Here is a 51,633-nt window from a genome sequence, read left to right as displayed (position 1 = left end):
TTCGGGGGCGCCCTCCAGCACCATGGCTCGGATGCTGCCCGGCTCCTCGGAACGCGGGTTGTCGTCCGTCACGATCACCGTATCGGCGAACTCCGCCGCCGCAGCGCCCATCAGGGGCCGCTTGCCCGTGTCACGGTCGCCGCCGGCACCGATGATCGCCACGAGACGCCCCATCACATGCGGACGCAACGCCTTGATCGCGGTCGCCACGGCGTCCGGTGTATGGGCATAATCAACGAAGACCGCCGCACCATTGTCACGCGTCGCCGCCAGCTGCATACGGCCCCGCACCGTCCCAAGCATCGGAAGAATATCGAAAACATCGTCCGGATCTGCGCCACAGGCGATCACAAGGCCCGCTGCCAGCAGCACGTTCTCCGCCTGGAAACCGCCGATCAGCGCCAGTCGCTCCTGCCGCACTTCGCCTTCAAAGCTGATCCGGATCTCCTGTCCGGTTGCGTCGAACCGCTGCGCCTCGAGGCAGAGGTCCGCGCCATGGCGTCCGACGGTCAGCACCTCCTGCCCGCGCGCCGTGGCGATGGCCACCACATCGACGCCGCGCGGGTCGTCGACGTTAACCACGGCAACGCCGTCCTCCGGCAGCACCCGGGCGAAAAGCCCCGCCTTCGCGGCAAAGTAGTCGTCAAAGCTCGTGTGATAGTCGAGGTGGTCCTGGCTGAAATTGGTGAACCCCGCCGCCACCAGCTGCACACCATCCAGACGGCGCTGCGCCAGACCATGCGAGGAGGCCTCCATCGCCGCATGGGTCACCCCGGCCTCTGCCGCGCCGGCCAGCATCCGATGCAGCGTGATCGGCTCGGGCGTCGTGTGCCGCAGCGGTGCGGTCCAGTCGCCCTCCACACCCGTCGTCCCAAGGTTCACCGCGCGCAGTCCCAACTCCTGCCAGATCTGCCGACAAAAGGTCGAAACGGAAGTTTTGCCATTCGTCCCGGTGACCGCCACCATCGTGTCGGGCTGGCTGCCGAACCAAAGCGCCGAGGTAAAGGCCAAAGCCTGCCGCGGGTCCTCGGCCACCACGAGGGCCACGCCGGAGCCGTCGATCACATCCGCCGCCAGCTTTGCGCCGACCGCATCGGTCAGTACAGCGACCGCACCCTGCCGCACCGCAAATTCGATGAATTCCGCCCCGTGGATACGCACGCCGGGCAGCGCCGCAAACAGATACCCGTCCTTCACCTCGCGCGAGTCGACGGCAAGCCCCGTCACCATCATGTCCCGACCACCCCGGGCGGTCAGGCCGAGGTCTTTCAGGCTCTTGGGTTGGGAAGTCATGCGCAGGCGCCCCTTTGGTCAGTCTTGCCCCGCGGAAATCACTCAGTCCGAGGCACTCATGGTCACGTCCAATTGCCCCGTTTCGTACTGGGGACGCAAGCCCAAGAGCGGCGCGATCCTGCCGATCATCTCGGCCGCCACCGGCACCGCCGTCCAGCCCGCCGTGCGACGCGGCTTTGGCCCGGAGGTTTCGACAGCCTCGTCCAGCGTCACGACCAGCACGTACTTCGGATCATTCGTCGGGAACACCGAAGCGAAGGTGTTGATGTTCTTGTCCTTGTAGTAGCCGCCCCCGCGTTCCTTGGGCTTTTCCGCCGTGCCGGTCTTGCCGCCGACGCTGTACCCGGGAACGTCACCGAAAGAGGCCGTTCCATCCTCGTGGCTGACCACCTGCCTCAGCATGTTCAACGCGTCCCGCGCCACGCGCTCGCTCAGGATGACATCCTGGTAACGCGGTCCAGGCTGCTTCAGCAGCGTCGGCTTGACGATGTGGCCGCCATTGGCAATGGCTGCGTAGGCCGTCGCCAGATGCAGAGGCGTGGTTGAAATGCCGTGCCCATAAGAAATCGTGACCGTCGACAGGTCCCCCCATCGCGCCGGGATCAGCGGCTTGCCACCCATGGCTTCGGTGATCTCGAGCGGTGTCGGATCGAAAAGGCCCATCGCCTTCAGGAAGTCCTTCTGTCGCTCCGCGCCGATTGCGAGGGCCAGCTTGCCGGTGCCCCGGTTCGAGGATTTGATGATGATCTTTTCGACAGAGATCGCGCCGTAGTTGTGGTTGTCGAATTCACCGATACGGTGTCCACCCACCTTGAACGGCGGCGAGGTGTCGATCACCGTCTGAGGGTTCACCAGTCCAAGCTGCATCGCCTGCGCGGCGGCAAAGATCTTGAACGTGGAGCCAAGCTCGTAGACACCCTGCACGGCACGGTTGAACAGAGGGCTGTCCGAGGGGCTCCCCTGGGTCGGCGGGCTGGGCCGGTCGTTCGGATCGAAATCCGGCAGCGAGACGATGGAAATCACCTCTCCCGTGTGCACATCCATCAGCACCGAAGCCGCGCCCTTGGCGTTCATCAGCTTCATCCCGGCGTCGAGAACTTCCTCTGCAGCGGCCTGCACCGTCAGGTCGATCGACAGGGACAGCGGAACACCTTCGCGGGCGGGATCACGCAACTCCTTGTCAAAGAAACGCTCGATCCCCGCCGTCCCGATGACCTCGGCGGAATGCACCCCTTCGGCACCGAACGAAGACCCGCCCAGAACGTGGGACAGGATGGGACCATTCGGGTAAAGCCGCATTTCGCGCGGTCCGAACAGCAGCCCCGGCTCACCGATGTCATGCACGGCCTGCATCTGCTCGGGGCTGAGTTTCTTTCGCACCCACAAGAACTTGCGCTTCGGGTCGGTGAACCGCTTCTTCAGGTCTTCGCCGTCGATGTCCGGGAAAATTTCCGCCAGCCGCTCTGCCGCGCGCTCGGGTTCGATCATCTGCTGAGGATGCGCGTACAGCGAATGGGTCGTCATATTGGTCGCAAGGATGCGGCCATGACGATCGGTGATGTCCGCCCGGCTCGCAATGATCGACGCGCCTGAGGCCTGCGCTCTCGGTTCGCGCGGCTCGGAGGCGGACAACATCCCCATCCGCGCACCGATGACGGCATAAGCACAGAAGAACATCATGGCGAGAACCAGCAGCCGACCCTCGGCGCGCAGCCGCATCTTGTCGCGCATCTCTTCATGGCGGAGGCGGCGGTTTTCCTTCTCGATGGCGTCCGGGTCTTCACCCTTTTTGCGTGCATCGAGGATTCGGGCCAAGGGACGCAGAGGGATACGGGTCATGGATTGGTCGCTCCACGGCTGGTGACTTCGACGCTGTCGCTGATCTCCAGCTCCGGGGGCAGCGGATAGGCGACCTGATCGATCGATCCGAACTGGTCGGGGCGCAGAGGAATCAACCCCAGCTTGTCAAAGTTCATCTGCGCCAGGTCGCGCAGGCGATCCGGGCGGTTCAGGTAGGCCCACTCCGCCCGCAGGATCGCCAACCGCTCGCGCGCGCCGGAAATCTCGGCCCGCAAACCGTCGGCCCGGTCCAGCTCGTCCTGGGTGCGATAGTTTTCGCGATACGCCCAGTAACCGGACCCGATCACCGCAAGCGCCGACAGGAGGAACAACAAGGTCCGCATCTTACTTTCCCCTCAACATGGGCATCGAGATTTCTTCGGGTGTCACGTCCGAGGCCGACACATCGGTGCGTCGCGCCACGCGCAACTTGGCCGAACGCGACCTTGGGTTGCGCGCCAGCTCCTCGGCATCAGGCCCCACCGCCTTGCGCGTCAGGATTTCGAACGGTGCCTCGGACGCCTCGACCTCACTCGCGTAACGGTTGACGTGCTTCTTCTTTTCGCCATGCAACTGAAAGAACCGTTTGACCATCCGATCCTCGACCGAATGAAAGGTCACGACGGCCAGCTTGCCGCCCGGCTTCAGCACGCGCTCGGCGGCCATCAGCCCCTGCCACAGCGCTTCGTATTCCCCGTTCACCGCGATGCGCAAAGCCTGAAAGGACCGCGTCGCCGCGTGCGCCTGCCCCGGCTTCGTCCGCCCCAGCACGCGCTCGATCATTTCCGCCAGCGGCAGAGTGCGCGTAAACGGGCGATCCTGCACCATGGCGCGGGCCAACCTGCGCGACTGGCGCTCTTCACCGTATACATAAAGAACGTCTGCCAGAGCCTCTTCGGACAAGGAGTTTACCAGATCGGCCGCCGTCGGCCCCTCCTGCCCCATCCGCATGTCCAGCGGGCCGTCCCGCATGAAGGAAAAGCCGCGCTCGGCAAGATCCAACTGCATGGACGACACGCCAAGATCCAGCACGACGCCATCCACGGCCTCGGCCACACGATCCATATTCGAGAAATTTTCCTGAACAAGAGAGATCGCAGGCCAGTCTCCCAGCCACTCCGCCGCCATCTCATGCGCCAGCGGATCGCGGTCGATACCGATGACTTTCTCGGCCCCTGCCTCGATCAGACCGCGCGAATAGCCACCGTTGCCAAAGGTCCCGTCGATCCAGACGCCTTCGACCGGCGCAACTTCACGCAGAAGCGGTTCCAGCAGGACGGGAATGTGCGGAGCCTCCCCGCCCTCCGGCCCTGGGGTGCGTCCGGCGGCCGCCATTCAGAACCCCTCCTCGTCCAGAAGTTGCACGGGATCGAAATCTTCCGGCAGGTCGTCGAGGTATTCCTCGGCCTTCGCCAACTCTTCCTGCTCGTAGACGGTCGGCTCCCAGATCTGGAAGGTGTCGACGTTCGACGCAAAATACGCCTCGCCGTCGATGCCGATCTTCTGACGCAGTTTCGCCGGCAGCACGATGCGGCCGGTTTCATCCACGGAGGTGGTCATCGACTGGGTGGAAAACAGGCGCTCTAGCAGGCGGCGCTTCTGCGAACCGCGCGGCATCTCGGCGATGCGGTCCTCGACCGCCTCCATCTCCTGAATGGTGTAGCATTCCAGGAACTTGCGACGGTGGTCGCCGTAGACGATGACGAAATTCGGATTCAGGCCCTCGGTCCAGTCCGGGTCGCCCTGCTCGAGGACACGGCGAAACGAGGCCGGGATAGACACCCGCCCCTTGCCGTCCACCTTGTGACGGCTTTCACCTCTGAACCTCAGCCTGCGGCTCACTGTCCCTCGGCCTCCAAACCCCAGGTTTAAAACGTAAAAACGGCGGGTTGATCTGCTGCCATTGATCAACCCGCCGCTGACCCGCATCGCGGGTGTCTCCGACTGCGCGCGCCACCTGGGGGGATGTCTGCTCGCCCGCGCGCCGGATCTCTGTGTTCACGATGAAAGCGAGCGCCTGTATGAAACCTGCTCTTGTTGTTGTTTTGAGTTCGGTTGGGATCGTTCGTTGTCCCGTCTGCCCGTCTCATCGTGTGAGTTAGGTTTGGCATGGGAATTCATGGTAATCAACAGAATTCTGCGGGACGTCGGCCCCGCATCTGGTTTCAGAGCGCCCTGAAAAACAAGATATTGAGGCAGAAACGGGGCAACTTCAGGCCTATCTGGTGTCCAATGCCCGCATAAGCACCAGATATACACCACCTGAGGTGGTCCAAATTTTTCCCACGAAATCCCGAAAATCTTCACTACGGGCCCTGGGCAGCGGCGTCGCCCACCTCGAAGCACCGGAACATGCAACGAACATCACTGTGCAAGCCACGGAATACCCCTCATTTAGAGAGTTATCCACAGGGAATCATCCCCGCTCGCGCCTCCGTGATTCGGATCAGCGCCTTTTGGCCGAGTCTGTCCCATCCAGTCCCATGCCGCGTCCCATGCGATCCCATGGGACGTTCCACGCATTCCCGTCCCATGAATTCCTGTAGCGTGACGCGATTTTTTGCAGTCAGTTACACGATCTTTTACAGCAACGCTGTTTCGGATACTGGCCGACCTCAACCGGTCAACCCTTCGAACCGGCCACTGACCGAAGACCATTAAAGGCCCCTTCAACGGTCAGGCAATCCCCCACGTCGTTTTGATTTCCGCCATGAGGGACGCCATGCGCTCCGGCCGGCGACGCAGCAGATCGACAGGCCCCGCGTAGATCGCGAAGACCGTCCCGACGAAACGGCTGTCGATGCCCGTCCAGAAGGCATCGCCAATCCAAAGCTCCGGGCTGGTCTGGGCGTAATAGTTCGGGCGGTTGAGTTGCACGCCATCGACAAAGGCCTGCCCGTTGGTCGATGCCGCCAGGTGCCGACCATGGCTGTCAACGATGCCCGATAGTAATTGCGGACCCGATCGACCGCCAAACGTCGCGGCTGAGGCCAGACCGTTGACCTGCCGATTGCGCGGCACACCGTTGCTGAAATACACCGCCCAGTTGTTGTCTCGCGCCGTGGCGCCCCCTGCGCCCATGAGGCCGATGTCCTGCGACCCGGTCGTGGTCGTATGTTCGACGACCGCGCAGAAGGTCATTTCCCCCAGCAGCATGGAGCGGCAGGAGAGTGTGGCGTTGTTGTTAAGCACCATGCCCTCGTATCCCGAGGCGCTGGAAAAGGTCGGATCGCCGGATGCACCATCATCGTACACGGGGAGGTAGGGCGCGCGGTTGAACTCGGTCTGCAAGTTGGCGAACGCCTTGCTGCCCGCGTCGTAGTTCGCGGCGGTGAACTCGTACCAATGCGACAGCCAGGGGTATTTTTTTGGGTTCACGGTCACAGCGAAACCTCCTTCGGGCAGAGCCAGTTGTAGAGCGGGGTGCCATCGTACAGGGCGACGGCGGTATCGCTATCGCGCAGGCACCCACGCGCCCCGCCGAATGTCGGATTGGGGACACCGGGGCCGCCCTTGTAGGCAAGCGACTGCATCGCATAGCGCAGCGTCGCGGGCGTGCCGGATGCCACGGTGACAGTCACGTCACACAGCCCCCCGACCGTCGCGCCGATGATCACCGACGAAATCGTCAGCGCCGTGCCGCCGCTGTCGAACACCTCGAAACCAAGGCTGCCGGGGTTGTCGATCAGAACAGTGTCCGACACCAGATCACCGACAGGCGCGTGGATGGTGACCGTGATGTCAGACCCCGCCACCGATGCCGACCGGATGTTGCAGTGTTCCCACGTCAGGCCATCCGCAATGAGCTTGCCGACCTTGCCGAACATCTCGCCGCGCAGGCGGCGCTCACGGCTGTCCGTGTGCACGGCGTCCTCTGTGGGCCACTGGTAGGTCGGACCGGCGCAGTGGATACTGTCGTTTTCCTCGGCGATCACCGACTGCGCCTGCATGATCGCACGGGTCTGTGCGTATTGCGTTGTAGTCGTCCCGGCGTAACCCGAGTTGTTCATGACTTCGGTGATGTGGGGCACCAGCGGCACAGCGTATCCCCACGCCGCCGATGCAAGGTCGGTGCGATATCGCTGCAAATCAAGGACAGCCTGCTTCCAGACCTCGGGGTCTGTGCCGATTGCGGCGTCTGCGTGGCCTTGGGTGAAGATCGAGAACGGCCAAACGGGCTCTTTGCCTTCCGCCCGTACCAGCGCGCCGAATTGAACAAGCATCAGCGCCTCAGACGTCAGGTGGATGCCCTCGCCAGACAGGGACGCGACGGTCTGCGACCCCTGCCCGACGTACCAGGACACGGTGTCTACGTTTTGCATCCACCACGCGCAGCCGGTGCACAGGCTCTCTTTGCCGCCGTCGTCGTCATATTCCGCCAGCGGCACCAGAGACGTCAGGCGGTCCATGTAGATGTTGTGCCCGCCGTTCGCGGATGTATCGGCCACAAGGGCGCTGGGGAACCCGTTGGGCGTGCTGACGAAATGCGGCCAGACGCCCGATGCAAACATCCGGGCCTTGGCGGGCGCGGACGTGGAAACGCGGCTATTGCCACGCGGCACGCCTTCGGACTGCCCGTCGTGGCCCATCAGGGCGACCGTTTGCCCGCGCAGGATGCGGTTTTGAAGTTCCAGGCCGTCGAGCCTCAGGATCATCGCTTCGAAAGTCGTGCCCCCGGCGCTGAGCACCCCGGACACCGCGAGGTTTTCCGCCGCGGCACTACCGGTCAAGTTGACATCAGCTATGGGCGCATCGGCCTTCAACTGCTGCCAAAGCTCCGTCGAACCCGGATCATCAAAAACACGGAATGAAACGTAGGAAACATCGCCGCCCGTCACGGCGTAGCGATCACCTGCGGTCAACGCCGCCTCTGCCGTGGACACCGCCGCCGCGAGCGTGGTGGCGTTGTAGTAGTTCCCCGCCGCAGCCACGGCGGCCAGCGCGACATCACGCGCGCCCTGCGATAGGACCCGGGCCTCATCCGATGCGGACTGAGCCGCCGCAGCTTTGGCAGCGTGGTGCAACGCCGAGAATTGATCGGTTTCGACCTCGACATCCTCACCCTGTTCAGCCCACGATCGGGCCTGGTCGCGGTACTGCAAAGCGAGTGTCGCATTGCCTTCGCTGTCAGCACGTTCAGCGTGTTCACCGGCCAGAATGCGGTCCGCCTCTGCAGCTTGAGCTGCGTCCTCGGCTCTCTGCACAGCCGCCGCCGTGGTCACGCCAGGGGCCAGACGGTACTGCTCGCCGTCCCAGCGAAACTCGATGATCTGACCAGGCAGCAGGTTGCCCGCTTCCAGCGCCCCGCCGGCGCTGGTGACCAGGGCGCGGGCCGTGCCCCCGTCGATGCCGATCGTGACCGCGCCGGTGTTGGCCGTCACCACGGGCAAAACGAACTTCGCGGCGTAGGGCGCCTTGGCATAGGTCCGGTCGGAGGTGGCCGAGATGGCGTTGCCGGTGCCGGTCGCCGTCAGCAGCACGTCCGAGGCCGCCGCGCCGTACTCGCCCACGCGCAGCCAGCGGCCCCAGGCGGCGCGGTAGCTGTAGCGCCCGGCATTGGGGACCAGCGCGCCATCGTAACCGGTGGCCGTGGCCTGCTGGTGAAAGCCCTCGTCCGACAGCGGGACATCGGCGGCCGTGCCGTCTGCGCTGGTGGTCCTCGCCGCCAGGTCCCCCCAGGACGCGGCCGCAAGGACCCCGCCGGTGATCGCGCCGCGCAGCGCCGCGAATTCCTCCGCGATCGGGCCGACGCCGATCATCTGCAAGGCCGCCGTGTCCCGTTCCACTCTGCCAAAGGTGTTGTCCTGTATGCCCAGCAGGAAATCAGCGCCTGCGAGTATCGGTTTGTTCGTGACTGCCCCCATGTCAGGACCTCCTCAGATGATCCGCGCGGGCACGGGCCCGGCGGGAATGTTTGCTGTTCCATCCGCATCGACCGGCGCGACGTAGTAGTCGAAGTGCCCCTGGGGCGCCGATGTCGCGGATGCGCGGTAAAGCTGGATCGCCGTGACCGTGGCATCGCAGTCGGCGCTCCACTCGATCTCGAAGCGGTCGTTGCCAGTGACGGCATCCAGAGCGAACAGGTGCGCGCCATCGGCGGTGATCGCGGCCGCGGCGACCTCGGTGCCCCCGGCCAGGCGCACGGTCACGCTGCCCGCGGTGCGTCCGGACAGGACGATCTCGCCCCGGTAGGTGCTGCCAGCGGTGATCGCCAGGTCGACCGACATCAGGCCGACCTGGCCGGGGTCATTGGATGCACTGCCGCCGGTCACGGTGACGTCGGTCGCATCCCAGGCGGCGCTCGACAGGTCGCCGGACGGGAAGATCCCGACGCGGGTCGCGTCGCCGTCCACCAGCGTCACGCTCGATGCGCTGGCGACGCTGTGCGGCGTGCCGATCGCGTGGGCGGCCGTGTCCAGGGCAACGCCCGACGGTGCGCGGAACAGCTGCACCTCGGCGGTGTCCGCTGCCGTCGCCAGCGCGACCTGGGCGTGGCCCAGCGTGCCGACCGCCGTGATGCTTTCCGGCGACAGCAGCGTCGGCAGGGTGACGGCCCCGGCCACGTCAAAGCTGACCACGGCGCTAGCAACGCTGGGATCGCCAAAGACCGAGATGGCCGTGGCGAAGATCTCGATCGAACTGCCCAGCGGGTAGCCCAGGCGCATGACGCCCGAGGTTCCTGCCAGGTCATCCACGGTGAAGAACGGCGCCCCGACGACGCGGTGACTGACCTCGATGCGCGTGACCGGCACAGCGTTGCCCGACGGCATCGACACCGGCACGGCGATCAGCGCCGCGGCCACACCGGAATAGTCGTACTCGGCAGGTTCCAGCGCGATCTGCCCGATCACCGGGGTGGACGGCGTGCCACTGGTCGACACCGCGTCGCCTGCGATGCTGACCCAGGCGGGCGGTACCTCGGCGTCGGTCAGGGCCTCGATCTGGTGCGCGGCGGGCTGCAGTGTCAGGCGATAGGCCATGTCCTCGGCGGGCTCGACCGAGGTGATCTTGCAGCGCAGGTGCAGCTGATTGGCGGGGCCGAAGGTCACCGCCGCGTTCAGGGGCGGCACGTCGCTGCCCTCGTCCAGCAGCAGCATGCGGGTCTCGCCCGCGATGGTCCGGACGCTGGCCATCACCGACCCGCCGACGGTGTCGGTCTCGTCGTAGAACTGCCAGTTCAAGACGTATTGAACACCCTCTTCCATGAGCACCGGCGCATCGAGCGTCACGACGCGACCTTCGACCTTGCGGACCCGCGCCGCCATCTGAACGCTCTTGAGGATGTCGCAGCTCAGGTTGACCTCGTCGCCGCGCGTGGCATGCCGCACCTCGCCCGACTGGATGGCGGTGTAGGTGTCGGCGCGATGGATCAGCTCGTATTGTTCCCGGCGCGTCTCGACCCAGATTTGCGCGGGATCGGTCACACCGTCCTGCGGCCATTCCTCGAAGGTCTGCGGTTCGCCGGTGAACCCCGGCATGGGCACGATGCGCTCGGCGTTTTCCCAGCCGTTCGTCTCGTCCCGGAACGTGACCTTGAAGGCATCGGGCAGCTTGTTGCGGTAGCTGCGCGACCAGGTGATCGATGACGCGTGCAGCGGGCTGATGGTGTCGACGACATCGTCCTGCGGGCGGTCGATGACGACGCCCCAGCCTTCGCCGTCGCGCCGCCAGGTCGAGCGGGCGGCGCTGAGGATGGAATGCAGGACCTCGCCCATGGTCTCCTCACCGCTCAGGATGCGGTCGTATTTCAGGCCCTTGACTGCCGCGAACTCGTGCAGATCCGCCAACTCGTCGAGGTGGATCTCGCTTTCGGACACCGGAAAGGCCCCCGCAGCGCTTTGCAGCACGGCAAGGGCGATGGACGCCGGGTTGCGGCTCAGACCTTCCACCCAGCTTGTGCCGTTCCAGACCGGCACGTAGCGCTCGACCACGCCGTTCAGCGCATCCAGCACGCCACTGGCCCGGGCCGAGGCCTTGATGCGGACCTCGGTCTCGGCCAGCGGCTTGGGGAATTGCTTGGGCCGCTTTTCGCGGATCCCGGCAAAGGACCAGACAAAGGTGGTGTTCGTCGTCTGCAGCCCGGTACCACCGTTCACGGCTTCGACCTTCACTTCCCAGGTGCCCCTGACCGGCACGCGCCATTCGTGCTGCCGGAAAAAGCCGCTGCGGGTCGCCGCTTCGACGCCCAGGTCCGTGACATGCTGCCAGTCAGGCTGCCCAGACTGACGGTGCCAGATGCGGATGGTGATGAAGGCGTATTTTACGCTCTGGTTTTCCTTGAGGTAGAACACCCCCTGCGGGAACTGGAAGATCACGCGCAGGCGGTCGATCTGGCGCGGCGATGCCCAGGTCTCGCTGTTGACGTTGGCCGGCCATTGCAGCTCGACCCCGACGTTGTCCTGCAGCACCTGCTCGTTCGTCATCGGCAGGACCGGATCGCCCGGCGTGCCCTCGTTGGTGTGGACCACCACGTCGCCGAACTCGTGCAGCGGGGTGTCCTTCAGCTTCAGGTCGGTGATGCGCAGGCGGCCATGGCCCCACAGGAACCGCCCGTACTGGTAGAGCTCGCCGTTGATCACCTCGAAGTAGGGCCGCGACGCGAACAGCGGCGCCATGCGGATGCGCCCGACCGGAAAGGGGATGGCCTCGCCCGGGTTCGCCTGGTTCTGCCAGCCATCGACCTGGTAAAGCTCCTCGGCCTCGGGCAGGTCCTTGCGCTTGGGGGGTTTCGGGATCAGCGAGTTGGCCAATGCCGCCCCGGCAAAGGACAGGCCCAGCGTGACGATCGAGGATCCGGCGACGCTGGCGATGGTGAAGGCGGCATTCAGGCCGACGCCCATCTGCAAGAGCGGGTTCAGCAGCGCCACGCCGATCGAATAGGGATCGCCCGGAACGAAGCGGACGCAGACCAGCGCGCCGCGCTTCGGTCGGACGCGGGCCCAGCGCTCCATCGGCACGACGGCGGCATCGTCCGGGCCACCGATGGTCACCCGCACCCGGGCGCGATCCGTGTCGGACAGGTCCGGCAGCACGCGGGCCACGATCTCGGCCACGGTCAGGCACTCGCCCTCTGCCAGGTCGAAACGCTGGCGGCGCAGGTCGGGCACCATGGCATCGGACAACAGGACGCGGGTCATGTCATCAGCTCCTCGTGGCGCCAGGCACCGACGCGGCGGCATGCCCAGGACGGGTCCGACAGGCGCGCGATCTTCGCGACGTCGCTGTGCGAATGGATCATCCGGCGCGCGTCGATCGCGACGCCGATGTGGCTGGCGTGGCCGGCCATGCGGAACAGCAGCCAGTCAAACGGGCGGATGTCCTCGACCCGGTGCCACGGTCCCACCTGCGCCCCGTCCAGGATCAGCGAGGCCAGCTCGACCCGCTCGGCGTCCCCGACGTAGCTTTCGGTAAAGGACGGCACCTCGATCGAGCATTCCTCGCGCAGGATCAGACGGCCCAGGCCGTAGCAATCCGCGCCGGTGAAATCGCGGCCCATCTCGACATGCGGGATGCCGACGTATCGCGACGCCCAGCCGGTCATCGGTAGAGCCCCGGGAAATTGCGCGGCGTCATGCGATCCGCCGGGAAGGTCTCCAGGTCGATGGCGGGATAGGTCAGCACCAGGTCGACGCTGCCGCCGTTGGACAGGTCGGCCTCGGCGGTCTGCAGTTCCAGCCCCAGGTGTTCCTCCTCGGGCCGGTCCAGACGGCAGCTCATCACCTGGGCAATGTTGCAGACCGCACCCGAGGTGAAGGACTGCAGCACGTCGAGGATCGAACTGTGCACCAGGCCCAGCGACAGCCGCACCTCGGGCATCACGTCCTCGGCCGAGCCGGGCCATTCCAGGCTTGCGGTGACAAAGCGCCAGTGATCGGTCTCGGTATCCGCGCCGCGCCAGCCGGACCGCGTGCCGTAGAACAGCGGATCGGTGGACAGGCGCTCGGTGGTATCGGTGGACAGGCGCAGCGGCGCATCCAGGTTGGGATGCGTGAACTCCATCAGGTAGAGCACGCGGGTCGATGTGTCCTGGCCGTCGAAATGGCGGCGCCCGGGAAGGGAGACCTGGCGGCTCATGGCATCACCCAGACGTCAAATCGGATGGTGAAGGTCACGCCCTTCCAGTCGCCTTCCTCGGGCAGCGTGTCGGCCCAGCAGCACAGAAGCATCGCCTCGTCGGTCCAGGGCTCGCCGTCCTCGAAGGTCAGCGGCTCGAAGCTCTCGTCCAGCAGCGGCCAGTCCTGGCGCGTCGGATCGGGCATCCAGAAATAGGCGGTCCCGTGGGCGCAATCGTCTTCGAAGAAGCGGTCGAACACTTCCTTCAGCGGCTGGGTCACCGTGACGCCCACGCTCATCAGCTTGGCCTGCAAGGTCAGGCGGCGCTGGTAGCCCGGTGCGCCGGCATCGGTCAGGCGGCGACGGCGCGTATCGGGACGCCGCAGGCCGTGAGTGTCGCGGCGCGGTGCGGGCAGGATGCTGGGCCAAGTGGGATGTGTCATCGGCGCGGCCCCCTCGGGCCAAGTTTGTGCTGCTTCGCCCAGCGCGCCGCGGTCCCGCCGCGCGTCTGCATTGCCCCGCCGACTGCATCCGCCGTCTCGAGACGGAACAGGCGGCGACCCTGGGCATCGGTGCCGTCGTCATGGGCCTCCATCGGCTCGCCGTTGTTGTTCACGACAAAGCTGACCTGCGCCGGGCCCCAGCCCGAAGCACCGCCCCCCGCCACGGCCCCGCCATTGGCAAAGAACGGCAGCGGCGCGTTCGAGTTGATCGCTTCCAGCAGCGCCCGGTGGCGGGCGGTGGCATGGGCGTTGACGACAAACTCGCCCGGGCTCTTGCGATAGGGACCGCTGGCCGTGCTCCAGCCGAGGATCAGGTCATCACGCGATCCGCCCGGCCCGTAGGTCATGCCGCCATCGGCACGGCCCGGGAGCTTGCCGAACAGGCTGAAAAGCCCCCCGCCACCGCCGCCGCCAGTGAGCGAGCCGAACAGCGTCGGGATCAACCCGCGCCCGAACAGCCCTGCCGCCGGTCCGGTGCCCATGATGGCGGCGTCCTCGATCACGCTCAGGATCTTGTCGCCCAGCCGGTTCCAGACCTGGTAGGCCTCCTCGCCCTTGGCCCGCATCGCGGCCAGGCCGTCCTTCACCAGCGATCCGCTGAAGCTCTGGAGATCGTTGATGCGTTCCTGCTGGGCGCGCTCGGTCTGCATGGCCGCGATCTTCTCGCGCACCGCATCGACCTGCGCCTGGGTGGCCTTCGTCAGCGCCTCGGAATGGCGCAGCAGCTCCTGCTGGACCGGGTCGGTCTCGCGCAGGATCGCCAGGCGCTGGTCGTAGTCGCGCAGCAGTTCGGCGACCTCGTCTCGCTCCTGCCGGGTGCGGGACTTGCCGCCCTTGCGCCCGCCCTTGCCGCCCCCTGTGGCGCGTCCCAGTTTGGCTTGTTCCTTGGCATACTCGGCGGTCTTTTGGCGCAAGGTTTCGACGGCTTCAGCGTTGGCCACATATTCCGTGCGCTGTCGTTCCAGTCCTTGCTGAAGGATCGGATCGACACCCGAGGTATCACCCATTCGCATGTCGAACTGGGCACCGGCAATGGCACCGGCCTTGCCTACCGGATCGTTCCGGTAGTCCCAGGCGATCTGCGCTTGTTGCAGGTCAGCAATACCCTGCGCCCGCGCAGCGGCGAGGTTCGCAGCCAATTGCGACGCAGCATTTGCCGCTTCCCAGATGCCGCTGGCCACATCCACATTCGCCAGGGCAAGCTTCTCCTCGAATGCCCGGCGCAGCTCTTCCTTCAGGCTTTCCGAGACATCGAGCGTCCCCAGCGTCTCCTCGAAGACGGCGCGCTGCGCGGCCTGCTGGGCATCGAGGACTTGCACGCTGTCCTCGCCGTAGGTCAGCGCCAGCTCGCGCAGGGCGTTCTCGTCCTGCAGCGTGACCAGCATCTCCTGCGCGCCCTTCAGGGCGGCGTCGGACGCGGCGCGGCTGGCCTGGTAAGGCCCGTAGGCCTGCGCCATCTGCTGCTGGCGCGTGGTCTCGGCCAGTTGCCTCTCGCCCAGCACGCGGCTGCGGTAGTAGTTCGCCCAGGCGGCGCGGGCCTTGGCGGCTTCGCGCTCGGGGTCCGGTTCCTGCCCGCGCACTTCCAGCAGGCGCTCGATCAGCGCCTCGACTTGGGCGATGCGCTCGTTCTCGGCCGAGGTGATGCCGCCGGTCAGCTCGGCACCGGCCACCAGTGCCTCGCGCAGGCGGCGCGCGGCCGCGATCTGGTCATCTGTCGTACCCTGTGCGGCATCGCTCAGCTGGGCGTAGCTGGCCAGCACTTCGTTGATCGCGCGGCGACCATCGCGCACCGACTTGCCCAGCCCCAGCAGCGGCACGTTGAACAGCTCGGCCATGGTCTGCTGGTCGCCCACGTCCCACTTGGGCACGTCGAGCTCGGTCTCGTCCAGCAGCTGCTGGATCGCGGCCTGCATGCCCTGCTGCATGCCGCGCAGCGAGGTGTCGGAGAATTCTGCAAAGAAGGCGCGCGCCGCAGGGGCAGCGGCCTTGAACCGCTTCTCCAGCTCCTCGGTGGTGGCACCTGCCAGGTCGGCCCGCTCGCGGTAGGTCGAGATCTCGTCGCTGACCTCGACGATGCGGTCCTCGAAGCTCTTGGCCTCCTCGGCCGATCCCGTCAGCCATTGCGTCACGGCCGCGCCGGCCGCGATCGCGCCGATGGTGATCAGGCTGACCGGCGACAGCATCCCCATGAAGGCCGAGCCCAGTGCCTTGACCGCCTGTGCGGCGCCCATCGGGCCGATGACCTGGGTGATCTGGGTGCCCTGTTGAATGGCCAGTTGAAGGGGGTTCTGACCGGCCATCAGCATGACGCCGATGTCGTTGAACTGGGCGGTCAGGTTGCCGACGGACCCGGCGGCCAGCTGGTTCTGCTGGGCCAGCCGCCCGCTGTCCTCGGCAGCGCCGGACAGGGCGCGGCCCGCGTCGCGGCCCTGGCGGCCCATCCGCTCGGCGGCATCGCCCAGGCGGTCGGTCTCCGCAGTGGTCCTGCGCAGCTCGGCCTGTGCCTGCTTGCCGTCGGCGGTGATCCTGCCATGCAGCCGAAGCGCCATTTCAATCCCCGTTCAAGGCCGCGATGGCCCCCTGTTCAATGCCCTGGACCTCGGCCCAGAGCTGCGGTGTCATCTCGATCCCGGCGAGCCTGAGCCGGGCCTCGGCGGCCACCGGGTCCAGGCCCCGCACCCGCATCATCGGCGCGCCGTCCGGGCCGGTGACCTGCAGCACCCGCCACTGGTCGCCGATGGCAAGAAAGGCCTCGACGGCCGCGACGTGCTCGGGCCAGATGCCCGCGTCGTCATCGTGCCGATCGCTGAGCGCGTCCGGCGGAAGCCCCCAGAAGGTGGCTTCCTCGGCCTCGGCATCGTCCACGCGTCCCCCGGACCAGAGCGCACCCGAGACCGAGGCGCGCCCGGCCCATCTCAGTTTCCCAGCTTGCCGGTGATGACCGCCTGGTTGTACGCGCGCTGCAGTGCCAGCACGTCCGGCGCGCTGCCCAGCAGCTGCTCGCGGATCTCCGGCGTGAACTCGGCGGGGTTGCCGTCCTGGTCCTCGACTTCGACCCTGACCAGCGTGGCGCGCAGCGCGCTGCGGCCGCCGTCCTCGGGCAGGCTGGTCAGCTCGTCGTCGGGCAGGACGCGGAAGGTCACCGCAGCGGTCTGGCCGTCGACGAAGGTGGCGGTGGTGTTGAAGGTGCGTTCGGCAGCGATGCGCAGGGCCATGGGGATCTCCGATCAGGTGAAGGTCAGGGTGAACTGGTCATTGCCGGTGACCGGCATCGGTTTCATGTTCAGCGGCAGTTCCTTGATGCCCTGGGCCTCGGTCGGGGCGCCCGGCCGCAGCATCTGGCAGGCGGGCACGTCGATCGTGATGATCCGCCCCGCCGTCGCTTCGTGCTGCAGCACCAGCGCCGGTTCGGCCTGCGCCTCGGCCATGGCCCACGGGTTGAAGGTCGCCAGCGCCTCGGCCTCGATCTGCGCCTGGATCATCTCGGCGCGGTCGGTGATCATGATCTCGGTCTTGTTCGCCAGGAAGCGCGGCTCGACGGCGCAGGCCAGGTCCAGCGTGAAGCTGCGCAGGTAAAGCGGGGTGCCGCCGATGGTGAAGGTCGGCGTGTTCGCCTGCGTCACGGCCTTCGGCTTCAGCCAGGCCGACAGGTTCGGCGTCACCGGCGCGGCATCGGTCGGGATGCTGAAGAGCGAGGTGAAGGACCATTCCAGGATCGGCTCGGAGGATGCATTCGCCACCAGCTTGGCGGTGCCGCGCGACCCGGCGAAGAGGTAGAGGATGTTGTCGACGTTCAGCCAGAAGGTGGCGCTTTCCAGCGCGTCCGAGATCGGGTTGTAGACCACCGAGGTGCTGGCGGTGACGGTCTCGGCCATGCCCACGGCGCGCAGCAGCGGCGCCAAGGCCGGGGCCGTGCCGGCAGCGCCGGACCCGACCAGATCGGTCTGGAAGGTCAGCGTGGCGTGCTGGTCCACCGGCAGCGTCGCGCTGTTGCCCAGGCGCGAGGTCTCGTGGGCGAGATCCTTGTCGCTGCCCTCGGCGGGGTTGAAGCTGACATTCTTCGCCTGGACGGCGGTGCAGCTGCCGATGGCGACGGGCGTGCCGTAGGTGGTCTCGATGCCGGTCATCAGGACCTTCTTGCGCCAGTACTTTGCCATGGATCAGGCCTCCTTCTTGGCCGGCGCGGGGCGCGCGGCGGGTTGCGTGGGCGTGGCGGTCTGGGTCAGCTTGCCCTTGTCGGAAACGGTGTAGCTGCCACCGGACTGGGGCAGCGATCGGGGAACCGGGCGCGCCTCGGGCGCGGTCGCGGGTTTCTTCGCGGTCATGGGGTGGTCCTCAGTTGATCGTCGATTGCGAATTCGGTGATGACGCTCAGCACGCCGCGCGTGTCCGGAACAAAGCGCTGCCGGACGAAGGTGAAGACGCCGACCGTGTCACCTGGCGCCCATCCTGCGACGGCCTCGCGAAGGTCCTTCAGGTGATCTTCGATGCGCTCCAGGGCGCGCGTGCCACGGGCGTCCGTAGACTGCAGCATGGTGACCACCTGGACGCCGTCGCGGATCGCCTGGGTGAAGGCCCCGGTGGCGGCTTCGGCAGCACCGCCGACCACGTCACCGGGCAGCAGGAAGGTGTTCACGCCGCCCACCGGCTGCGTCCCGCTGCGCATCAGCGAGGACCAGTCGACAGCGGTCTTGATGGTCCCGCATTCCGGGACGCGCTGTTCCAGCCGTGCTTTGACCTCGTCGAGCATCAGATGAAGCCCTTCATCGTTTCGGCGGTGAAGTCACGATCGCGGTCGGTGACCTGTGCGCCACCAGCGCCGGTGCCCTCGGGCGTGACGCCCTGGGCGGTCAGCTGGATGGTGCCCTTCGCGATGTCGCGCAGCGCGGTCATCGCGTCGTTGTAGTCCTTGGCGATCTTGGGGTTCGGTTCGTAGACGTGCAGGTTGTAGATCGTGATCGCCCGCGCCAGCGCCGGGATCGGGTCCGGCACGCTGGCAAAGGGCAGCACGTAGCGCCCGGCGACAAAGCCGTTGATCAGCGCGTCGGTGTCGGCGATCGCGCGGTCGAGCACGTCGGTGTCGATCGCACCGGCGCCGCCACGATCGGTCAGATTGACCAGCAGCTCGGTGCCGAAACGGTCTTCGAGGTCGGCTTGCGTGGTGTAGGGCATCGGCTCAGACCTCCATCGCGCGGATCAGGATCAGCGCATGGCCGAGGCGCTCGGCGGCCAGCGGCTCCAGGGTGACATCGATGTTGCGCTGGCTGCTGACCACCTCGGCCGCGCGCAGGGCCTCGGCATTGTCCAGGCCCCAGGCCTCGGCCATCTCGACCAGGGCGGCCATCTGTCGGGAATTGATCTGACGCGGATTGGCCATCGGTCTCTCCTGGGAAAAGCCCGGCGGCGGTGAAGCCGCCGGGAAGTGCGAGGCGGCGAGGACATGCCGCCAGGCGGTGTTTCAGACGGACAGGGCGACCGGTTTGTAGACGGTCAGCTTGGGGTCACCGTCCAGGGCCTCGATCTCCTCGATCGACAGTTCCTCGGGCGGGATCCCGACCGGGTCCTTCCCGAAATGCCGACCGGCGCGCCAGCGGCCCTTCTTGGGCCCGGTGACGATCACCAGCAGCTCCTCGGTCGCCTGGCGCTGCAGCGGGTGGTCGTAGTCGATGTCGCTGTCATCCTCGAAGGCCACGGCCACCTCGGGCTGGGGAGACGGCGCTGCCACCGCCTCCCCCTCTCCCTCGCGCCCCGCGGCTTTTGCCGCTTCGGCCTGTGCCGCCTGCTCGGCGGGCTGTTCCGTTTCCCCCTGCCCGGGTGCCGTCACCTGGGCCGCGATCTCGGCCTCGGCTTCGGCGATCTTCTCGGCGAGGGTCTCGTCCTTCCAGTTGCCCCGGAAAGGGATGTTCAACTCGGTCGCGCGGGCTTCCTGCGCCAGGCGTTCTTCGGTCTTCGGCATGAGAGGCTCCTGCTCCTGGTCTTGGGATGGGGGCCGGTGGTCCGGCCCCGCACCAAAGGTCAGGCGGATATTCAGGCCGCGATCAGGCCAGCCACGGCACGACCAGCAGCTCGGCGGTGCCCTTCCACTCGTTGCTCTCGCCGCCCGCGCCGAACTCCGAGTTGAGGATCTTGCGCCCGGCGCTTTCCAGCGAGGGGCCGACCACCAGCAGGTTCGGCATCTGCCCCAGCGGGCGGGCATAGTCGCCCAGCATCCCCGAGATTGCCGCACGGCCGATGCCGTAGTTCGCAGCGGTGAGATCCTGCTTCGAGCCCCAGCACTGCTGCCAGAAGCCGAAGCCGGCGTTCATGCGCGCGTCGGTGCCGTAGACGAACTCGTCATTGTCGAAGACGTTGTCGTCGGTCAGCTTGTCCTTCGCGACAAACTGGAAGTCCTTGCGTTTCTGCAGGATCAGCGGCTTCAGCGCGCGCGAGGTATCCATCAGGAACCAGGGCGCACCAGACCCGCCGTCGGTGTTGGCGACGGTGGTCTCGTTGCCCTCGGCATCGAGCACCGGGTGATCGGTGTCGAAGAAGTTCTGGCCATCGTAGCATTCGGTGGTCCAGCCCGCCTTCAGCAGCGAGAAGATCAGCGTATCCGGGTAGGATCCCGAAGACCGGCCCATCTCGGTGAACATCGGGCCATAGATCCCGAGATTGTCGGTCTCGACGTCATCCTTGTCGACGGCGATGGTCAGTTCCAGCTTTTTTTCCCGGATGGCGTAGTCGTGCTGTTCCAAGTTCTGAACAGAACGCGGGCCGATCCATTCGCGCACGTTGGGCATCTTGCCCAGCCAGCCGTACTTCTGTTCCTTCTGGCTGGAACGGACTTCGGTCGCGACGCGGCTCCACTGCGAGGGGGCCTCGCCGAGACCGGCCTGGAACGCGCCGGAGAAGCCGACGCGCAGGCTGTTGAGGTTTGCGGCATTCACCAGCATGTCATGTGCTCCTTCAGGATGCGTTGGTGAGGGCTTCGTCCAGGCGCACCCAGACGCCCTGGGCGTCGACGTTATCGATGATCCCGGCCTTCGAGCGGGTCGAGGTGGCCGAGGTCTTGGCGACGGTCTGATCGTCCACCGCGTAGGCGGCCTTGCCGATGTCGGCGGCAGTGATCTCGTCCGCAGCGGCGCTGTTGGCGTAGCGGAATACCCCCGGGCGATAGGTCAGCGACTTGTCGCCCGCCGCGCCGGTCGCGTTATCGACCTGCTCTTCGGCGCGCCCGACGCCGACCAGCCCGGTGGCAGTCCGGCCCGCGACCAGGTTGCCGCTGGCGTCGCGCATGACCAGCGCCCCGGCGTAGATGGTCTCGCCAGCGGCCACGGCCCCCTGGCGGGTATCGCCCTGGGCGCGCGGCGTGTTGCGATCTTGGGTCAATGCGGGCATGGCTCAGGCCTCCTGCGCTTTGGCGTCAGCCTGCAGCTGCGCCAGGTAGGTTTCGTGGGGCACGCCCAGCTGGTCCGCGATGGTGCGCTGCTCGGCGCTCAGCGCAGTCACCTGCGTTGCGTCCTTCGGCGGGGTGCCGCCCAGGCTGGTGGTGCCGAGCTTCGGCAGCATGGCGACCAGCTCCTCGGCGCGGGCGGGGTTTTCCTTGTGGAGGGCGACGAAGGTGTCTTCCTTGCCCTTCGGGATCGCGACACCCGCGGACAGCTGCGACTGGACCCAGTCGCGCGACGCCTTGTCGGCGAAGTCGGTCTCCATCTTGGTCAGCTTGGTCTCCAGCGTGGCGACCTTGTCCTGCGATGCCTGCAGCGCGGTGACCATGGCCACCAGTTCTGCCTGGGTCGCCGTGGGCTGAAGCCCCAGCGCACCGGTGACGGCGCTCAGGGCCGACAGCGCGGTCTCGTCGCCTTTCGGCTTCTTCTTCAGCGCGGCCAGGACATCCGCCTCGGATGCCTCCGCGCCGAGGCCGAGGATCTCGGCCACCTGTTTCAGGAAATCCATCCCGCTTGTCTCCTTCTGTGCGGAAAGCGCGGCGAGCTGGCGCAGCGCAGGGTCGTTGGTGAGGGCCACGGATGTGATCGCGAGGATCTGGCCATCCTTGGTGTGCATCAGCACCGGGGACAGGCCCCAGTAGCTGCGGTTCTGCATCAGCGCCTTGCCCGACGGGTTCCAGTCGACACGGCCCCAGATGCCGTCCTCGCGCTCCTGCATCTCGACAATGTAGCCATGCGCATGGGCGGGCGCGCCGACCTTGCCCGCCGTTCCTGTGGAATGGTTCTCGTCGATGTGGATGCGCGGGCTGAAACCGAAGCTGTTGGCGATCACCCGCTCGGGGTCATCGTAGAAGAATGGCCCCCGGCCGTCATAGGCCTTGGACTTCCCCTTCGGGACGATCCGCAGCCAGTCTGCGACCTCGCCCGGAGCGGACAGGGGCAGCTGGGTGGCAGCGAGTGCCGTGGTGTGAAGAGGCTTGTTCATGGGGGGCAGGATGCCCCCGATCGGCACGGCGTTACGGGTTGAAGGTGTTCACCAGCGCCCGGGCCAGATCACCCTTCAGCAGCCCCTTCAAGGTAGTCTTGAATGGTCGCCAGAAGGGCCGTTTCATCGCTGGGCCCGACGCCCAGGAAGGGACGGGCCGGGATGTCGCCCCAGGGGATCGATGCGCCGTTCGCCATGGTGCCGAACTCGCCCTTCTTCGCGCCGAACTGCATCACCGCCGCGTAGATCATGTTCGACCCCCAGCTGACCCCCTCGGCATCCACCTCGTAGGCGATGGTGGTGGACAGCATGCGGGTGACGCCGATCAGCGGGCGGGTCGGGACCGGCGCGTTGGCCTTGCGGCCCTCGGTCCGGCGGTAGCGGTCCATCGTGGTCAGCGACTTCGCCGCCCAGGGGGTGCCCTCGGGCGAGGTGCCGGCGGCGAAGTTGTCCTTCGTGCTGGCCAGCATCAGCTCGCCCATGTCCTGGAAAAGTGGCGTGGCATCCTGCAGCGCCGCGATCACGCGGGTCAGCGCCGGGGTCAGGCGGTCATCGGCAAAGTCGATCGAGAACGGATCGGCCATCAAAGGTCCAGCTCGATGCGCGGGGCATCGGCGTCGAACTCGGCGGCCTGGCGGGCGGTGAACAGCGCCTCCTCCCAGTCGCCAGCCTGCACGTCTCGATCGAGTTCGGGCAGCTCGGCCAGAAGCGTCTGCAGCTGCGCCTCGGCATCCGCGGGCAGCGGATCGGCGCTGATCAGCGCCCGGATGCGATCTTCGACGTCAGACATTCCAGCGGTCCTTTGCCTTGAAGACGGCCAATAGCTCCGGCTTGATCCGGTGGTGGTGCTCTGGCCCGAGGTTATACAGCACGAAGCTCTCGGCGACAAACTCCTTGAAGTTCGAACTGCCGTATTCCGACACTGCCAGATGCCAGCCCTCGCGGTCCCAGCCGCGGATCGCATCGTTGATCTCGTCCCAGTGGGTGAAGTGCAGCTGGTGACCGGTCTCGTGGATCGCGGTGGCGGCGGGTTTGCGCGCACCTTCGGACACCACGGTCCAGTCCCAGTTCGTCGCCTGCGCCGCCGACTTGGCGGGACCATCCGGCAGGCGTGCAATCGCTTTGCGGTGATCCTCGGCCCGTCGCGTGATGATCAATGCGCGATTCAGGTCCTGCATCTCCGGCGTCAGCTTCGTCCACTTGCCCTTTTGATGCCAGGGAACGGTCAGCATGCCGTCCGGGTTCCAGCCCATCGCCCGCGCCTGATGCCAGTACCAGGCATTGGCACCCCCGGGCAGGCCCCGCGCCCGGGTGGCCTTGCCGATGGCGCGGCTCGATCCCACCACCTGCAGCTGCACCATGTCGAACCGGTGCTTCAGCTCCCACAGCGTGCGGATCACGTCGTTGACGACGTCGAGCTGCACCTTGCCCGGCCAGTTCACGCGCTTCTCGGCGATCCCCGCCTCGACCACCAGGTCGGCGGCGTCCTTCAGGCTGCGCGCCTTGCGGATCTCCGGCGCGCGCGGCGCGGGCGGCGTCTCGGTCGCCGTTGCCAGGTCGGTGGCCAGCTGTGGCGGCAGCGTGGCGACCTTGGCCGCGACCATCTCGCGCACCTGGTCGGCGACGGTGCGCCCCGGCGCGTAGCCCCAGCCCCGGTCGATGCCGTCCGGCTCGCCGGTGCGCGGGTCGATCGCATCCCAGCCCTCGGCCAGCTCGACCATCGGGTTGCCACCCTTGCGGATCGCATCCTTGATCGAGCGCGCCCCGATCACGTAGCAGCCGCAGCCCCAGCCGTTCGGCGGGAAATGCGTGGCCCAGAAAGGATGGTCGACCGGCAGGATCAGGCCGTCCCAGGCGAGGTGCTGCTCGCGCGGTTCGGTCGCGCCGCTGTGGCGGTAGACCAGGAATTTGAACCCGCCCGCGACCAGCTGGGCCCAGCGCCCCGCCGCGTAGGTGCTGCGCATGTTCGTCGTGTAGATGACGCGGGTGCGCCAGGCCTCGCCCGCCTTGGTGCCCTCGCCGGTCCAGCCGTGCCAGCCGCGCTTGGCCACGATCCGGTCAAAGTCGGCGCGAAACGCCTGGATCGATGCGCCCTCTTCGATCGCCTTGCCCACCGCCCCGGCGAGATCGGCCAGCAGGTCGGCCTTCATCGCGCCGGCCACCATGAAGGCGCGGTCGTGGCTGTCCTTCCAGACGTCATCCCAGCGCTGCGTCGGCAGCAGCGTGCCCAGGCGCAGCTGCCAGGCCGCGACCTGTTCCGCGAATGGCCGGTGGAAGGTGCCCGCCAGCTCAGCCATCGGCGCCCTCGTCGGCGACGGCCGCGCGCCCGCCCAGGTCACTGGCAGCAAAGCCCATGGCGAAGAGCTGCGTCAGCTCGTCCTGCGAGATCCTCGGAAAGGCGGTGAGGATCATGGCGCGGGCCTCTTCGAGCGTGTCGGCGGCCTCGACCATCGCGCGGACCTCCTCGATCATCCGGGCCACCAGCGGACCGGCCTCGGTCGCCAATCGGTCGATCGAAGCGTCGAGCGGCGCAGCGCCGCGCTGAGGCGCTTTCCCGTCCCCCGGCGCTCCGTCTCTCGCCGAAAGGGCGGCAAGGGTGTTTAAACCCCCTTCAAATTCGCTCTCCGGGCCTTTTGCGTCCGTTTCGCCGGGCGCAGCTGTCGCCTGCGGGGCATTCTGGCCCGATTTCTGCAGCAAGTGGGCATCCTTCGACGGGCGGCGCAGCCCCAGCCTCGTGTAGACGTCATCCTGGGCAACCGGCAGCCCGAGGTTCACCGCCGTCTCGACGTTGGCCATCCAGGCGGTGACGTCCTCGGCCTCGGGCCGGGCGATGACGATGCGCGGATAGCGGCCATGGCCGGGGAAGTTGAGGTCGATGAAGGGCCGCACCAGGTCGCGGTTGATGCAGGCGGCCAGCGCCTTGGCGTCGGCGCGCTCGATGTCCTCCTGGACCATCCGGTGCTCGGCCCCGGACCCCAACCCGCCTGTCACGGCGTCGGTGGTGGCGGTCTGGCCCAGCACGGCCTTCGAGATCTGCCTGTCGAACCAGTCGGCGCGGCGCTCGTAGAGGTCAGAGGACGCCCCGACCTGCCCGGTCTCGACGAAATCGATCTGCATGCCCTCGGGAACGATGGCGGCGCAGTCCCCGGCGATGTTGGCGACAGCGCGGTAAAGCTTGTTCCGATCTTCCTTGGTGGACCCCGCCGGATACTTGCCCAGGCGGATCGGCTGGCCGTAGGTCTGGGCGAAGATGGCCCAGTCGCGCAGCGTGAACATCTTGAACAGGTAGGCCCACATCGCGGGCCGGGCGATGCCACCACGCGCCGCGATCCCGGACTTTGCCTGCATCCGGCAATCAATGAACTTGTAGGCGGGCAGCGGCACCTCCTGCCCGGTCTCGCCCAGCATCATCGGCATGTTCAGATCACGTCGATCGAACCTGAACCAGCGCGGGTCGCGGTAGACCAGCTGGTCGATGTTCCACTGGCCCATCGAGCGGTCCCAGATGATCTCGGTAAAGCTGAAGCCTTTCCCGATCGCGTCGAGAATGTGGAACATCTCGTCCTCGAGCTCGGACCGCTGCAGCCAGTCGCGCAGCAGCTGGCCGGCCTCGACATCGACGCTGTCCTTGCTGGCATCCTCGACCGTGATGTCCAGACCGGTCACCGACTTGCGACGGGTGGCCAGGACACCGAGGTAATGCAGATCGCGCTCCTCGATCACCTGCGCCAGCTCAAGGTAGCGCAGCGGATCGCCATTCTCCGCCTCTTGCAGGATCGCGCGCAGGCGCAGCGGGTTCAGCCCGTCCCCGGGCGATCCCGTCAGCGGCGAGCGCACGCCCGTCGTCGTCGGCCCCGCGACCTCCTGCACCAGTTCGGCCCGTTGCACCGGGCGGCCCCATTGATCGACCAGTTGCGGCGTGCGTGCCATGCGCGTTCCTCTCAGTTAAAGCCGGGCAGGCGCAGGCCCAGCGGGCTGCGCCACCAGCCGCGGCCCGTGTCCTCGTCTTCGTCCTCGGTCGCCGCGGTGGGCACCGGCGTGTAGTCGATTTCGCAGGGTTCCTGCTCGGACGCGTACCAGGCCAGTGGCCCGGCGATGGCGGTGTCGCCGTGGCGCTCCAGCCCGTCGCTGCCCTTGAAGCGGAAATTCTCCGGCACCTTGATCACGCCATCGACGAACTGCAGCGCCTGGTGATCGGACAGGATGTCGGCGTGTTTCGGCAGCAGGATGGTCCGGTCGGCAAAGGCCGCGATGTAGGGCGGCATCTGTTCCTGGTACCAAGTGCGGCTGAAGGAGACCTCGACGATCCGCGCGCCATACTTCTGTGCCGCCACTTCGGCCAGGTAGGCACCGTTCCCGGTCTTATCGAGCGCGCCCTTGGAAAAGCGCGGCAACGCATCGACGATGTGAAACAGCACCTGCTTTTGCTGCTCGAAGGGGATGTTACGCATCTCGACCACCATGCGCGCGCGGCGCACAAGGTCCTCGCCTTCTTCCAGCACGACCACGTCCGTGGCGTCCCCGTTGCGGGCGAAGTCCTCGCCGAAGTAGTGGCGCAGCTTGGGGTTCAGCGCTTTCAGGACAGGGTCCAGGTGCGCGATGCACCAGGCTTCGGTCTCCTTCCGGCGATCCGGCTCCGGCGCGTTCTTGAAGGCGTCGGGCTGGTGCCAGCGGATGAACGGGATCCCGTCAGCGAGGCAGGCCTCGATCTGCACCCGGGTCAGCGCGGCCCCGGCCATCTCGGACGGGATCGCGTCGAGCTCTTGCTGCATCGCCGCCGTGCGGGCGCCGTAGGACCCCCGGACCTGCTTCTCCCAGGCGTCCTGTTTTTCCTGCGTCCACTCCTCGCCCTTCATCAGGCAGACCCGGACGTAAAGGCCGTTGGCGATGGCATCGGCAAAGGTGTAGCGGTGCACCTTCCAGTCGCTCTTGCCGGACCGGGCCTCGCGGATCAGCTCGTTGAACGGGTTGAGGTGGCCGTCGTGGGTCGAGATCAGGCGCACCTTGCCGCCCCAGATCAGCAGCGCGTTGACCGCGTCCAGGACGTTGCGCACGTCGTTGTGGAAGGCGGCCTCGTCGATGCAGACCGCGCCCTGAAGGCCCCGGATGTTGGCGGGGCGCGATGACAGCGCCTCGACCCGGTAGCCCGAGGCAAAGGTGACGCGGTAGGCGGCGATCTTGCGGGTGTTGCCCTCTTCGTCCTGGTCTTCGAAGAGGAACTCCTCGACCTCGCCCAACTCCTGCGCGATGACCTTGGCGAAATGCGCGACGTAGCCGATGGCCTCGCGGCCCTTGTCCTTCGTGTCACCGATGTAGAAGCAGTTCATGCCCCCGGCCGATCGGCTGGACGCCGCGATCAGCGTCATGTCCAGCATCTCGGCAAAGGTGATCCCGGTGCGTCGGCCCTTCTCGCAGATCTTCAGGTCGCTGGTGTCTTCCAGCCAGCTTTTCTGGTGCGCCATCAGGACGCCTTCGGCCAGCGGATCGAGATCCGCCGGGATGTCGGCCCCGGTGGGCAGGAAGGACGGCAGCGCGTCGGGATCGCGGGTGAGCTGGGGGGCGGTCACTTTGCGTTACCTCGCCGAAGCTCTTCGAGGCACAGGCGCGCGCGGGTGAAGTTCGGATAGCCCTGGTAATGGCGCGCGTTTTCGTCCGTCGCCAGCTCCAGAAGCGTGCGGTTCAGGTGGTTCCAGCTGCGCCAATCGGCACCCACGCCATCGAGCTCGTCACGGATCTGCGCGGCAGCTTCACGGCAGGCCTTCGCGACGCGATCGTCGCCGCGCTTGGCCCAAAAGGTCGCATGCGCGGTCATGTCATTGGCGATCTGGGCCGGTGTCGCCATCAGATCGCTCCCTTGCGCCGCTTGCGCTCTTCCTGCCGACGCACCTGGCGCGACTTCGCCGCCGGTTTCGGTTCCGGCGAGGACTTGAACAGGCGTTTCAACAGCCGCTTCAGCATCAGCTCGCCCTCCATTCGCCGTTTTCCAGCCAGCCATGCCAGCCGCGCGGGCAGGCTTTCGTCGGGCGGCCATCGAGCGGCAGGATCATCGTCGGCTGTTCGCGGTTGCCGTCCCACTTCCAGCTCGGGCCATGCGAGGCGGGTTTGAACCGGTAGCCCACCAGCGCCTTGCGGATCTCGCCGCCACAGCGGCCGCAGGGGCAGGCGTACCAGAACATGGTCTCCTCGCCCGGGCCGATCTCGGGCAGCCAGAAGCTGCCGGGCACCTTGTCACGGCGCAGCGTGGCGACATCGGGGGCGAGGCTGGCGGGGCGTGTCATGCGGATGCGCCCTCCCAGGCGGCGTTGAAACGGTCTTCAAGGGCGTCTTCACCGGGGGCCGCACGGCGGGCATCGCGGTTCAGAAGGTCGGGGCAGAAGTCGCCCTCGCCCAGCCGCCAAAGGTGGCGGGCGGGCACCTGGTTCACCAGGCGCGCCTGGCGCGGGTAGACCTCGATCGCGCGGGCGTCGTCACCCCAGACGGCGTTCTTGATCTGCTGCAGCTGGTCCCAGGTCAGCTGGCCCTCGTGCTCGACGCAGAGGTTGCCCAGGGCATCGTCAATGGTAACCGGGTAGCCGAGGATGGTGGCGGTGCGCGGCTCGGTCATGATCTCAGCCCCAGGAACTCGCGGCGCAGGGTGGCGACGGCGGTGGCGCTCAGCCCCTTCTCGCCCGGGCCTCTGGCCTCTTGCTCGGCGGCATCGATCGCGGCATCGAAGCGCGCGTTGGCCGCGGCCTCGGCAGCCTCTGTCGCCTCGCGGGCCACGCGGTCGCGCTCGTCGGACAGCAGCTTCTCGCGCATGCCCGAGCTGCTCATGAGGTCCTTCAGCATCCGGCCCAGCGACATCAGGTCCTTGGGGTCGAGGTGCTCATCCTTCTCGCGCACGGCGTTGATCATGTGGACCGCACTGGTGGCGATCATCTGCATCAGCACCTTGTGCAGCTCGCCCTCGGCCTCGATGTCCATGTCGGCCAGCAGCGTCTCGGCGATCGAGAACGCCTCGCGCTGGTCCTTCAGCGCCTTCGAGTAGTCGCCCACCGCCGACTTGCCGATGCGGATCTCCAGACCCGCCTCCTCCAGGCGGAAGTTCAGCGCCTCGGTCACGTCGATGATGTCGGCAAAGCCGCGCGCGGTCAGCTCCTCGCGCAGCCAGCCCCGCACCTCTTCGGGGATCAGGTCCAGTTTCTTCGGCGCGGGCATGTCAGCTCCTCGGCCGGGGGCGCTGGATGTCCGGGTGCCGGGCACGGCCGGTCGCGATCTCACAGCCCTCGACGGTCGCCGTGGCCACCCACAGGTCGCGCATCGGGTTCTCCAGGGTGATGAAGTGATTGTCCTTCAGCCAATGAAGCTCGGTGATGACCTGGGCGCGCGAATACGGGATCCCCACCTTCACCAGAAGGTCCGTGATCATCGACGCGTTCGTCGTGTAGTTGGGGGCGTCCTCCAGCATGATCAGGATCGCCAGGCGGGCATGTTCGCGCAGTTCTTTGGCGTATTCGCTCACGGCTCAGCTCCGGTTCAGAAGATAGGCTTCAAGGCGCTCGGTGACGGTCACCAGCCGCTGGGTGCCTTCCCGCTGGCCGGCCAGCGTCGCGTCGATCCGCTCCAGGTCACCCTTCATCGACGCCATGTGCAGCTGGATCGCATGCAGGTCCTGCTTTCCAGGTAGGCCGTCCACCGTGGTCTCCAGTCGATCGATGCGGCGCTCGTGGCGATCGCAGCGGTCATCGACGGCGTCGATCTTGGTTTCGACGTCCTTCGATCGGTTCGCGAAGTAGGCGTAAAGACCGGTCAGAAGCGAGATCACGACTGCGATCACGCTCGCCAGGTCCTTGATGGTGGAGAGGTCCAGCATCACAGCGGTTCCCCCTTCGGCGGCAGGACCTCGGCCAGCTCCTCGAAGGCCTGGCCGCTGGCGACCAGGCTGGTGATGCCGTTGGTCATCGTGACGGTGATCGTCCAGCTGCGCGTCTCGGCCGAGGCGAAGACCTCCATCACGGCGTTGTTCGATCCCAGCCCCATGCTCTGCCGGGTCTCGCCGTACTTGTCGGCGAGGTGTTCGACCACCTCGTCGCGCGGCGCGCAGTGCTGGAGCTGCTGGGCATCGACGGCCGCAGCCATCGCCAGGATGATCAGGAAGGCCGCGACGATCGCGGCAAAGGCAGTCAGACCTCGGGACATGGCAGGTCCTTTCAGCTGGCGCGCCAGTCGGCGAGCGCGGGGTTGAAGTCGGTAGTCGGGTCGTCTTGGGTGTCGGGTGGCTCGGCGCCCTCTTCGGCATCGAGCGCGCGCAGCTGGCGGCGCTGCGCCAGGAAGGTCTGGGTGCCCGCCATCACGCCCGCCATCTCGCGCTGGAAATCCATGTCCTTCACCTGGGCGCGGCCACCGAAGAAGAAGGTGACCACGGTGGTGATCAAGACCCAGACCGGCGTCGGGATGATCGCCCAAGCGCCGAAGACCTCGGCCATCATGACCGGGTTGATCCAGCTCCAGGTGAAGATGAAGAACACGCCCAGCGTGAACAGCGGGCGCGGCAGGCGGTTCAGGCCGTCGACCAGGCTGTCCCACCAGGTGCGCTGGCTGCGGGCCACGAACTCGGCGGCGAACTGGCTCAGCGCGGCGGCATCGAGGTCATGCCCCCGCGCCTCCGACGCCTCGGCGTTGACGCGGAACACCTCGGCCAGCTCTTTGACCGCGTTGCGGTTGCCGCCCATCAGGGCCTGGATCATCTGGATCAGCCCCATGCCCGCGTCCTCGCCTGGAACTGGGCATCGGTCAGGTGGTAGCGCGGCGAGATGAACTCTTCGGCGCGCTTGATCCAGCCGCCCTTGCCGCCCCGGACGGTGCGGGCGTACTTGCGCGAGGCCGGGCGACGGTCGGCGAGATCGAAATAATAGTTGCGCCGGGCGATGCCGTAGGCGTCGCGGATGTGGTCCGGGGCCTTGGCCGCCGCCCGCGCGGCCGCGCCGATGGTCTCCGGCCCGATGCCGCCATCGACGGCGCAGCGCTCGCCCATCTGGTTCAGCAGGCGCTGCAAGAGCTTCACCGCGTTGTTGCCGGCATTGACGTACATGTCGAATACCGTGTCGTGCAGCACCTCGGGCAACTCGTCGATGCGCGGGCGCTGGAAGTAGTGCTGAAGGTAGATGTCGACGGCCTGCTGGCGCGTGATGCGCTTCACGTCCTCGGCGTCCACGTCGCCGTCGCCGTCGATGTCCAGCCCGAGGCGGCGCATGGTGTGGATCGTCACGCCGTACTTCGTCGCGCCGCCCGGATCGTCCGGGTCGTTCACGTAGCCGCCCTCGCGCGCGACGATCTCCTCGGCCATGCGCCGGACTGTCTGAGTGGTCGCCATCGGAAAACCCCCTTGGATGGGGCCATGATGGCGCGTTGAAGGAGGTGTTTACGGGTTGAAGGTGTTCACCCTTCGGCGTCGCGGATCAACCGGAACAGCGGCAGGTCCTCGATCGGCGGCAGTGCCCGGACCGGCTCGGGCAGGCCCGGCGAGGCAAGCGTCTCGCGGACGTTGCGGTCGGTGGTCTTCAGGATGCGACAGATCTCGGCCGGACTCTTGCCCTCGGCGTGCAATGCACGGATCAGCCAGTCTTTCGGCAGGGGCAGCTCGCGGCGGTTCGACGGCATGCGGCGGCTCAGCTCGCGCAGTGCCTCGGCGCCGATCACGCTTTCGGCGAGGCTCTTGCCCTTCGGATCGTTCGGGAAATACATCCGGCAGCCGCCCATCTCGACCAGGAAGGTCACGGTCAGCGCAGGCCCCAGGACGTCGACGAAATCGTCGATGTGGGCCGGGTGGCGGGGATATGCCACCCGGTCGGTCATGCTTGGCCGGGCTCCACCGGCTGGACGCTGCAGACGGTGCCGCCAGAGACGTGCAGCCGCAGGCCCTGGCTGGTCAGGGCCGCCGTGCCGGGGGTCACCGGGCCCGCGGCATCCGCCCGCCAGGCAACGGTGCGCCGCAGCGTGGCGATGTCGATGCCGTACTCGGCTTCGAGGTATTCCAGCAACGCGAAGTCGCTGACAGCGTGCCGGGGGGCGCTCACCGTCCGATCCTCCCCCAGTCGAAGTCGGGGCAGTCACGCCGCACCCAGGACTTCAGCGCGCTCAGCACCTGCTCGATCTGCTCGGGCTCGCGCAGGTCATCGATGTCGCGCGGCACGAAGGACCAGGTCTTCTCGAAGCGGCTCCGGACGAACTTGTTCAGACCGTTGCGCGTCGGGTCCGTCAGCACCCCGGCATGGCCCAGCGCAGCCCAGAGGACATGCACCAGGCGCAGCGGGCCGCTGGGGGCCATCTTGTGCTTCTTCGCGCCGCCGGTGGGTTTGAACCCCCGGGCCTTCAGGTCATCGAGCACCTTCTGGCGCTCGGCATCGGTCATGTCGGCCAGCGAGGCCTTGCCCACCAGCCGCAGCTGGATGGTCTGCCGGGTTTCCTTGTCGATGCCCAGTTGCCGGGCCCCGACCTGGATGGTGCGGATCAGAGAGGCGGTCATCAGCGCGGCTCCGACCAGTAGATCACGACGCCCTCGAAAGGCAGCGGACCATGGGTTTCCTCGATCCAGTCACGCATGTCGGCAAAGCTCTCGAAGCCGTCAGCCTCGGCGAACTCGTTGTCGGTCGGATCCAACTGGTCGCGGCTGTGAAGGCAGGCGAACAGGCGCTCGCCGTCCAGCTTCATTCCGGTCTGATCGATCTTTACCGTCGCGATCCGCGTGACGCGCGCCTCGCCCAGCAGGCGGCACTGCTGTGTCCGCATCCCGGTGTAAAGCTTCAGCGTGTCACCGACCTTGCAATGCGGCTTGCCGTCGGCGCGAGGCTTGCGCATCGACTGGCGCTTGATGCCGCTCTCGACATCCGGGGCAAATCGTTCCTGAAAATTGAGTGCAGGCATCAGCGATACTCCGGTGGGCTGGCTTCGAAGCGAACGACCCACTTCAGCGCATAGATCTCGAAGACGCCGTCCAAGTGGCCGAAGCCGATGGTCCAGTCGCTGGTTGTCCAGCGTTCGATCCGGAACCACCGGCCCTGCCAGACCAGGTCCTCGGCGGGTATGGCGGTGAAGTACTCTTGGTGGGCATCGAGCACCGGGATGCGGCCAACGGGAAAATCAATCCCTCGCGTTGCTTTCAGCTGCTCCGTCGCCTTTGCGAACTCGTCGATCTCGTCCCGCACCTGGTCAAAGAAATCGGCCATAGCCCTACGCCTTCGCCATGTCGACGGTGATCGCCTGCCACTGGGCCTTGGCGTTCTCGCGACGGTGAAACCGCATGTACTTCTTCGAACCGATTGCGCGCTCGGCGGCCTTGATGGCGCGCATTGCGCGCTGCCAGCGCTCGTCCTCGATGTCGAGCCTTGTCAGGCTCAGCAGGTCATCACGGTTGATCTTGCCCTCGTTGTCGGTGTTGAAGGCCTTGGTGATGATCGCGCGGATCTCGGCGCGCGTGCCTGCCGACCATTCTTTCAGGCACTCATCCACCAGCTCGCGGGCGACCTGAAGCTCGGGGCCGTAGTCGTAGTGCTTGGCGACCTGGACGGTGACCTTCAACGTGCCGTCGTAGCTCAGGAAGGTCATGTTGCCCTCGGTTCCGCCCCGGGTCTGGTCGTACTCCTGACGCAGGATCGCAAGGAAGTCCTGGACATCCTCGAAACTGTGACCCTTGAACCGGGTGATCTGCGCGCTCAGCTCGTCGGCGAAATGGATGACCTTGCGGACCAGATCATCCTGCAGCTGGTCCTCGGCCTTCACCAGCTCCACCGGGGTCAAGCGCCCTTGGCTGTCGGCCATGTAGCGCTGGCCGCCCTGCTCGATGATGCCGCTCTGCCATGCCTGTGTCGTCTGCTCGTTCATGCGCCTTGTCCTTCTTTGATGTTGAGGATGGTCTTGGTTTCCTGGGCGACGTGGCCCTCGGCGTGGATCAGGCCCGCGCAGGCGGCGAGGCAGGTCAGTGCGACGATCTCTTCCATCGTCACCCCGGTGGCCCCGCGGATCCCGCTGCGCGCGACCTTGGCCGCGGCGCTGGCGCACAGCGTCAGCATGCGGCCCTCGGTCATCGGTTCGTCTTCAACGGCCATTCTTGGCTCCTCCACTGCTCGGGTGTTTGCGCCGCGAGGCGCTTCAGTTCTTCGACCGGATCGCCGTCCGCTGTGGCTGCACTGCTCACGTCAGCGCAGATCCAGTGCTGGAGGCTGTCGCCATTCAGTCGGCGTTCAAATCCGGCGCACCGCATCCAACGCACCCACTGTCCCACGGTCCGGATTTCGCCGGACGTCACTGCCAGCGCTGCCGCGCCCTTCAGTTCGATGTAGGTTTTCTCGAAATTGGTCATCACGCGTCCCCCTTATTGCGGGGGCAACGGTTGCAGGCCCGGAACATCTGGACATAGAGGGTGTTCACGTTCCGGAACTCGCGGGACCGCGACCGCCAGTCCCGGCAGTCCTTCTTCCCGATCTCGCCCAGTGCCGGGCAAGACAGTGTCTCGGCCAGCAGAGCACCGCGCACCACGTCCTCGACCGTGGCCATGTTGCCCTGGTAGGTGCCCGCCAGAACTGTCGAGACCAGCGAGGCGCTGCGCCCGATCCGGGCCGCTGCCTTGTTCTGGCTGGTGCGGTCGCACTCTTCGGCGAGGACGCGCACCCAATTGGGCATCCCCTCGCCCCACGCCGCACGCGCCTTTTCGATCATGCTCATCAGCGGCCTCCCAAGGGCTGGAAGGTGCCATCGTTCGGGTCGGAGACACCGCTGACACGGCGCACCACGGGGGCCTGCGGCCCGGTGTTGCGGATCAGCTGGTAGATCGCCTGGCGACGGCCCGGGATGGCCGTCTGGCGGACCTTCAGGTAACCGACGGTCAGCAGCTGGCGGCAATACTCCTGCGCCGCGCGCAACGTCACCTCGATGCCGCCCGCGTTGGCATGCATGGCGATCTCGAGCGGGCTGAAGGACCCCATGCGGCGCATGGTCCGCCACATGTTTCCCTCGGGTGTCGCGACATGGGTCAGCACGGTCTGCCCGGGCTCCGGCTGGCGCTCGGCGTTGACCCAGTAGACTTTCGGTCCATCCATGCGCACCTCGCGGATGCGCTTGGACTTGGCCCAGCGGCGGACGTACTTGCGCGCCGTGTCCTCGGCCACGTTGAAGCGGATCAGGTCTGCCCAGTAGAACTGGGGCAGGTCCTTCACCTTGGCCCAGATCGAGGCCTCCATCTGAGAACGAAACTCCGACATCAGCGTGCCGCCTTGCGGGCGAGGGCTGCGGACGCGCCCGGGAAGGCCTCGACCTTGCGGGTGACCGGCGGGGCACCGGTGAAGAAGGCGCGGTTGCCCCAGAGCGTCAGGTCAGCCGTCTTCACCGCCTGGCGGCGCGCCAGTTCCTTGACCTTGTCGAGGTTCGTCGCCACCCGCCGGTGCGCGCCACCGGACGCCGCGACGATCGCCGACAGCAGGTCCGGTGCCACGGTCACACCGGGGCAGTAGATCTCCGCCAGCTTCTCGGCGTCGCTCTCGTTGCAGCCATAGGCCTCCTGCCAGTCGAGCACGCGGTTGTGGATGTTCTCCCACTTCGTCAGGCCGATCGGGAGGTTGGCCTCACCGACCAGGACGATCGGCGCGAGGCTGCTTTCGTAGATGTCCCGCACCAGCTCGATCATGTTGCCGCGCAGCATGTACTGGGCGTCGTCGATGATCAGCGGACGGTCGGTCACAGCGAGGTGGGCCGAGATCGCCTCGACGTAATACGGCGTGGTCTTGCGGCGCGGCTGGACCCCCATCTCCTCGCAGACCTTTTCCACGAAGTAGGCCTTCGTCCAGGACTGCTTCATCTGGATGATGTGCGCCTGGTACTCGTTACCGGCGACGAGCGTCGCCGTGGTCTTGCCGGTTCCCGAGGCGCCGTGGAAGACCCCCAGCCCCGGCAAGCCCGGCGTGCGGTTGATCAGGCGCTCGGTGTGCACCATCAGCGCCGCCACCGTCCGCAAGCGTGCAATTCCTGTCAGTTCCATGCTCTTGTCCTCACTTCTTGTCGCCCAGTTGCCGGTTCATCCGGACATGGCCGTGGTACTCGCTGGTGGTCTGGTAATCGGCCAGCCACGCAGTCTGTTCTTCAGTCATCGGGATTTCGTCGGCCTGCATCGCCTCCAGCTCCATCGCGCGGGCAAAGCGTGCCTCCGCGTCGTCCTCGCGGTCGGGCGCCGCGCGGCGGGCCTCGAGTTGGAGGATCTTCGCCTCCAGCTTCTTGTCGGTCTCGTGATCAGCCGCGCGCTCGATGTGGGCCCGGCCCTTGGGCGCGTTCCGGTGCGGAGTCGGCAGCTTGACGACGGCAGCCTCGGGTAGATCGCCGGGCGTCACGTCCTGACCGGCGGAGCGCAGCCGCGCGGCGATCTCGGCTTCGGTCAATTCCTTGTGCGCCTTCGCCTCGGCCCGGGTTGCCTTCACGAATGCAGCCCGCTTGCGCTGCTGGTGGCGCGCATCATCGACATTGAGGAAGTCACCCTTCTGCACGACGGCAGCATCGCCCAGGTACTGACCATCGAGGCTGTAGACACGGACACCATCATGCAGGGCGTCGGGATCGAACCGGGCCACGACCTTCTGGCCAGCGATCTGGTACATCCATTCGGACCAGTAGCGGTTGTCGTAGAGCTTCAGTTCGCCGTTCTTGCTGTCGGCCCGGACACCCTCGGCGCGCAGCAGCCACAGCAGCTGCTGTTCCTCGGTCGCCCGCTTGACCTTCGCGCGCTTGTAGCTGTCGTTGAAGACCTCATCAAAGGACCGTTGATTGGCCACTTCCGACTGACGACCTCGTCGTGCGTTGTGCGCCAGGACTTCCCGATCCAGCACTTCCTTGAATTCGGTGAGCGGTATCGCGCGCTCCTGGTAGTTCTCCGGCTTGGCGTTCACGTTCCCGCCGGTGTAGGCCCCGACGAAGGCGGGATGCTTCGAGATGCGCTTGGCGCACAGATCCCCGAAGGCACGTTCGATCGGCTTCGCCTGGCCCCATGCCGGTTGCGCCCAGTGGACCTGAACGCCCAGCAGGGTCAGAAGGCCCGGGATGTCGTCATCCTTGATCTTGAACCGGAAGCGCGTCTTGGCCCCGCCGGTCATGATCTTGGCCGCGAACTCGCGCCCGTTGTCGACCAGGGCGTGATACGGGATCCCGTATTTGCGCACGACGTCGCCAAAGCACAGCTGCACCGTATGGCTGTTCGCGGTCAGCGACAGGCGATAGGCGAGGATCTTGCCCGAGTAGATGTCCGAGAAGGCGATCATCTGGACGCGGACGGGCTTTTCTTCACCGGGCCACAGGACGAAGACGTCGAACTTGTGATAATCGCCCTGAACGGCCTCCATCGCGTGCATCGCGGACTTCGATCGCGTCTGGTGCGGGAACCACTTCCGCAGGCCGTTGACCCCCTCGCGCAGGAATATCTCGACGTGCTTCGGCACTGTCGCGGCGATGACCCGTCGGACCTTCCACAGTGGGGCTGTGGGCGCGCCACGCGTCTTGGCATCGTCGCAGGCCCAGTCGTAGGCTGCGGTCAGGTCGGGTCCTGACAGGGTCAGCCAGGCGCTCTTGACGAAAGTCAGGAAGGCCTCCGGCACCTCGACTGTCTCCGCCTTACCTCCGCCGGTCGCGGGCGCGAGGTAGGCCAGCCAGTCGTCGCGCTCGACGCCGTCCACCAAGGATAACCAGTTCCAGAGCGTCTTCTGCGATACACCCATCTTCCGGTGTACCTGCCCGATCGCCTGGGTGCGGGTCAGGCCCACCAACTCAAGGGCATCCACTTCCGTAAGGGCCACGAGCCGCTCTTCGGCGCGCGCCTTCACCTTGGCGCTGCGCCGCTCGAAATCCGCCCAGGCCTCGTCCCGCGACCGGATAGGCGCGGGAGCCTCCGGGGCCTCGACGGCACGTTGCAACGCCACTTTGGCGCGGGTCGGGAACAGGCTGACATGGTATTCGTACCCGCCACCCCGGCCCGTGCGGCGGCGCACCTTTCCGGGCTGGTTTGCCCAGCCCTCGCGCTCGGCGACATCACGGACACCGCGCGCCGTGCCCGGCAGATCCGGCAGTCCGGCTTCGGCGATCTCGGCGGGGCTCCACCAGGTCTGGACGGCGGCGTCACTCATGCGTCAGCGCCTCCGGATGCGGCGCGCAGGGCCTCCACCTCTTCTTCCTGCATCTCGGCGAGCAGCAATCCAACCTCATTGCCCAGATCCTCCAGGAACCGGCGGCGCGCGGCCTTGTTCGCCCGGGTCCAGGCATCGGACAGGCGCATGTGGGCGGCGTCGGTGGCATCGCGCGGGGCGGGACCGTTCCCAAGGTCGAACTGGTACTGGCGGCGCGCGGCAGATGCCTTCTTGGCCGAGCCCTTCACCAGGGCGTCGATGATGTAATAACGCTCGCCCGGCTGGGTGACCTTGGCCAGCACTTCCAGATCGGCCAGCTTGACCTCGGTCTCGGCCTTGGACAGACGGCGATATTCGTCCGGGCCCAGTTTTTCGCCCGCAGACATGATCTTGTAGACCTGCCGCTCCGAGATCCCGCGCTCCTGCGCGATGGCGCGACTAAGTGAATTTAGTTCAGTTTGTCCCATGCGGGCCGCAGTGGCGGCGTAACCCTGCCGCGCCTCCGGATGGAGCCGCTGATAGGCCTCCCGACGACGCGCCAGCGAATAGGCCAGCTGCAGCGGCGTCATTCCCGCGCCCTTGACGTTTCCATCGACCGCGAACATCAGCGCCTCGTCATCGGAGCACTTGATGACGTCGCAAGGGATCATCGCTTCGCCCAGCTCGCGCAGGGCGGTCAGGCGGTGCTGCCCGTCGAGGACCACGTCACCCTTCTTCGTTCGGCGCACCACGATGCGCCCGACGAACCCATGCGCCTGGATCGTCTCCTTCAGGTTCTCGACGCCATCCGGGGACACGTCGCGGATTAGGTTGACGATCTGGATCTGATCAACCGGCAGTTCGGTGATGGTGGTCAGGCGTTCGATCACGCTTTCGGCCCTTTCGTCATGCGGTAGTTCCAGATGCGGGCACGGGTCACCGCATCGGTGGTGATGGTCACATCGATCTCGGCACCGTGCTCGCGCAGCTCGCCGATGCAGGTGTTCACGGCACAGACCTGCGCCCACATCATGATGTCCCGGGTGCTGTGCGGCTCACCGTCACTCAGGACGGCCAGCACACGCTGCAGGCGGGGCGAGGTGAGCGCAGCTGCTTTCATGACCGCACCCCAGCGCGGCCACGACGCGGGCCGAACACGTATGGCGCATCATCGCTCCGCGTGCGGCATGGGTTGCACATCCGGTGGTGCGGCCCATCGGACAGGATCTTTGTACCGCAGGTGATGCAGGGGCGGCGCTTCTTCTTGCCGTCCTTCAACGCCTGCGTCAGGTTCTCGCATCGCGTCTCCGCCCCGGCTCGGTTGCCGTAGCGCGCCTTGCCGACGCGTCCATCCGGATCGACGATGGCATAGCCACCCGAGGTGTGAAGGACGCTATACCCCTCAGCCATGGACCACCTCCCGCGGCAGGGACATCACCAGCATCGCCAGCACCCCGTCGCTTTCCATCCGGCTCAGTGTCGACAGGATCATGTCCTCCTGCATCCGCAGCACGCGACCGCCCATCTCGACGCCCGCCCGGTCGCCGCGCTCGCGCAGCTCGGTCAGCTTCGCCTGGTTCTCCCGCCGGGACCGCAGCATCAGCCGGACCTCGTCCAACCTCTCGCGCACGGTCATTTCAAACCCCCTTCAAAGGCGGGCCAGACCAGCGGCAGGAACATCAGCCCGATGGTCAGGATGGCAAAGCACAACCCCGCCAGCCCATCGCCCCACCAGCCGTCCTCGATCGCATCATTGACCGCGCGGATACGTGCCCAGGCCGCTCCCAGGGAGGAAGAGGGGGAGCGGCCCGGGCGCCCCGGCGTCACCCCGCCAGGGATCTCGGACAGGACCAGTTGCTCGATGGTTCCGTGAGTGGTGGTGCCCGTTTCGGACCCGCCCGAGGTGTTCGTGATCAGCCGGGCGTCCAATCGCCCGACAGTGGCAAAGTCTGCATCCAGCAGCGCCTCGCCATGTTCCGTGATGTGACGCGCCGCCAGCAGCACCTCCGGTGCCCGATCGGTGCGCAGCACCGTCTGGATCAGCGCCGCGCCCAGGGCGATGCGCTCGCGGTCGGTCAGCGACATGGCCATGGCATTGGCCCGCAGGATCAGGTGGGTGTCGCAGGTCATTTCGTCCTCCGGAACCACGCGATGATCGCGTCCAGCGCCATGTTCAGCAGGGCGACCGCGGCGGTCAGCAAGACCGCCCAGCCGATCACCGCCAGCCCCTTCATCACGAAGGATGCGATCATCTCAGCGATCATCGCGACGCCCTCCCCAGTCCTCGAAGACCGGAACGATCAAGTCCTCCCACATCCAGCGCAGCGCGCAGGACAGGCTGAACATGACGACCAGCGCCTGCATCACGGCGAGGATCAGGCCCAGGGCGATGAACGCCCAGACGAACAGGTCCAGCATCACGCGCCCTCCCCGTTGTCGTTGCCGATACCGGTGCAGGGCCTGTACATTGCACCCGACTCGCCAAAGGAGTGTGCGATGCCAGACACCACGAGAGAGGACATCCTGACACTGCAGGCGGAGGTCAGCGCGCTACGCATGGCCCTCGCCTTCCTTGTCTGCGACACCGACGGGATCGGCGATGGCGGAAGCGCTGATTTCGTGCTCGATGGCCTCATGGGCCAACACGCCACAGCCGCTGGCAAGGACGCCCGTCTCTGCTTCGCCATCGAGGACATCTGCGAAATGATCCGAGCACTGCGCGACGCGTGACGCGCGCCTTGCGCGCACATGCGCCTTTGCGGCCTCGGGGTCGATGAACCCGGCGTGGGGCGGGCGCTTGCCGTTGAACTCTTCCATCATGCGGCTCCTTTTTGTTTGGGGGCTGCTGGGCGCTCGACGCCCTTCGGCCATTCGAGGTCTTCCGGCCAGCGCTGGGACAACAGCCCCAGTGCCTTTTCATAGGTGTCCGACCGCGGGTGACCGCCCTTTTCCAGCCTGTGGAAGAAGTCGCCCTTGCCGAACAGACGCATTGAGATTGCCCAATGCGTGACGCCTTCGTGCGCCGACAGTTCGGCCGCGAGGCGGAGGAGGTTTTGACGTGCGCTGCCTGCAACTGCGGTCTCAGTCGCGCTCAGCGGAAGCGCCTCAAGCGTCCAACGCAAGGCGGCGATCTCGGCCTTGGCACCGGCCAACAATTTCCGCAGTTCAGGGCGCATCTTGCAGAACGGAACAGCCATCACGCCGCCCCCCGCTTGGCTTGGACCTTCGGGCGCTCGACGCCCTTTGGCCATTCGAGGTCCTCGGGCCAGTTCGTGGAGAACCAAGCCATCGCCGTGTTGTAGGTATTCACGTTGCAGCCATGGCCGGAGCGCAGCCGCTTAAACAGTCGGGCATGGGTCGTGATCTGGTTCGACACCGTCGCCTCGGACCGGTCCACATGCAGGCAGTAAGCCACCACCAGCGTCAAAAGATCGTCCAAGTTCATCTGCTCTCCGCCTATCGCGTGATGTTTATTTACATCAAAGTATGCATGTAAATTTACACTCGTCAAGACGTGGTTAACCTACTTGTCGTTAAATTTACCTCAGTGCATTTTGGCACCATGAAGCGAGACACATTCCTTGAGCTGCTTGAGCAGCAAATGAGCGCCAAGGGTTGGTCTGTGGCGGACCTGTCCGAACATGCGTTCGGCGACAGGACGTCTTCCGCATTTGCTAACCTGAAGCGAGGCAGTTCGCCTTCGATTGAACGGGCCGAAGCAATGTGCCGTGCACTTGGCCTCGACTTCTACATTGGCCCACCACGCCAGCCCGCTGACGCCCCAGCTGTCGATCCGCGCAAGGACCCGAACTTCAGCCTCGTCTCGTCGTTTCCTGTCGAAGCCTCGGCCGGGAACGGATCAACAGCCGTAGATGTCATGCCGGACGGCGCCTTCGCCTTCCGCACCGACTGGCTGACGCGCCAAGGCGTGAACGTCGCCAACGCCGCCCTGCTCCGGGCAAAGGGCGACAGCATGCAGCCGGTGATCTGGGATGGTGACGTCCTGATGATCGACATGTCCCGCACCACGCCAAAGGATGCCCGCCTGCGATCGGTCAACTACCACAAGCGCAAACAGACCTACCATCGCCCGGTCTTCGTCTCCGAACTCGATGGTGAATTGCTGGTGAAGATCGTCCGCCAGGTCGCGGACGACCGTGTGCAGTTGGTGTCCGAAAACCTCGACTACGATCCGATCGAACTCCGCGGCGACGAGATAAACCGCCTGCGCATCATCGGCCAGGTCGTCTGGTGGGGGCACACCGCAGGATAAGTTACGATATAATCAGTAAGGATTTCGACCATGCAGATTTTGAAAACACTCGCTCTCGTCGCCCTGGTCGCTGGATGCAGCGCTGAGACGCAAGGCAATATGCGCTACATCCTGGCCACGTATGACAAGGATAGCCTGAAGCACTACACAATCCACGATCAAAGCTGGCGCATCTTCGACAATACGGATGCCGGCAAGATGATGATCACATCATCAATTAACCAAGGGGTGATCGAAGGCAGCAAGCGCGGCCTGACCTATGGCCTCGCCAAGAAGAAGTGGCGGGAAGAGGCCGAGTTCCGCCCCGCCGCAGAGGCTTACCTCGCCAACAAGGGCTGCAAGCCCACTGGCGGCCGCCTTCTGCTCGATGGCCAGTACGAGTTCGACTACTCCTGCTGACGCGCACACATATGTGCCCATTAAATGTGCATCCAGAAAATACCCGACCTTCAAAGGTACAACCGCGACTCCGGTTTACCTTGCATTAACCATTCACCGCCAAGTTGATTGGACAACAAGCCGCCAAAGCCCGCACAGCAGGTTTTGGGCGGATCGAAGGAACGGGAAATGACGAAGACGACTGAATACAAGTGCCCCTGTGTTTGCACTGGCAACGCAAGGATCGACTGCACAGCCACGGATTTGAACAGCTGCATCATCCGACAGATGCTCATGAACGGCGACTTCTCACCGCGCGCCCGACGTCAACCGGAGCAGGTCTCGGAACTGATGGAAGTGCCTGCCTGAGCTTCGGGTTTCTTCTTGACCAACTCTGACTTCGCCAGATCACGCAGAGCTTGGGCAGTCGCCACAAAACCTTGCCCCTCGCACGAGACCGCTATCGCCAAAGCCTCACGTATGAAACGCTTTTCCATAATTTGCCCGCCTTTTTAAATGGTTTTGCGGAAGATTAGTCAGGCACTTGTTAACGTAACGTTAACAGCGTCAAATCAATCGGCTTCTGCCCCTGCTTCGATTGCGGGTCCCGCTCTTCAGCGCACTTCGGTCAAGGCCCGCTTTAGACCAAATCCCAATACCCTGTCAGACTCATGGACGTCGATCCGGGGCCCTCTCTAGATGTTGGCGCCCTGTCCAGCCTGGCGCGGGTAGATCCTCTCGGCGCTGACCAGGTCAGACACCAGGCGGGAAACCTCGATGACCTCCTTCGACAAGGCCATGAGCTCCGCGGTGCGACTGATCAAGAAATGCGTGTTTGACACATCACCAAAGTGTTCCGAAGGCCTCACTTCACAGCGCATTTCAGCCAAACGCTCTTTGATCAGCGCAAGCCTGGCGCGAAGCACCTCGAATTCATGTCTTCGATGTCGCTGTGTCATGCCAGTTCGGGCCTCTCAGCTTAGAAGCTGGAAGTGTACACACACGAGGTGGCAAGGTCGATTACAGGCCTCCGATCAGACCATTTTTCATGCCGTCCTGGTCTTCGCCCGCTTCCGCTTACCGGCGCGGTTCTTCTCGATGCAGGCCCGCATGATCGCCCGCCGTTCGGCGTAAAGCCGCTCCAATTGCTCAAGTTTCATCTCTATACGGTTATCCAGCACCGCAAGCCGTTCTTTTGCTCACGATTTGCGGCACCCCGCCAAGCCGCGCCCACCGATCCCCGGTCAATTTTCCTGCGGCACATTATGCCAAGCCCCTGAAATTTCTTGATTTGCATCCACCTTACCCCGATCAAGACACGCCACAAAGCTCAAAGGCGTCGGAGCCTTGCTCGACCGCCGGTTCCGGCTACACTGCGCCATGCGGCACATCGTCAGGGGAAAACATGCAAGGTCTCGGCCACACATCTTGGATCGTCTCATCCCTGACGGGGCTCGTCGTCTCGTGCGCCCTCGGCCATCTGTTGACCGTCGCCCTGGTCGATACCCTCACAGATCCCGTCACCGGCGCCGACACGCTCGCCGCCTCGGTGCGCCAACTGGAACAGACTGTGGACGCTCTGACCCGCTCGACCACGGCTTTCGGTCAATCTATCGACGCCGCCATCGGGCGTCCGACTGCGCCCTGATCGCCGGAAAATCGCTTCCCAGTTAGGACCGCGCATTTCTCAGCGTCAGATTTGCCAACCCTTTGTTTTCAAAAGCCCGAAGTGCTTTCTGGGAAGTCGTCACCCAAGTTGACGCGCCACTTCCCAGTTCCGCGACTAGGTCAGCCCCTGAAAACGCCCGTCCATGCACTGTTTCACAGCCGTTTGAACCATAGTTAAAAGGGCTTTCGGTGCCTCGGTCTCTCAGCATCACATAATGGCGCTTACAGGCCACCACCCGGCCAGATCGGCCCGTTTCAGGCCCCACTGCAAAACACGCGCCCAGGGCCGCTCGGTGACCCACACGCCCCGCAATGCCTTTGTTTCATTGACCTTCCGAGTTCTTCCGCCCTCTTCGGCCCTCTTCCGGCATCACTGTAAAAGAATGTGTCACCTAACAATTCCCAAGGGCGCCAAACGGTCCAGCAGAGCACCGCCCCTTGCAGAATGCCACCAGGCGCGCAGCTCTGCCCCCGCCCCAGCCATCACCTTGACCCGCCCCCGCTCCTTCTAGATAGAAAACCCACAAAGGAGACCGCATGACCACGCGCATCACCGACAGCCACTGCCACCTCGACTTTCCCGATTTCGACGACTGCCGCGAGGAGGTGATCCAGAATGCCCTCGATGCGGGCGTGCATCGCATGGTCACCATCTGTACCAAGACGGTGAACGAGCCCAAGGTCCGCGCCATCGCCGAGGCGCATGATCCGATCTTCTACGCCTACGGCATCCATCCCATGAGCGCCGCCGACCAGCCACTGGTTTCGGTCGACGATCTGGTGCGCGTCGCGCAGCACCCAAAGATGGTGGGCATCGGGGAAACCGGTCTCGACTACCATTACACGGCGGACAGCGCCGCGATCCAGCAGACCAGCCTGCGCACACATATAGAAGCCGCGCAGGAAACCGGCCTGCCGCTCATCATCCACGCCCGCGCGGCGGATGACGACATGGCGCGCATCCTGACCGAAGGCTACCGCACCAAGCCCTATACATGTGTCATGCACTGTTTCTCGTCTTCGCCCGAATTGGCACGGGCGGCACTGGACCTTGGGTTCTACCTGTCCATGTCCGGCATCGCGACCTTCCCGAAAAGCCAGGAAGTGCGCGACATCTTTGCCGCCGCGCCCCTCGACCGCATCCTCGTGGAAACCGACAGCCCGTACCTCGCGCCCCCGCCCTATCGCGGCAAGCGCAACGAGCCGGGCTACGTTGTCCACACTGCACAGAAGGGGGCCGAGGTCTTTGGCCTCTCCTACGAAGACTTCGCCAAGGCCACCGAGGCCAACTTCGACCGCCTCTTTGCCAAGGCCGCCGCCTGGTCACCCGAGAGCGTCGCATGAGCACTCTGCGTTTCACCATCCTCGGCTGCGGCTCCTCGGGCGGTGTACCCCGCATCGGCGGCCACTGGGGCGTCTGCGACCCGACCAACCCGAAGAACCGCCGCCGCCGTTGTTCGCTGCTGGTGGAGCGTGAAACCGAGGCCGGCACCACCCGTGTCCTGATCGACACCACGCCCGACATGCGCGACCAGCTGCTCGACGCCGGGGTGGCCCATCTCGACGCGGTCGCCTGGACGCATTCCCACGCCGACCACGTTCATGGGTTGGACGACCTGCGCCAGATCGTCTTCAACACGCGCGAGCGGCTGAATGTCTGGGCTGATGGCGACACGCAGAACGACCTGATCTCGCGCTTCGGCTATGCCTTTATCCAGCCCGAAGGCTCGCCTTACCCGCCGATCCTCAACCTTCACACCATCGCTGGTCCGTTTACCATCACCGGTGCGGGCGGCGACATCACCCTGACTCCGTTCAAGGTGAACCACGGCAGCATCGACGCCCTCGGCTTCCGCATCGGCGATCTGGCCTACCTGCCGGACGTGGTGAAAATCCCCGAGGACGCCTGGGCGCATCTGCAAGACCTCGACTGCTGGATCCTCGACGCGCTGCGCCGCACGCCGCATCCCACCCACGCCCACCTGGCCCTGGCGCTGGAATGGATCGAGCGCGCCCGCCCGAAGCACGCCGTTCTGACCAACATGCACATCGACCTCGACCACGACGCCGTCGCCGCCGAGACCCCGGCCCATGTTAGCCCCGCCTTCGACGGCATGGTCCTGAGCTATGAGGTCTGAGGGGCTCCGCCCCGGTCGCGCCTGCGGCGCGCCCTCCCCGGAGTATTTGAACCAAGAAGAAATCAGGCGCGCGCCTGTGCTTCTTCTTGGTCCAAATACTCCCTTGCAACCCGACCACGCATGCCGCCACCCGACCCGGAGCGCCTGACCCATGCAAGCCCTCCTCGACGTCATCCTTCCCGTCTTCCTCGTCATCGGCGCGGGCTACCTCGCCTCGTGGAAGGGCGGCTTCTCCGAGTCCGCCGTCGACGGGCTGATGAAGTTCACCCAGAACTTTGCCATCCCCTGCCTGCTGTTTCGCGCGCTCTGGCAACTGGACCTCGGCCCGGACTTCGACCCATGGCTGATCGTCTCCTTTTACACCGGCTCCGTCACCGGCTTCACCGTCGGCCTGCTGGGCGGGCGCTACCTGTTCAAACGTGACTGGGAAGACGCCGTCGCCATCGGCTTTTGCTGCCTCTTCGCCAATTCGGTCATGCTGGGCCTGCCCATCACCGAGCGCGCCTATGGCACCGAGGCCCTCCAGTTCAACTACGTGATCGTCGCCCTGCATTCGCCGATCTGCTACGGCATCGGCATCACCGCGATGGAGATCGTGCGCGCCCAGCGGGACGGCGTCGCCAACCGCCACCTTCCGGCCAAGGTGCTGCGGGCCATGTTCCGCAACGCGCTGGTGATCGGTATCTCGCTGGGGGCCGTGGCCAACCTGATGAACCTCGACATCCCGAAGGTCATCACCGACGCGCTCGACCTGATGATCCGCTCGGCCCTGCCCGCCGCGCTGTTTGGCATGGGCGGCGTGCTCTACCGCTATAAGCCCGAGGGCGACTTCCGCGTCATCGCGCTGATCTGCGTCGTCTCGCTGGTGCTGCACCCGGCCATTGCCTTTACCCTCGGCACCCTCACGGGCCTGTCAACCGGGGCGCTGCGCTCGGCCGTTCTGACCGCCGCCATGGGGCCGGGCATCAACACCTATGTCTTTGCCAATATGTACGGCCGGGCGCGGCGCGTCGCGGCGTCGGGTGTGCTGATCGCCACCATGGTTTCGGTGCTGACCGCCTGGGTCTGGCTGTCGCTGCTCCCTTGACCCGCAGAATTTTGACCAAACGGTCGCTTTTCGGCGTGCATCCCGGGCGCTCCCGTGGATGACTGCGCAGGGGACAGCCCCCGCGACGCAACCGAAAGACCGACATGAAATCCTCGACCACCCTCGGCATCCTTTTCATGCTGGCCTTCTGCGCCATCGCGCCCGTCATGGACGCCTTCGCCAAGGCCACCCCCGCCGAGATCCCCGTCACCCAGATCCTCGTCGCGCGCTTCGGCATTCAGGTCGTTCTGCTGTATCCGATCGTCATGTTGATGCGCCTGCCGCATGGCATGACCATGCGCGACGGCGCGTTCCACGCCGTCCGCGCGCTGGCGCTGATCCTCGCCACCTACTGTTTCTTCACCGCCCTGCGGTTCATGCCGCTGGCCGATGCCATCGCGATCTTCTTCGTCTCGCCCTTCATCGTCTCGCTCATGGGCGCGGTCTTTCTGGGGGAAACAATCGGCTGGCGCCGCATCACTGCCTCGCTGGTGGGCTTCGCGGGCGCGCTGCTGGTGATCCGCCCCAGCTTCGTCGATCTCGGCGCGGTCGCCCTGCTGCCGCTGGCCACTGCCGTTCTCTTCTCCTGCTACATGCTGCTGACCCGCGCCATGTCGCAGAAATCCCACCCGCTGGTGTTGCAGGCGCATACCGCTCTGGCCGCCACCGTGCTGACCCTGCCGCCGATCCTGCTGGCGGACGGATCCGGGATCACGCTCCTCGACCCGGTCTGGCCCACGGGCTTTGCGCTCGTCACCCTGACGGGCGTCGGCGTCATCGCCACCATCAGCCACGTCTGCCTGACCTTCTCGTTGCGCATGGCCCCGGCCAGCCTCGTCTCCTCGCTGCAATATTTCGAGATCGTCGGCGCCACCGTCGTCGGCTACATCGCCTTCGGAGACCTGCCCACCCCGCTCACCGTCCTCGGCATCGCCATCATCGTGGCCTCCGGCCTTTATACCATCGCCCGCGAGCGCCGTTTGGAACGCGAGGCACAACCCGCCCCGCCCGCCTGACGGGACGGCTTTGCGGGACGGAGGGCGGGGCGCCTTTGCGCGAAAGCGCAAACAGCGCCGTCCCCGTCCCGACACTGGACCCAGACCACGGACCTGCCTAACCTGCCACCATGTCCACCGACCGCCCCCTCCTCGGCATCGCCCTGACGCTGGCCGTCTGCCTCTCGGCGCCGCTTGGCGATGCGCTGGCCAAGCTCTTGGGCGCGCATCTCTCCATCGGGCAGATCACCACCCTGCGCTTCGCCATCCAAGGCCTGCTGCTGATCCCGCTGTCCCTCGCGCTGAGACAATCCTGGCGCATGACCCCCGCGACCTTCGCCCTGCTCAGCGCCCGCACCGTCCTGCATGTGGTCGCCATCGCCCTGGTCGTGCTGTCGCTGCGCGCCCTGCCGCTGGCCGATTTCATCGCCATCACCTACGTGATGCCCTTCATGGCCCTGCTGCTCGGCTGGCTCTTCCTTGGCGAAGAAGTCGGCCCCCACCGCATCGCCGCCTGCATCGCGGGCTTCGGCGGCACGCTCATGGTGCTGCAACCGGCCTTCCTCGAATTCGGCCTCACCGCGCTGCTGCCCGTGGCGCTCGCGCTTGCCTTCACGCTTTACATGCTGCTCAGCCGCCAGCTTGGCCCCCGCCTCGCCCCGATCGCGCAACAGGCCATCGCCGCGCCCCTCGCGCTGATCCTGCTCCTGCCGCTTCTGGCGCTTGACACGCCCGAGACCACCTGGATCACCCCCGCCCGCGCCCTCTGGGGGCAGATCGCGCTCATGGGGATCGTCGGCAGCGGCGCGCATCTTGCCATGGCCGCCGCGCTGAAATACGCGCCCGCCAGCACGCTGGCCCCCATGCAGTACCTCGAAATCCCCGCCGCCACGCTGATCGGCTGGCTGATCTGGCGCGACCTGCCGGGACCGCTCGCGACCCTCGGCATTGCCGTGACCATGGCCAGCGGCCTTTACATCGTCATGCGCGAGCGGGCCATCGCGGCGCGTGGTCCAGCGCCGACACCAGCGCCTCCAGCCGCTCCACCGGCAGGATAAGCAGCATCCCCGGCGCGTCCATCCGCAACCGGACCGGCCCGCTGACCGCGTTCGACGTCCCCGTTACCCCGTCCGGGCGGAAGACGATCCCGTCGATGGGCCAGCGCAGCCCCTCCGACCGCCCCGTCACCTCCGCCATCGGCCACAGCGAAAGCCGCTCCCCCACGGGCAGGTCCAACTCAAGTTCCGCAGGACAGACGCAGACCACGTCCTCTGCCCCCACCAGCACGCAGCGCCGGTCCGGCCTGCGCGCCAGCACGGTCATGGCCGCCAACTGGTGATCCAGCCGTGCCCCGAGAAAGCCGTACCCCAGCACCAATGGTGCCTCGATATGGCGCAAGCATTTGTCGAAATCGGTCGAATCCTGCTCGGCCACGGGCCGCAGCACCCCCGGTGCCAGCCGCGCCTGCAACTCAGGGGAAAGCGAATCCATGTCGCCATACACCGCATCGGGCATCCGCCCCGCCGCCAGTGCCTTCGCAGCGCCACCATCTGCCGCGACGACCAGCCCCGCGCGCGACAATGCCGCCTCCAGAACCCCATTATCCAAGGCCCCGCCGCCGACCAGCAGCACCGGCAGATCACTGTGAACAATTTTATTATTCATGTCCGATTAATGGCCTTTTGGGAAACAGATCACAATCAAGCCACGAAATGATACCCTTACGGGCACAGATTCGTTCAGCTTTGGTCCGAGTGATCATGGTAAACACACTGTTGCATAACGAACGAAAGTGAGCAGCACGATGGTGAGTTCGAGCAAGATCCTGACGGTTTCCTACGGAACCTTCTCCTGCACGGCCGAGGGTTTCGATGACCCGCTCGCCGTGGTCAAGGAAACGACGCACTTCTTCCGAAGCGTGGTCAGCAATGACCGATTCTTCGGGGCCGAACCACCGCAATTCGACGCTGAAATGGCGAACGAGATGATGCGCGCCCATATCGCGCAGACCTCCACCGACCACGGCACCCTGACGCTGGGCAAGGCCACGGGCGCCGCATCCTCCGGTGCGCTCGCTGCCGCGCTGGCCGCCGGACCGACCCGTGCCCGCCCCGCCGAGCCCACGTCGCCCGAAACGACTCCCGCCGTCGAGCTGCCCGACGACGACACCATCGAGGCGACCGCTGTCCTGACCGAGGTCGCTGTCGACGACGTGGCCCTCGACTCCGCCGAGGTCGAGATCGCCGTGGCGACCCAGCCCGTCGCAGCCCCCATTGCACCGGCGACCCAAGACATCCCCCATACGGTGACCCCGGTCGCCGAGGAGGTGCCCGCGCCTGCTCCGCGGCCCTCCAACCCTGAAAGCGTCGCGGCCAAGCTTGACCGCATCCGCGCCGTCGTCGCCTCCAACGCCGCCGAGGCAGAGGCCGACGATACCGAAGAGACCGAGGACAAGCGTGACGCGGCCAAACTGGCAGCCGCAGCTGCAGCGGTGACTGCCGGAGCGACCGCCGCCGCTGCCGCCACGCCCTTGCCCGAGTCGCTCTTCCGCGACGACGCCGAAGGCGACGAGGTCGACGACGACGCGCTCGACGCGCTTTTGGGCGAATTGCGCGGCGATCAGGACGATCAACCCGACGTGTCCGCAGCCACGCTCGACCTGCCCGAGACCACCATCGCCACCGAAACCGTCAGCGACACCGAGCTCTCCGACAGTATCGCCAGCCTGCTGGGCGGCGAAGCCCTGTATCAGGACGACGCCGAAGACGCCGAAGCAGACGAGGAACCGGTGATCGCCGCCGCAGCATCGTCGACCTGGGAAACCGCCGAGGACGGCGACGACTGGGAAGACGACGACTCGGTCGAGGACATCGCCGCCGCCT

72 protein-coding genes (2 of these 72 only partly in view) are annotated in these 51,633 nt (G+C 66.0%); 11 read left to right on the top strand and 61 right to left on the bottom strand.

Translation table 11 applies throughout. The features are described 5' to 3' along the window. The 57 genes from ACP16H_RS12330 to ACP16H_RS12050 form a co-directional block, all read right to left on the bottom strand. Positions 1-1,293: the 5' portion of a UDP-N-acetylmuramoyl-L-alanyl-D-glutamate--2,6-diaminopimelate ligase gene (locus ACP16H_RS12330; protein WP_425072602.1), read on the bottom strand. 189 nt of this gene lie to the left of the window's left edge; 1,293 of the gene's 1,482 nt are visible here — the first part of the coding sequence; it begins with the start codon at positions 1,291-1,293; its stop codon lies beyond the left edge, outside the window. A 42-nt stretch (positions 1,294-1,335) separates the two neighbouring features. After that, positions 1,336-3,132: a peptidoglycan D,D-transpeptidase FtsI family protein gene (locus ACP16H_RS12325; protein ID WP_425072601.1), complete on the bottom strand. Its 1,797-nt coding sequence runs from the start codon at positions 3,130-3,132 to the stop codon at positions 1,336-1,338. Next, positions 3,129-3,476 carry a cell division protein FtsL gene (ftsL, locus tag ACP16H_RS12320; RefSeq protein ID WP_425072600.1) on the bottom strand — a complete coding sequence of 116 codons (348 nt, stop codon included), beginning with the start codon at positions 3,474-3,476 and terminating at the stop codon, positions 3,129-3,131. The genes ACP16H_RS12325 and ftsL overlap by 4 nt, the downstream gene beginning before the upstream one ends. A gap of 1 nt (position 3,477) precedes the next feature. Next, positions 3,478-4,467: a 16S rRNA (cytosine(1402)-N(4))-methyltransferase RsmH gene (gene rsmH, locus ACP16H_RS12315; protein WP_425072599.1), complete on the bottom strand. Its 990-nt coding sequence runs from the start codon at positions 4,465-4,467 to the stop codon at positions 3,478-3,480. After that, a complete protein-coding gene (gene mraZ / locus ACP16H_RS12310) occupies positions 4,468-4,974 on the bottom strand; it encodes a division/cell wall cluster transcriptional repressor MraZ (protein WP_425072598.1) in 507 nt (168 codons plus the stop codon). A gap of 834 nt (positions 4,975-5,808) precedes the next feature. Next, positions 5,809-6,516 (bottom strand): hypothetical protein, encoded by a 708-nt coding sequence (locus ACP16H_RS12305; RefSeq protein ID WP_425072597.1) that lies wholly within the window; start codon positions 6,514-6,516, stop codon positions 5,809-5,811. Then, positions 6,513-8,996: a hypothetical protein gene (locus tag ACP16H_RS12300; RefSeq protein ID WP_425072596.1), complete on the bottom strand. Its 2,484-nt coding sequence runs from the start codon at positions 8,994-8,996 to the stop codon at positions 6,513-6,515. Before ACP16H_RS12300 ends, ACP16H_RS12305 begins: the two co-directional genes overlap by 4 nt. Positions 8,997-9,008: 12 nt before the next feature. Further along, complete coding sequence (gene gpJ, locus ACP16H_RS12295; RefSeq protein ID WP_425072595.1) at positions 9,009-12,269, bottom strand: TipJ family phage tail tip protein; 3,261 nt, start codon at positions 12,267-12,269, stop codon at positions 9,009-9,011. Continuing rightward, entirely contained in the window at positions 12,266-12,673 is a 408-nt protein-coding gene (locus ACP16H_RS12290) for an NlpC/P60 family protein (RefSeq protein ID WP_425072594.1), read from the bottom strand. The genes gpJ and ACP16H_RS12290 overlap by 4 nt, the downstream gene beginning before the upstream one ends. Then, entirely contained in the window at positions 12,670-13,206 is a 537-nt protein-coding gene (locus tag ACP16H_RS12285; protein ID WP_425072593.1) for a hypothetical protein, read from the bottom strand. Before ACP16H_RS12285 ends, ACP16H_RS12290 begins: the two co-directional genes overlap by 4 nt. Then, positions 13,203-13,628, bottom strand: a complete 426-nt coding sequence (locus tag ACP16H_RS12280; protein ID WP_425072592.1) for a hypothetical protein — start codon at positions 13,626-13,628, stop codon at positions 13,203-13,205. The genes ACP16H_RS12285 and ACP16H_RS12280 overlap by 4 nt, the downstream gene beginning before the upstream one ends. Next, positions 13,625-16,237, bottom strand: coding sequence for a phage tail length tape measure family protein (locus ACP16H_RS12275; protein WP_425072591.1), 2,613 nt, complete (start codon positions 16,235-16,237; stop codon positions 13,625-13,627). Before ACP16H_RS12275 ends, ACP16H_RS12280 begins: the two co-directional genes overlap by 4 nt. Position 16,238: 1 nt before the next feature. Next, positions 16,239-16,553: a DUF1799 domain-containing protein gene (locus ACP16H_RS12270; RefSeq protein WP_425072590.1), complete on the bottom strand. Its 315-nt coding sequence runs from the start codon at positions 16,551-16,553 to the stop codon at positions 16,239-16,241. A gap of 50 nt (positions 16,554-16,603) precedes the next feature. Further along, complete coding sequence (locus tag ACP16H_RS12265; RefSeq protein WP_425072589.1) at positions 16,604-16,903, bottom strand: hypothetical protein; 300 nt, start codon at positions 16,901-16,903, stop codon at positions 16,604-16,606. Positions 16,904-16,915: 12 nt separating this feature from the next. Continuing rightward, positions 16,916-17,845 carry a phage tail tube protein gene (locus tag ACP16H_RS12260; RefSeq protein ID WP_425072588.1) on the bottom strand — a complete coding sequence of 310 codons (930 nt, stop codon included), beginning with the start codon at positions 17,843-17,845 and terminating at the stop codon, positions 16,916-16,918. A 3-nt stretch (positions 17,846-17,848) separates the two neighbouring features. Continuing rightward, positions 17,849-18,013: a hypothetical protein gene (locus ACP16H_RS12255; RefSeq protein ID WP_425072587.1), complete on the bottom strand. Its 165-nt coding sequence runs from the start codon at positions 18,011-18,013 to the stop codon at positions 17,849-17,851. After that, positions 18,010-18,438 carry a phage tail terminator protein gene (locus tag ACP16H_RS12250; RefSeq protein ID WP_425072586.1) on the bottom strand — a complete coding sequence of 143 codons (429 nt, stop codon included), beginning with the start codon at positions 18,436-18,438 and terminating at the stop codon, positions 18,010-18,012. The genes ACP16H_RS12255 and ACP16H_RS12250 overlap by 4 nt, the downstream gene beginning before the upstream one ends. Next, entirely contained in the window at positions 18,438-18,860 is a 423-nt protein-coding gene (locus ACP16H_RS12245) for a gp436 family protein (protein WP_425072585.1), read from the bottom strand. The genes ACP16H_RS12250 and ACP16H_RS12245 overlap by 1 nt, the downstream gene beginning before the upstream one ends. A gap of 4 nt (positions 18,861-18,864) precedes the next feature. After that, the gene (locus tag ACP16H_RS12240; RefSeq protein ID WP_425072584.1) at positions 18,865-19,065 is read right to left on the bottom strand and encodes a hypothetical protein; all 201 of its coding nucleotides are present in this window, start codon (positions 19,063-19,065) and stop codon (positions 18,865-18,867) included. 81 nt (positions 19,066-19,146) lie between these two features. Then, on the bottom strand, positions 19,147-19,644 hold the full coding sequence (locus ACP16H_RS12235; RefSeq protein ID WP_425072583.1) for a hypothetical protein: 498 nt from the start codon (positions 19,642-19,644) through the stop codon (positions 19,147-19,149). 82 nt (positions 19,645-19,726) lie between these two features. After that, positions 19,727-20,620 (bottom strand): Mu-like prophage major head subunit gpT family protein, encoded by an 894-nt coding sequence (locus ACP16H_RS12230; protein WP_425072582.1) that lies wholly within the window; start codon positions 20,618-20,620, stop codon positions 19,727-19,729. A 13-nt stretch (positions 20,621-20,633) separates the two neighbouring features. Continuing rightward, positions 20,634-21,065: a hypothetical protein gene (locus ACP16H_RS12225; protein ID WP_425072581.1), complete on the bottom strand. Its 432-nt coding sequence runs from the start codon at positions 21,063-21,065 to the stop codon at positions 20,634-20,636. Between the two features lie 3 nt (positions 21,066-21,068). Further along, entirely contained in the window at positions 21,069-22,100 is a 1,032-nt protein-coding gene (locus ACP16H_RS12220) for a phage protease (RefSeq protein WP_425072580.1), read from the bottom strand. 68 nt (positions 22,101-22,168) lie between these two features. Then, on the bottom strand, positions 22,169-22,684 hold the full coding sequence (locus ACP16H_RS12215; RefSeq protein WP_425072579.1) for a phage virion morphogenesis protein: 516 nt from the start codon (positions 22,682-22,684) through the stop codon (positions 22,169-22,171). After that, positions 22,684-22,890, bottom strand: a complete 207-nt coding sequence (locus ACP16H_RS12210) for a hypothetical protein (RefSeq protein ID WP_425072578.1) — start codon at positions 22,888-22,890, stop codon at positions 22,684-22,686. The genes ACP16H_RS12215 and ACP16H_RS12210 overlap by 1 nt, the downstream gene beginning before the upstream one ends. Beyond that, positions 22,883-24,397 carry a phage minor head protein gene (locus tag ACP16H_RS12205; RefSeq protein WP_425072577.1) on the bottom strand — a complete coding sequence of 505 codons (1,515 nt, stop codon included), beginning with the start codon at positions 24,395-24,397 and terminating at the stop codon, positions 22,883-22,885. The genes ACP16H_RS12210 and ACP16H_RS12205 overlap by 8 nt, the downstream gene beginning before the upstream one ends. After that, the gene (locus tag ACP16H_RS12200; RefSeq protein WP_425072576.1) at positions 24,390-26,030 is read right to left on the bottom strand and encodes a DUF935 domain-containing protein; all 1,641 of its coding nucleotides are present in this window, start codon (positions 26,028-26,030) and stop codon (positions 24,390-24,392) included. Before ACP16H_RS12200 ends, ACP16H_RS12205 begins: the two co-directional genes overlap by 8 nt. Before the next feature lie 11 nt (positions 26,031-26,041). Next, on the bottom strand, positions 26,042-27,667 hold the full coding sequence (locus ACP16H_RS12195) for a hypothetical protein (protein ID WP_425072575.1): 1,626 nt from the start codon (positions 27,665-27,667) through the stop codon (positions 26,042-26,044). Then, positions 27,664-27,942 (bottom strand): hypothetical protein, encoded by a 279-nt coding sequence (locus ACP16H_RS12190; protein WP_425072574.1) that lies wholly within the window; start codon positions 27,940-27,942, stop codon positions 27,664-27,666. The genes ACP16H_RS12195 and ACP16H_RS12190 overlap by 4 nt, the downstream gene beginning before the upstream one ends. After that, positions 27,942-28,073, bottom strand: coding sequence for a hypothetical protein (locus tag ACP16H_RS12185; protein ID WP_425072573.1), 132 nt, complete (start codon positions 28,071-28,073; stop codon positions 27,942-27,944). Before ACP16H_RS12185 ends, ACP16H_RS12190 begins: the two co-directional genes overlap by 1 nt. Beyond that, positions 28,058-28,378 carry a hypothetical protein gene (locus ACP16H_RS12180; protein WP_425072572.1) on the bottom strand — a complete coding sequence of 107 codons (321 nt, stop codon included), beginning with the start codon at positions 28,376-28,378 and terminating at the stop codon, positions 28,058-28,060. The genes ACP16H_RS12185 and ACP16H_RS12180 overlap by 16 nt, the downstream gene beginning before the upstream one ends. Next, positions 28,375-28,704, bottom strand: coding sequence for a DUF7694 domain-containing protein (locus tag ACP16H_RS12175; protein WP_425072571.1), 330 nt, complete (start codon positions 28,702-28,704; stop codon positions 28,375-28,377). The genes ACP16H_RS12180 and ACP16H_RS12175 overlap by 4 nt, the downstream gene beginning before the upstream one ends. Continuing rightward, positions 28,701-29,297, bottom strand: coding sequence for a phage protein Gp27 family protein (locus ACP16H_RS12170; RefSeq protein WP_425072570.1), 597 nt, complete (start codon positions 29,295-29,297; stop codon positions 28,701-28,703). The genes ACP16H_RS12175 and ACP16H_RS12170 overlap by 4 nt, the downstream gene beginning before the upstream one ends. A 1-nt stretch (position 29,298) precedes the next feature. Continuing rightward, positions 29,299-29,601 carry a hypothetical protein gene (locus ACP16H_RS12165; protein WP_425072569.1) on the bottom strand — a complete coding sequence of 101 codons (303 nt, stop codon included), beginning with the start codon at positions 29,599-29,601 and terminating at the stop codon, positions 29,299-29,301. A 3-nt stretch (positions 29,602-29,604) separates the two neighbouring features. Beyond that, positions 29,605-29,952, bottom strand: a complete 348-nt coding sequence (locus ACP16H_RS12160; RefSeq protein ID WP_425072568.1) for a DUF2730 family protein — start codon at positions 29,950-29,952, stop codon at positions 29,605-29,607. After that, entirely contained in the window at positions 29,952-30,278 is a 327-nt protein-coding gene (locus ACP16H_RS12155) for a hypothetical protein (RefSeq protein ID WP_425072567.1), read from the bottom strand. The genes ACP16H_RS12160 and ACP16H_RS12155 overlap by 1 nt, the downstream gene beginning before the upstream one ends. An 11-nt stretch (positions 30,279-30,289) precedes the next feature. Beyond that, a complete protein-coding gene (locus ACP16H_RS12150) occupies positions 30,290-30,841 on the bottom strand; it encodes a 3TM-type holin (RefSeq protein ID WP_425072566.1) in 552 nt (183 codons plus the stop codon). Then, positions 30,832-31,452 carry a holin-associated N-acetylmuramidase gene (locus ACP16H_RS12145; RefSeq protein ID WP_425072565.1) on the bottom strand — a complete coding sequence of 207 codons (621 nt, stop codon included), beginning with the start codon at positions 31,450-31,452 and terminating at the stop codon, positions 30,832-30,834. The genes ACP16H_RS12150 and ACP16H_RS12145 overlap by 10 nt, the downstream gene beginning before the upstream one ends. A 65-nt stretch (positions 31,453-31,517) precedes the next feature. Continuing rightward, the gene (locus tag ACP16H_RS12140; protein ID WP_425072564.1) at positions 31,518-31,934 is read right to left on the bottom strand and encodes a helix-turn-helix domain-containing protein; all 417 of its coding nucleotides are present in this window, start codon (positions 31,932-31,934) and stop codon (positions 31,518-31,520) included. Continuing rightward, a complete protein-coding gene (locus ACP16H_RS12135) occupies positions 31,931-32,155 on the bottom strand; it encodes a hypothetical protein (RefSeq protein ID WP_425072563.1) in 225 nt (74 codons plus the stop codon). Before ACP16H_RS12135 ends, ACP16H_RS12140 begins: the two co-directional genes overlap by 4 nt. Next, positions 32,152-32,604: a gp16 family protein gene (locus ACP16H_RS12130; RefSeq protein WP_425072562.1), complete on the bottom strand. Its 453-nt coding sequence runs from the start codon at positions 32,602-32,604 to the stop codon at positions 32,152-32,154. The genes ACP16H_RS12135 and ACP16H_RS12130 overlap by 4 nt, the downstream gene beginning before the upstream one ends. Continuing rightward, complete coding sequence (locus ACP16H_RS12125) at positions 32,604-33,002, bottom strand: hypothetical protein (protein WP_425072561.1); 399 nt, start codon at positions 33,000-33,002, stop codon at positions 32,604-32,606. Before ACP16H_RS12125 ends, ACP16H_RS12130 begins: the two co-directional genes overlap by 1 nt. Continuing rightward, positions 33,002-33,304, bottom strand: a complete 303-nt coding sequence (locus tag ACP16H_RS12120; protein WP_425072560.1) for a hypothetical protein — start codon at positions 33,302-33,304, stop codon at positions 33,002-33,004. The genes ACP16H_RS12125 and ACP16H_RS12120 overlap by 1 nt, the downstream gene beginning before the upstream one ends. Before the next feature lie 4 nt (positions 33,305-33,308). Continuing rightward, positions 33,309-33,959: a DUF3164 family protein gene (locus ACP16H_RS12115; protein WP_425072559.1), complete on the bottom strand. Its 651-nt coding sequence runs from the start codon at positions 33,957-33,959 to the stop codon at positions 33,309-33,311. Next, a complete protein-coding gene (locus ACP16H_RS12110) occupies positions 33,956-34,183 on the bottom strand; it encodes a hypothetical protein (RefSeq protein ID WP_425072558.1) in 228 nt (75 codons plus the stop codon). Before ACP16H_RS12110 ends, ACP16H_RS12115 begins: the two co-directional genes overlap by 4 nt. Then, positions 34,159-34,437, bottom strand: coding sequence for a hypothetical protein (locus ACP16H_RS12105; RefSeq protein WP_425072557.1), 279 nt, complete (start codon positions 34,435-34,437; stop codon positions 34,159-34,161). The genes ACP16H_RS12110 and ACP16H_RS12105 overlap by 25 nt, the downstream gene beginning before the upstream one ends. Then, on the bottom strand, positions 34,437-34,799 hold the full coding sequence (locus tag ACP16H_RS12100) for a hypothetical protein (RefSeq protein WP_425072556.1): 363 nt from the start codon (positions 34,797-34,799) through the stop codon (positions 34,437-34,439). Before ACP16H_RS12100 ends, ACP16H_RS12105 begins: the two co-directional genes overlap by 1 nt. Beyond that, on the bottom strand, positions 34,799-35,335 hold the full coding sequence (locus ACP16H_RS12095) for a hypothetical protein (protein ID WP_425072555.1): 537 nt from the start codon (positions 35,333-35,335) through the stop codon (positions 34,799-34,801). Before ACP16H_RS12095 ends, ACP16H_RS12100 begins: the two co-directional genes overlap by 1 nt. After that, positions 35,335-36,108, bottom strand: a complete 774-nt coding sequence (locus ACP16H_RS12090; protein WP_425072554.1) for an AAA family ATPase — start codon at positions 36,106-36,108, stop codon at positions 35,335-35,337. The genes ACP16H_RS12095 and ACP16H_RS12090 overlap by 1 nt, the downstream gene beginning before the upstream one ends. A 10-nt stretch (positions 36,109-36,118) precedes the next feature. Next, a complete protein-coding gene (locus tag ACP16H_RS12085; RefSeq protein WP_425072553.1) occupies positions 36,119-38,233 on the bottom strand; it encodes a transposase domain-containing protein in 2,115 nt (704 codons plus the stop codon). Next, the gene (locus tag ACP16H_RS12080; protein ID WP_425072552.1) at positions 38,230-39,102 is read right to left on the bottom strand and encodes a ParB/RepB/Spo0J family partition protein; all 873 of its coding nucleotides are present in this window, start codon (positions 39,100-39,102) and stop codon (positions 38,230-38,232) included. Before ACP16H_RS12080 ends, ACP16H_RS12085 begins: the two co-directional genes overlap by 4 nt. Further along, positions 39,099-39,332 (bottom strand): hypothetical protein, encoded by a 234-nt coding sequence (locus ACP16H_RS12075; protein WP_425072551.1) that lies wholly within the window; start codon positions 39,330-39,332, stop codon positions 39,099-39,101. Before ACP16H_RS12075 ends, ACP16H_RS12080 begins: the two co-directional genes overlap by 4 nt. Then, positions 39,329-39,622, bottom strand: a complete 294-nt coding sequence (locus ACP16H_RS12070) for a hypothetical protein (RefSeq protein WP_425072550.1) — start codon at positions 39,620-39,622, stop codon at positions 39,329-39,331. The genes ACP16H_RS12075 and ACP16H_RS12070 overlap by 4 nt, the downstream gene beginning before the upstream one ends. Then, a complete protein-coding gene (locus ACP16H_RS12065) occupies positions 39,615-39,842 on the bottom strand; it encodes a hypothetical protein (RefSeq protein WP_425072549.1) in 228 nt (75 codons plus the stop codon). Before ACP16H_RS12065 ends, ACP16H_RS12070 begins: the two co-directional genes overlap by 8 nt. A 2-nt stretch (positions 39,843-39,844) precedes the next feature. Further along, positions 39,845-40,342 (bottom strand): hypothetical protein, encoded by a 498-nt coding sequence (locus tag ACP16H_RS12060; RefSeq protein ID WP_425072548.1) that lies wholly within the window; start codon positions 40,340-40,342, stop codon positions 39,845-39,847. After that, a complete protein-coding gene (locus ACP16H_RS12055; protein WP_425072547.1) occupies positions 40,339-40,476 on the bottom strand; it encodes a hypothetical protein in 138 nt (45 codons plus the stop codon). Before ACP16H_RS12055 ends, ACP16H_RS12060 begins: the two co-directional genes overlap by 4 nt. Beyond that, positions 40,466-40,630 carry a hypothetical protein gene (locus ACP16H_RS12050; protein ID WP_425072546.1) on the bottom strand — a complete coding sequence of 55 codons (165 nt, stop codon included), beginning with the start codon at positions 40,628-40,630 and terminating at the stop codon, positions 40,466-40,468. The genes ACP16H_RS12055 and ACP16H_RS12050 overlap by 11 nt, the downstream gene beginning before the upstream one ends. Before the next feature lie 78 nt (positions 40,631-40,708). Here ACP16H_RS12050 and ACP16H_RS12045 point away from each other — a divergent pair, with 78 nt between their 5' ends. Beyond that, positions 40,709-40,942, top strand: coding sequence for a hypothetical protein (locus ACP16H_RS12045; protein ID WP_425072545.1), 234 nt, complete (start codon positions 40,709-40,711; stop codon positions 40,940-40,942). A gap of 86 nt (positions 40,943-41,028) precedes the next feature. Here the strand turns inward: ACP16H_RS12045 and ACP16H_RS12040 are convergent, their stop codons facing one another. Both ACP16H_RS12040 and ACP16H_RS12035 read right to left on the bottom strand, forming a co-directional pair. After that, entirely contained in the window at positions 41,029-41,409 is a 381-nt protein-coding gene (locus ACP16H_RS12040; protein WP_425072544.1) for a hypothetical protein, read from the bottom strand. Further along, positions 41,409-41,657 carry a hypothetical protein gene (locus tag ACP16H_RS12035; RefSeq protein WP_425072543.1) on the bottom strand — a complete coding sequence of 83 codons (249 nt, stop codon included), beginning with the start codon at positions 41,655-41,657 and terminating at the stop codon, positions 41,409-41,411. The genes ACP16H_RS12040 and ACP16H_RS12035 overlap by 1 nt, the downstream gene beginning before the upstream one ends. Positions 41,658-41,933: 276 nt before the next feature. On the opposite strand from ACP16H_RS12035, the gene ACP16H_RS12030 reads away from it, so the two are divergent. The 3 genes from ACP16H_RS12030 (at position 41,934) to ACP16H_RS12020 (ending at position 43,232) form a co-directional block, all read left to right on the top strand. Next, a complete protein-coding gene (locus tag ACP16H_RS12030; protein WP_425072542.1) occupies positions 41,934-42,485 on the top strand; it encodes a S24 family peptidase in 552 nt (183 codons plus the stop codon). Positions 42,486-42,515: 30 nt separating this feature from the next. After that, complete coding sequence (locus tag ACP16H_RS12025; protein ID WP_425072541.1) at positions 42,516-42,884, top strand: hypothetical protein; 369 nt, start codon at positions 42,516-42,518, stop codon at positions 42,882-42,884. Positions 42,885-43,052: 168 nt separating this feature from the next. Next, positions 43,053-43,232, top strand: coding sequence for a hypothetical protein (locus tag ACP16H_RS12020; protein WP_425072540.1), 180 nt, complete (start codon positions 43,053-43,055; stop codon positions 43,230-43,232). Between the two features lie 326 nt (positions 43,233-43,558). Here ACP16H_RS12020 and ACP16H_RS12015 read toward each other — a convergent pair whose 3' ends face one another. Further along, positions 43,559-43,822, bottom strand: coding sequence for a hypothetical protein (locus ACP16H_RS12015; protein ID WP_425072539.1), 264 nt, complete (start codon positions 43,820-43,822; stop codon positions 43,559-43,561). Between the two features lie 446 nt (positions 43,823-44,268). On the opposite strand from ACP16H_RS12015, the gene ACP16H_RS12010 reads away from it, so the two are divergent. From ACP16H_RS12010 to ACP16H_RS11985, 6 genes are all read left to right on the top strand, one after another. Further along, positions 44,269-44,511 (top strand): hypothetical protein, encoded by a 243-nt coding sequence (locus ACP16H_RS12010; RefSeq protein WP_425072538.1) that lies wholly within the window; start codon positions 44,269-44,271, stop codon positions 44,509-44,511. A gap of 557 nt (positions 44,512-45,068) precedes the next feature. Beyond that, positions 45,069-45,875 (top strand): TatD family hydrolase, encoded by an 807-nt coding sequence (locus ACP16H_RS12005; protein ID WP_425072537.1) that lies wholly within the window; start codon positions 45,069-45,071, stop codon positions 45,873-45,875. After that, positions 45,872-46,669 (top strand): MBL fold metallo-hydrolase, encoded by a 798-nt coding sequence (locus ACP16H_RS12000; RefSeq protein ID WP_425072536.1) that lies wholly within the window; start codon positions 45,872-45,874, stop codon positions 46,667-46,669. The genes ACP16H_RS12005 and ACP16H_RS12000 overlap by 4 nt, the downstream gene beginning before the upstream one ends. Before the next feature lie 151 nt (positions 46,670-46,820). Further along, complete coding sequence (locus ACP16H_RS11995; RefSeq protein WP_425072535.1) at positions 46,821-47,756, top strand: AEC family transporter; 936 nt, start codon at positions 46,821-46,823, stop codon at positions 47,754-47,756. 104 nt (positions 47,757-47,860) lie between these two features. Next, positions 47,861-48,772 carry a DMT family transporter gene (locus ACP16H_RS11990; protein ID WP_425072534.1) on the top strand — a complete coding sequence of 304 codons (912 nt, stop codon included), beginning with the start codon at positions 47,861-47,863 and terminating at the stop codon, positions 48,770-48,772. A gap of 110 nt (positions 48,773-48,882) precedes the next feature. Beyond that, positions 48,883-49,809 (top strand): DMT family transporter, encoded by a 927-nt coding sequence (locus ACP16H_RS11985; RefSeq protein WP_425072533.1) that lies wholly within the window; start codon positions 48,883-48,885, stop codon positions 49,807-49,809. Here the strand turns inward: ACP16H_RS11985 and ACP16H_RS11980 are convergent. Beyond that, a complete protein-coding gene (locus ACP16H_RS11980) occupies positions 49,733-50,416 on the bottom strand; it encodes a thiamine diphosphokinase (protein ID WP_425072532.1) in 684 nt (227 codons plus the stop codon). The genes ACP16H_RS11985 and ACP16H_RS11980 overlap by 77 nt on opposite strands. 139 nt (positions 50,417-50,555) lie before the next feature. Here ACP16H_RS11980 and ACP16H_RS11975 point away from each other — a divergent pair, with 139 nt between their 5' ends. Then, on the top strand, positions 50,556-51,633 hold the start of the coding sequence (locus ACP16H_RS11975; RefSeq protein ID WP_425072531.1) for a hypothetical protein. Its footprint extends 1,619 nt past the window's final position; only the first 1,078 of its 2,697 coding nucleotides appear in the window; it begins with the start codon at positions 50,556-50,558; its stop codon lies beyond the right edge, outside the window.

This window comes from Sagittula sp. S175, assembly GCF_049800975.1.
Lineage (GTDB): Bacteria > Pseudomonadota > Alphaproteobacteria > Rhodobacterales > Rhodobacteraceae > Sagittula.
Note: the sequence above shows the minus strand (reverse complement) of the source record. Positions and strands in the feature narration are given on the sequence as shown.

Coding starts and splice junctions, on each gene's coding strand:
- ACP16H_RS12215 (WP_425072579.1), bottom strand. CDS start 22,684: ATGGCCGATCCGTTCTCGATCGACTTTGCCGATGACCGCCTGACCCCG.
- ACP16H_RS12015 (WP_425072539.1), bottom strand. CDS start 43,822: ATGACACAGCGACATCGAAGACATGAATTCGAGGTGCTTCGCGCCAGG.
- ACP16H_RS12205 (WP_425072577.1), bottom strand. CDS start 24,397: ATGGCTGAGCTGGCGGGCACCTTCCACCGGCCATTCGCGGAACAGGTC.
- ACP16H_RS12115 (WP_425072559.1), bottom strand. CDS start 33,959: ATGAACGAGCAGACGACACAGGCATGGCAGAGCGGCATCATCGAGCAG.
- ACP16H_RS12280 (WP_425072592.1), bottom strand. CDS start 13,628: ATGACACATCCCACTTGGCCCAGCATCCTGCCCGCACCGCGCCGCGAC.
- ACP16H_RS12120 (WP_425072560.1), bottom strand. CDS start 33,304: ATGGCCGATTTCTTTGACCAGGTGCGGGACGAGATCGACGAGTTCGCA.
- ACP16H_RS11985 (WP_425072533.1), top strand. CDS start 48,883: ATGTCCACCGACCGCCCCCTCCTCGGCATCGCCCTGACGCTGGCCGTC.
- ACP16H_RS12250 (WP_425072586.1), bottom strand. CDS start 18,438: ATGCTCGACGAGGTCAAAGCACGGCTGGAACAGCGCGTCCCGGAATGC.
- ACP16H_RS12130 (WP_425072562.1), bottom strand. CDS start 32,604: ATGACCGCCTCTCTGATCCGCACCATCCAGGTCGGGGCCCGGCAACTG.
- ACP16H_RS12075 (WP_425072551.1), bottom strand. CDS start 39,332: ATGAAAGCAGCTGCGCTCACCTCGCCCCGCCTGCAGCGTGTGCTGGCC.
- ACP16H_RS12155 (WP_425072567.1), bottom strand. CDS start 30,278: ATGTCCCGAGGTCTGACTGCCTTTGCCGCGATCGTCGCGGCCTTCCTG.
- ACP16H_RS12030 (WP_425072542.1), top strand. CDS start 41,934: ATGTGCCGTGCACTTGGCCTCGACTTCTACATTGGCCCACCACGCCAG.
- ACP16H_RS12060 (WP_425072548.1), bottom strand. CDS start 40,342: ATGACCTGCGACACCCACCTGATCCTGCGGGCCAATGCCATGGCCATG.
- ACP16H_RS12035 (WP_425072543.1), bottom strand. CDS start 41,657: ATGAACTTGGACGATCTTTTGACGCTGGTGGTGGCTTACTGCCTGCAT.
- ACP16H_RS12275 (WP_425072591.1), bottom strand. CDS start 16,237: ATGGCGCTTCGGCTGCATGGCAGGATCACCGCCGACGGCAAGCAGGCA.
- ACP16H_RS12125 (WP_425072561.1), bottom strand. CDS start 33,002: ATGCCTGCACTCAATTTTCAGGAACGATTTGCCCCGGATGTCGAGAGC.
- ACP16H_RS12050 (WP_425072546.1), bottom strand. CDS start 40,630: ATGCTGGACCTGTTCGTCTGGGCGTTCATCGCCCTGGGCCTGATCCTC.
- ACP16H_RS12110 (WP_425072558.1), bottom strand. CDS start 34,183: ATGGCCGTTGAAGACGAACCGATGACCGAGGGCCGCATGCTGACGCTG.
- ACP16H_RS12045 (WP_425072545.1), top strand. CDS start 40,709: ATGCCAGACACCACGAGAGAGGACATCCTGACACTGCAGGCGGAGGTC.
- ACP16H_RS12140 (WP_425072564.1), bottom strand. CDS start 31,934: ATGACCGACCGGGTGGCATATCCCCGCCACCCGGCCCACATCGACGAT.
- ACP16H_RS12040 (WP_425072544.1), bottom strand. CDS start 41,409: ATGGCTGTTCCGTTCTGCAAGATGCGCCCTGAACTGCGGAAATTGTTG.
- ACP16H_RS12225 (WP_425072581.1), bottom strand. CDS start 21,065: ATGCCCGCATTGACCCAAGATCGCAACACGCCGCGCGCCCAGGGCGAT.
- ACP16H_RS12230 (WP_425072582.1), bottom strand. CDS start 20,620: ATGCTGGTGAATGCCGCAAACCTCAACAGCCTGCGCGTCGGCTTCTCC.
- ACP16H_RS12290 (WP_425072594.1), bottom strand. CDS start 12,673: ATGACCGGCTGGGCGTCGCGATACGTCGGCATCCCGCATGTCGAGATG.
- ACP16H_RS12180 (WP_425072572.1), bottom strand. CDS start 28,378: ATGACACGCCCCGCCAGCCTCGCCCCCGATGTCGCCACGCTGCGCCGT.
- ACP16H_RS12070 (WP_425072550.1), bottom strand. CDS start 39,622: ATGGCTGAGGGGTATAGCGTCCTTCACACCTCGGGTGGCTATGCCATC.
- ACP16H_RS12300 (WP_425072596.1), bottom strand. CDS start 8,996: ATGGGGGCAGTCACGAACAAACCGATACTCGCAGGCGCTGATTTCCTG.
- ACP16H_RS12145 (WP_425072565.1), bottom strand. CDS start 31,452: ATGGCGACCACTCAGACAGTCCGGCGCATGGCCGAGGAGATCGTCGCG.
- ACP16H_RS12175 (WP_425072571.1), bottom strand. CDS start 28,704: ATGACCGAGCCGCGCACCGCCACCATCCTCGGCTACCCGGTTACCATT.
- ftsL (WP_425072600.1), bottom strand. CDS start 3,476: ATGCGGACCTTGTTGTTCCTCCTGTCGGCGCTTGCGGTGATCGGGTCC.
- rsmH (WP_425072599.1), bottom strand. CDS start 4,467: ATGGCGGCCGCCGGACGCACCCCAGGGCCGGAGGGCGGGGAGGCTCCG.
- ACP16H_RS12210 (WP_425072578.1), bottom strand. CDS start 22,890: ATGTCTGACGTCGAAGATCGCATCCGGGCGCTGATCAGCGCCGATCCG.
- ACP16H_RS12200 (WP_425072576.1), bottom strand. CDS start 26,030: ATGGCACGCACGCCGCAACTGGTCGATCAATGGGGCCGCCCGGTGCAA.
- ACP16H_RS12255 (WP_425072587.1), bottom strand. CDS start 18,013: ATGACCGCGAAGAAACCCGCGACCGCGCCCGAGGCGCGCCCGGTTCCC.
- ACP16H_RS12025 (WP_425072541.1), top strand. CDS start 42,516: ATGCAGATTTTGAAAACACTCGCTCTCGTCGCCCTGGTCGCTGGATGC.
- ACP16H_RS12190 (WP_425072574.1), bottom strand. CDS start 27,942: ATGGCGACACCGGCCCAGATCGCCAATGACATGACCGCGCATGCGACC.
- ACP16H_RS12325 (WP_425072601.1), bottom strand. CDS start 3,132: ATGACCCGTATCCCTCTGCGTCCCTTGGCCCGAATCCTCGATGCACGC.
- ACP16H_RS12265 (WP_425072589.1), bottom strand. CDS start 16,903: ATGGCCCTGCGCATCGCTGCCGAACGCACCTTCAACACCACCGCCACC.
- ACP16H_RS12285 (WP_425072593.1), bottom strand. CDS start 13,206: ATGAGCCGCCAGGTCTCCCTTCCCGGGCGCCGCCATTTCGACGGCCAG.
- ACP16H_RS11995 (WP_425072535.1), top strand. CDS start 46,821: ATGCAAGCCCTCCTCGACGTCATCCTTCCCGTCTTCCTCGTCATCGGC.
- ACP16H_RS12055 (WP_425072547.1), bottom strand. CDS start 40,476: ATGATCGCTGAGATGATCGCATCCTTCGTGATGAAGGGGCTGGCGGTG.
- ACP16H_RS12245 (WP_425072585.1), bottom strand. CDS start 18,860: ATGCCCTACACCACGCAAGCCGACCTCGAAGACCGTTTCGGCACCGAG.
- ACP16H_RS12105 (WP_425072557.1), bottom strand. CDS start 34,437: ATGACCAATTTCGAGAAAACCTACATCGAACTGAAGGGCGCGGCAGCG.
- ACP16H_RS12100 (WP_425072556.1), bottom strand. CDS start 34,799: ATGAGCATGATCGAAAAGGCGCGTGCGGCGTGGGGCGAGGGGATGCCC.
- ACP16H_RS12260 (WP_425072588.1), bottom strand. CDS start 17,845: ATGGCAAAGTACTGGCGCAAGAAGGTCCTGATGACCGGCATCGAGACC.
- ACP16H_RS12220 (WP_425072580.1), bottom strand. CDS start 22,100: ATGAACAAGCCTCTTCACACCACGGCACTCGCTGCCACCCAGCTGCCC.
- ACP16H_RS12240 (WP_425072584.1), bottom strand. CDS start 19,065: ATGGCCAATCCGCGTCAGATCAATTCCCGACAGATGGCCGCCCTGGTC.
- ACP16H_RS11990 (WP_425072534.1), top strand. CDS start 47,861: ATGAAATCCTCGACCACCCTCGGCATCCTTTTCATGCTGGCCTTCTGC.
- ACP16H_RS12020 (WP_425072540.1), top strand. CDS start 43,053: ATGACGAAGACGACTGAATACAAGTGCCCCTGTGTTTGCACTGGCAAC.
- ACP16H_RS12005 (WP_425072537.1), top strand. CDS start 45,069: ATGACCACGCGCATCACCGACAGCCACTGCCACCTCGACTTTCCCGAT.
- gpJ (WP_425072595.1), bottom strand. CDS start 12,269: ATGACCCGCGTCCTGTTGTCCGATGCCATGGTGCCCGACCTGCGCCGC.
- ACP16H_RS12090 (WP_425072554.1), bottom strand. CDS start 36,108: ATGGAACTGACAGGAATTGCACGCTTGCGGACGGTGGCGGCGCTGATG.
- ACP16H_RS12010 (WP_425072538.1), top strand. CDS start 44,269: ATGCAAGGTCTCGGCCACACATCTTGGATCGTCTCATCCCTGACGGGG.
- ACP16H_RS12000 (WP_425072536.1), top strand. CDS start 45,872: ATGAGCACTCTGCGTTTCACCATCCTCGGCTGCGGCTCCTCGGGCGGT.
- ACP16H_RS12085 (WP_425072553.1), bottom strand. CDS start 38,233: ATGAGTGACGCCGCCGTCCAGACCTGGTGGAGCCCCGCCGAGATCGCC.
- ACP16H_RS12170 (WP_425072570.1), bottom strand. CDS start 29,297: ATGCCCGCGCCGAAGAAACTGGACCTGATCCCCGAAGAGGTGCGGGGC.
- ACP16H_RS12160 (WP_425072568.1), bottom strand. CDS start 29,952: ATGCTGGACCTCTCCACCATCAAGGACCTGGCGAGCGTGATCGCAGTC.
- ACP16H_RS12150 (WP_425072566.1), bottom strand. CDS start 30,841: ATGGGGCTGATCCAGATGATCCAGGCCCTGATGGGCGGCAACCGCAAC.
- ACP16H_RS11980 (WP_425072532.1), bottom strand. CDS start 50,416: ATGAATAATAAAATTGTTCACAGTGATCTGCCGGTGCTGCTGGTCGGC.
- ACP16H_RS12095 (WP_425072555.1), bottom strand. CDS start 35,335: ATGTCGGAGTTTCGTTCTCAGATGGAGGCCTCGATCTGGGCCAAGGTG.
- ACP16H_RS12235 (WP_425072583.1), bottom strand. CDS start 19,644: ATGCCGAAGACCGAAGAACGCCTGGCGCAGGAAGCCCGCGCGACCGAG.
- ACP16H_RS12185 (WP_425072573.1), bottom strand. CDS start 28,073: ATGGAGGGCGAGCTGATGCTGAAGCGGCTGTTGAAACGCCTGTTCAAG.